Annotated in this window: 51 protein-coding genes and 1 pseudogene (1 of these 52 running past the window's edge); 29 read left to right on the top strand and 23 right to left on the bottom strand. The window is 63.7% G+C overall.

Annotation, left to right across the window (positions count from 1 at the left end; translation table 11 throughout):
- Positions 1–746, top strand: partial view of a class II aldolase/adducin family protein gene (locus tag FHW94_RS21820; RefSeq protein ID WP_168557958.1) — the 3' portion only. It extends 25 nt beyond the left edge of the window; the window shows 746 of its 771 coding nt (coding positions 26–771); the start codon falls outside the window, past its left edge; its stop codon occupies positions 744–746.
- A 50-nt stretch (positions 747–796) separates the two neighbouring features.
- Here the strand turns inward: FHW94_RS21820 and FHW94_RS21815 are convergent, their stop codons facing one another.
- Genes FHW94_RS21815 through FHW94_RS21800 form a run of 4 tightly spaced genes read right to left on the bottom strand, consistent with a single transcriptional unit; the run spans position 797 to position 3,864 of the window.
- On the bottom strand, positions 797–1,594 hold the full coding sequence (locus FHW94_RS21815) for an aldolase/citrate lyase family protein (RefSeq protein ID WP_168557957.1): 798 nt from the start codon (positions 1,592–1,594) through the stop codon (positions 797–799).
- 25 nt (positions 1,595–1,619) lie between these two features.
- Positions 1,620–2,936 carry an amino acid deaminase gene (locus tag FHW94_RS21810; RefSeq protein ID WP_210425815.1) on the bottom strand — a complete coding sequence of 439 codons (1,317 nt, stop codon included), beginning with the start codon at positions 2,934–2,936 and terminating at the stop codon, positions 1,620–1,622.
- Complete coding sequence (locus FHW94_RS21805; RefSeq protein WP_168557956.1) at positions 2,933–3,406, bottom strand: RidA family protein; 474 nt, start codon at positions 3,404–3,406, stop codon at positions 2,933–2,935. Before FHW94_RS21805 ends, FHW94_RS21810 begins: the two co-directional genes overlap by 4 nt.
- Positions 3,403–3,864, bottom strand: a complete 462-nt coding sequence (locus FHW94_RS21800) for a VOC family protein (RefSeq protein WP_168557955.1) — start codon at positions 3,862–3,864, stop codon at positions 3,403–3,405. Before FHW94_RS21800 ends, FHW94_RS21805 begins: the two co-directional genes overlap by 4 nt.
- 230 nt (positions 3,865–4,094) lie before the next feature.
- Between FHW94_RS21800 and FHW94_RS21795 the strand changes: the two genes are divergently transcribed.
- Positions 4,095–4,919, top strand: coding sequence for an SDR family NAD(P)-dependent oxidoreductase (locus FHW94_RS21795; protein ID WP_168557954.1), 825 nt, complete (start codon positions 4,095–4,097; stop codon positions 4,917–4,919).
- Between the two features lie 57 nt (positions 4,920–4,976).
- Here the strand turns inward: FHW94_RS21795 and FHW94_RS21790 are convergent, their stop codons facing one another.
- Together FHW94_RS21790 and FHW94_RS21785 are read right to left on the bottom strand one after the other, a co-directional pair.
- Positions 4,977–5,828 (bottom strand): SMP-30/gluconolactonase/LRE family protein, encoded by an 852-nt coding sequence (locus FHW94_RS21790; protein ID WP_168557953.1) that lies wholly within the window; start codon positions 5,826–5,828, stop codon positions 4,977–4,979.
- Positions 5,829–5,863: 35 nt separating this feature from the next.
- Entirely contained in the window at positions 5,864–8,212 is a 2,349-nt protein-coding gene (locus tag FHW94_RS21785) for a TonB-dependent receptor (RefSeq protein ID WP_168557952.1), read from the bottom strand.
- Between the two features lie 137 nt (positions 8,213–8,349).
- Here FHW94_RS21785 and FHW94_RS21780 point away from each other — a divergent pair, with 137 nt between their 5' ends.
- Both FHW94_RS21780 and FHW94_RS21775 read left to right on the top strand, forming a co-directional pair.
- Positions 8,350–9,108, top strand: a complete 759-nt coding sequence (locus FHW94_RS21780; RefSeq protein WP_210425814.1) for a TetR/AcrR family transcriptional regulator — start codon at positions 8,350–8,352, stop codon at positions 9,106–9,108.
- An 86-nt stretch (positions 9,109–9,194) separates the two neighbouring features.
- Positions 9,195–10,397 carry an MFS transporter gene (locus FHW94_RS21775; RefSeq protein WP_168557951.1) on the top strand — a complete coding sequence of 401 codons (1,203 nt, stop codon included), beginning with the start codon at positions 9,195–9,197 and terminating at the stop codon, positions 10,395–10,397.
- Positions 10,398–10,450: 53 nt separating this feature from the next.
- Here FHW94_RS21775 and FHW94_RS21770 read toward each other — a convergent pair whose 3' ends face one another.
- Positions 10,451–11,671 carry a GGDEF domain-containing protein gene (locus FHW94_RS21770; protein ID WP_168557950.1) on the bottom strand — a complete coding sequence of 407 codons (1,221 nt, stop codon included), beginning with the start codon at positions 11,669–11,671 and terminating at the stop codon, positions 10,451–10,453.
- Positions 11,672–11,757: 86 nt separating this feature from the next.
- Entirely contained in the window at positions 11,758–12,711 is a 954-nt protein-coding gene (locus FHW94_RS21765; protein WP_168557949.1) for a LysR family transcriptional regulator, read from the bottom strand.
- A gap of 176 nt (positions 12,712–12,887) precedes the next feature.
- On the opposite strand from FHW94_RS21765, the gene FHW94_RS21760 reads away from it, so the two are divergent.
- From FHW94_RS21760 to FHW94_RS21750, 3 genes are read left to right on the top strand one after another with little or no spacing between them, the layout of a single operon-like run.
- Complete coding sequence (locus tag FHW94_RS21760) at positions 12,888–15,329, top strand: TonB-dependent receptor (protein WP_246866343.1); 2,442 nt, start codon at positions 12,888–12,890, stop codon at positions 15,327–15,329.
- A gap of 19 nt (positions 15,330–15,348) precedes the next feature.
- Complete coding sequence (locus FHW94_RS21755) at positions 15,349–16,119, top strand: EthD domain-containing protein (RefSeq protein WP_168557947.1); 771 nt, start codon at positions 15,349–15,351, stop codon at positions 16,117–16,119.
- On the top strand, positions 16,119–17,117 hold the full coding sequence (locus tag FHW94_RS21750; protein ID WP_168557946.1) for an aromatic ring-hydroxylating dioxygenase subunit alpha: 999 nt from the start codon (positions 16,119–16,121) through the stop codon (positions 17,115–17,117). Before FHW94_RS21755 ends, FHW94_RS21750 begins: the two co-directional genes overlap by 1 nt.
- 45 nt (positions 17,118–17,162) lie before the next feature.
- Here the strand turns inward: FHW94_RS21750 and FHW94_RS21745 are convergent, their stop codons facing one another.
- The 8 genes from FHW94_RS21745 to FHW94_RS21710 all read right to left on the bottom strand — a co-directional run bounded on the left by FHW94_RS21745 (position 17,163) and on the right by FHW94_RS21710 (position 27,064).
- Positions 17,163–18,263, bottom strand: a complete 1,101-nt coding sequence (locus FHW94_RS21745; protein ID WP_168557945.1) for an SGNH/GDSL hydrolase family protein — start codon at positions 18,261–18,263, stop codon at positions 17,163–17,165.
- A 198-nt stretch (positions 18,264–18,461) separates the two neighbouring features.
- On the bottom strand, positions 18,462–20,822 hold the full coding sequence (locus FHW94_RS21740; RefSeq protein ID WP_168557944.1) for a TonB-dependent receptor: 2,361 nt from the start codon (positions 20,820–20,822) through the stop codon (positions 18,462–18,464).
- A gap of 544 nt (positions 20,823–21,366) precedes the next feature.
- Positions 21,367–22,548 carry a hypothetical protein gene (locus FHW94_RS21735; RefSeq protein WP_168557943.1) on the bottom strand — a complete coding sequence of 394 codons (1,182 nt, stop codon included), beginning with the start codon at positions 22,546–22,548 and terminating at the stop codon, positions 21,367–21,369.
- A 113-nt stretch (positions 22,549–22,661) separates the two neighbouring features.
- A complete protein-coding gene (locus FHW94_RS21730; protein ID WP_168557942.1) occupies positions 22,662–23,366 on the bottom strand; it encodes a TetR/AcrR family transcriptional regulator in 705 nt (234 codons plus the stop codon).
- A 70-nt stretch (positions 23,367–23,436) separates the two neighbouring features.
- A complete protein-coding gene (locus FHW94_RS21725) occupies positions 23,437–24,378 on the bottom strand; it encodes a PfkB family carbohydrate kinase (RefSeq protein WP_168557941.1) in 942 nt (313 codons plus the stop codon).
- Positions 24,379–24,400: 22 nt separating this feature from the next.
- The gene (locus FHW94_RS21720) at positions 24,401–25,696 is read right to left on the bottom strand and encodes an aminotransferase class III-fold pyridoxal phosphate-dependent enzyme (protein WP_168557940.1); all 1,296 of its coding nucleotides are present in this window, start codon (positions 25,694–25,696) and stop codon (positions 24,401–24,403) included.
- 235 nt (positions 25,697–25,931) lie between these two features.
- Positions 25,932–26,579: a class II aldolase/adducin family protein gene (locus FHW94_RS21715; protein WP_168557939.1), complete on the bottom strand. Its 648-nt coding sequence runs from the start codon at positions 26,577–26,579 to the stop codon at positions 25,932–25,934.
- A 158-nt stretch (positions 26,580–26,737) separates the two neighbouring features.
- Entirely contained in the window at positions 26,738–27,064 is a 327-nt protein-coding gene (locus FHW94_RS21710) for a hypothetical protein (protein ID WP_168557938.1), read from the bottom strand.
- Between the two features lie 6 nt (positions 27,065–27,070).
- Here FHW94_RS21710 and FHW94_RS23750 point away from each other — a divergent pair, with 6 nt between their 5' ends.
- The 3 genes from FHW94_RS23750 to FHW94_RS21695 all read left to right on the top strand — a co-directional run bounded on the left by FHW94_RS23750 (position 27,071) and on the right by FHW94_RS21695 (position 29,992).
- Positions 27,071–28,021, top strand: a complete 951-nt coding sequence (locus FHW94_RS23750) for a cytochrome P450 (RefSeq protein ID WP_168557937.1) — start codon at positions 27,071–27,073, stop codon at positions 28,019–28,021.
- 112 nt (positions 28,022–28,133) lie between these two features.
- The gene (locus FHW94_RS21700; RefSeq protein WP_168557936.1) at positions 28,134–29,561 is read left to right on the top strand and encodes an aldehyde dehydrogenase family protein; all 1,428 of its coding nucleotides are present in this window, start codon (positions 28,134–28,136) and stop codon (positions 29,559–29,561) included.
- Between the two features lie 80 nt (positions 29,562–29,641).
- Positions 29,642–29,992, top strand: a complete 351-nt coding sequence (locus FHW94_RS21695) for a cupin domain-containing protein (RefSeq protein ID WP_168557935.1) — start codon at positions 29,642–29,644, stop codon at positions 29,990–29,992.
- 109 nt (positions 29,993–30,101) lie between these two features.
- Here FHW94_RS21695 and FHW94_RS21690 read toward each other — a convergent pair whose 3' ends face one another.
- Positions 30,102–31,166: an amidohydrolase family protein gene (locus FHW94_RS21690; RefSeq protein ID WP_246866342.1), complete on the bottom strand. Its 1,065-nt coding sequence runs from the start codon at positions 31,164–31,166 to the stop codon at positions 30,102–30,104.
- 245 nt (positions 31,167–31,411) lie between these two features.
- On the opposite strand from FHW94_RS21690, the gene FHW94_RS21685 reads away from it, so the two are divergent.
- Entirely contained in the window at positions 31,412–32,188 is a 777-nt protein-coding gene (locus FHW94_RS21685; protein ID WP_168557934.1) for a class II aldolase/adducin family protein, read from the top strand.
- Between the two features lie 34 nt (positions 32,189–32,222).
- On the opposite strand, the gene FHW94_RS21680 is transcribed toward FHW94_RS21685, so the two are convergent.
- The 3 genes from FHW94_RS21680 to FHW94_RS21670 form a co-directional block, all read right to left on the bottom strand.
- Positions 32,223–33,395 carry an ATP-binding protein gene (locus FHW94_RS21680; protein WP_168557933.1) on the bottom strand — a complete coding sequence of 391 codons (1,173 nt, stop codon included), beginning with the start codon at positions 33,393–33,395 and terminating at the stop codon, positions 32,223–32,225.
- Positions 33,392–34,090, bottom strand: coding sequence for a response regulator (locus FHW94_RS21675; protein WP_082350005.1), 699 nt, complete (start codon positions 34,088–34,090; stop codon positions 33,392–33,394). Before FHW94_RS21675 ends, FHW94_RS21680 begins: the two co-directional genes overlap by 4 nt.
- 93 nt (positions 34,091–34,183) lie before the next feature.
- On the bottom strand, positions 34,184–35,434 hold the full coding sequence (locus FHW94_RS21670) for a TetR/AcrR family transcriptional regulator (RefSeq protein ID WP_168557932.1): 1,251 nt from the start codon (positions 35,432–35,434) through the stop codon (positions 34,184–34,186).
- Between the two features lie 236 nt (positions 35,435–35,670).
- On the opposite strand from FHW94_RS21670, the gene FHW94_RS21665 reads away from it, so the two are divergent.
- From FHW94_RS21665 to FHW94_RS21610, 12 genes are all read left to right on the top strand, one after another.
- Entirely contained in the window at positions 35,671–36,918 is a 1,248-nt protein-coding gene (locus FHW94_RS21665) for an acyl-CoA dehydrogenase family protein (RefSeq protein WP_168557931.1), read from the top strand.
- Entirely contained in the window at positions 36,915–37,931 is a 1,017-nt protein-coding gene (locus tag FHW94_RS21660; RefSeq protein ID WP_168557930.1) for a phosphotransferase family protein, read from the top strand. The genes FHW94_RS21665 and FHW94_RS21660 overlap by 4 nt, the downstream gene beginning before the upstream one ends.
- Positions 37,932–37,945: 14 nt before the next feature.
- Positions 37,946–38,722: an SDR family oxidoreductase gene (locus FHW94_RS21655; RefSeq protein WP_168557929.1), complete on the top strand. Its 777-nt coding sequence runs from the start codon at positions 37,946–37,948 to the stop codon at positions 38,720–38,722.
- Entirely contained in the window at positions 38,719–39,516 is a 798-nt protein-coding gene (locus FHW94_RS21650; RefSeq protein ID WP_168557928.1) for an SDR family oxidoreductase, read from the top strand. Before FHW94_RS21655 ends, FHW94_RS21650 begins: the two co-directional genes overlap by 4 nt.
- A gap of 13 nt (positions 39,517–39,529) precedes the next feature.
- Positions 39,530–41,563 carry a 3-hydroxyacyl-CoA dehydrogenase NAD-binding domain-containing protein gene (locus FHW94_RS21645; protein ID WP_168557927.1) on the top strand — a complete coding sequence of 678 codons (2,034 nt, stop codon included), beginning with the start codon at positions 39,530–39,532 and terminating at the stop codon, positions 41,561–41,563.
- 37 nt (positions 41,564–41,600) lie between these two features.
- Positions 41,601–43,253, top strand: a complete 1,653-nt coding sequence (locus FHW94_RS21640; RefSeq protein WP_168557926.1) for a long-chain-fatty-acid--CoA ligase — start codon at positions 41,601–41,603, stop codon at positions 43,251–43,253.
- Between the two features lie 78 nt (positions 43,254–43,331).
- Positions 43,332–44,531 carry an acyl-CoA dehydrogenase family protein gene (locus FHW94_RS21635; RefSeq protein ID WP_168557925.1) on the top strand — a complete coding sequence of 400 codons (1,200 nt, stop codon included), beginning with the start codon at positions 43,332–43,334 and terminating at the stop codon, positions 44,529–44,531.
- 3 nt (positions 44,532–44,534) lie between these two features.
- Positions 44,535–45,641 (top strand): acyl-CoA dehydrogenase, encoded by a 1,107-nt coding sequence (locus FHW94_RS21630; RefSeq protein WP_168557924.1) that lies wholly within the window; start codon positions 44,535–44,537, stop codon positions 45,639–45,641.
- Positions 45,641–47,362, top strand: coding sequence for an acyl-CoA dehydrogenase (locus FHW94_RS21625; protein ID WP_168557923.1), 1,722 nt, complete (start codon positions 45,641–45,643; stop codon positions 47,360–47,362). Before FHW94_RS21630 ends, FHW94_RS21625 begins: the two co-directional genes overlap by 1 nt.
- Entirely contained in the window at positions 47,359–47,811 is a 453-nt protein-coding gene (locus FHW94_RS21620; RefSeq protein ID WP_168557922.1) for a MaoC family dehydratase, read from the top strand. Before FHW94_RS21625 ends, FHW94_RS21620 begins: the two co-directional genes overlap by 4 nt.
- A gap of 17 nt (positions 47,812–47,828) precedes the next feature.
- Positions 47,829–49,001: an acetyl-CoA C-acyltransferase gene (locus tag FHW94_RS21615; RefSeq protein ID WP_168557921.1), complete on the top strand. Its 1,173-nt coding sequence runs from the start codon at positions 47,829–47,831 to the stop codon at positions 48,999–49,001.
- Positions 49,001–50,008: an NADPH:quinone oxidoreductase family protein gene (locus tag FHW94_RS21610; RefSeq protein ID WP_168557920.1), complete on the top strand. Its 1,008-nt coding sequence runs from the start codon at positions 49,001–49,003 to the stop codon at positions 50,006–50,008. The genes FHW94_RS21615 and FHW94_RS21610 overlap by 1 nt, the downstream gene beginning before the upstream one ends.
- 54 nt (positions 50,009–50,062) lie before the next feature.
- Here the strand turns inward: FHW94_RS21610 and FHW94_RS21605 are convergent.
- From FHW94_RS21605 to FHW94_RS23475, 3 genes and pseudogenes are all read right to left on the bottom strand, one after another.
- Positions 50,063–50,983: pseudogene (locus FHW94_RS21605) on the bottom strand (IS1182 family transposase); the annotation flags it as partial.
- A 216-nt stretch (positions 50,984–51,199) separates the two neighbouring features.
- Positions 51,200–52,114 carry a sterol desaturase family protein gene (locus FHW94_RS21600; RefSeq protein WP_168557919.1) on the bottom strand — a complete coding sequence of 305 codons (915 nt, stop codon included), beginning with the start codon at positions 52,112–52,114 and terminating at the stop codon, positions 51,200–51,202.
- Positions 52,115–52,651: 537 nt separating this feature from the next.
- Complete coding sequence (locus FHW94_RS23475; protein ID WP_246866341.1) at positions 52,652–52,876, bottom strand: hypothetical protein; 225 nt, start codon at positions 52,874–52,876, stop codon at positions 52,652–52,654.
- Between the two features lie 322 nt (positions 52,877–53,198).
- Between FHW94_RS23475 and FHW94_RS21590 the strand changes: the two genes are divergently transcribed.
- The 6 genes from FHW94_RS21590 to FHW94_RS21565 all read left to right on the top strand — a co-directional run bounded on the left by FHW94_RS21590 (position 53,199) and on the right by FHW94_RS21565 (position 56,956).
- Positions 53,199–53,657, top strand: a complete 459-nt coding sequence (locus FHW94_RS21590) for a MarR family transcriptional regulator (protein ID WP_168557918.1) — start codon at positions 53,199–53,201, stop codon at positions 53,655–53,657.
- Between the two features lie 247 nt (positions 53,658–53,904).
- Positions 53,905–54,282: a transposase gene (locus FHW94_RS21585; protein ID WP_168557917.1), complete on the top strand. Its 378-nt coding sequence runs from the start codon at positions 53,905–53,907 to the stop codon at positions 54,280–54,282.
- Complete coding sequence (gene tnpB / locus FHW94_RS21580) at positions 54,279–54,626, top strand: IS66 family insertion sequence element accessory protein TnpB (RefSeq protein ID WP_168557916.1); 348 nt, start codon at positions 54,279–54,281, stop codon at positions 54,624–54,626. The genes FHW94_RS21585 and tnpB overlap by 4 nt, the downstream gene beginning before the upstream one ends.
- A gap of 63 nt (positions 54,627–54,689) precedes the next feature.
- Entirely contained in the window at positions 54,690–56,321 is a 1,632-nt protein-coding gene (locus FHW94_RS21575; protein WP_168557915.1) for an IS66 family transposase, read from the top strand.
- Entirely contained in the window at positions 56,321–56,617 is a 297-nt protein-coding gene (locus FHW94_RS21570) for a hypothetical protein (RefSeq protein WP_168557914.1), read from the top strand. Before FHW94_RS21575 ends, FHW94_RS21570 begins: the two co-directional genes overlap by 1 nt.
- Before the next feature lie 21 nt (positions 56,618–56,638).
- Positions 56,639–56,956, top strand: a complete 318-nt coding sequence (locus FHW94_RS21565; protein ID WP_168557963.1) for a DUF2867 domain-containing protein — start codon at positions 56,639–56,641, stop codon at positions 56,954–56,956.
- Positions 56,957–57,185 lie beyond the last annotated feature (229 nt).

The following is a 57,185-nucleotide window of genomic DNA, read 5'->3' as shown; positions in this document are numbered from 1 at the left end:
CTGATTCCATGGACGCGGCGGAACGCCAGATCCGGATCGACCTGGCCGCGGCCTATCGGCTGGTCGCCCATTTCGGCTGGGACGACCTCATCTTCACCCATCTGTCCGCACGCATTCCCGGCCCCGAGCATCATTTCCTGATCAACCCATACGACCTGATGTTCGAGGAAGTCACCGCGTCCAGCCTCGTGAAGATCGATGTCGATGGCAATCCGGTGAGCGCGACGCCGCATCCGGTCAACCCCGCCGGCTTCACCATCCATTCGGCGATCCACATGGCCCGCGAGGACGCTGTCGCGGTGATGCATCTTCACACTCCGCACGGCCAGGCTGTTTCGGCCATGGAGAGCGGGCTGCTGCCCCATACCCAGACCGCGATGATCGCCGGCAGCGGCCTCGCCTATCATGAATATGAAGGGCTTGCGGTGGATCTGGCGGAGCGGGAACGCCTGGTGGCTGATCTGGGAGACGCCGACCTGATGATCCTGCGCAACCACGGTACGCTGGTGGTTGGCAAGAGCGTCGCTGCTTGCTTCCTGCGTCTCTATTTCCTCGAGCGCGCCTGCGAGGCGCAGGTGCTGATGCTGTCGGCCGGTCGCGATGCGCTGCATGCCCCGCCCCCCGAAACCCTGTCCAAGGTCGCGCTGCAATCGTCCCCTGCCGGCATGGGCCTGGTGGCAGAGCGGCTGGCGTGGCCGGCGCTGTTGCGCAAGCTGGACCGTATCGATCCCAGCTACCGCGACTGACGAAAGAGCTGGTGCGCGGGCCATGCCGCGCACCAGTCTCCTGGTCAGGATCAGGCGGTCGCGGCGTCTGCGGATGCCGACTGCTTGATCAGCGTGCGCGTTGTCGTCACGGCCTGGAACGCGGCCATGCCCATCAGGTTGACGTCGGTGGCCACTGTCACGATCTGGAAGCCCTTCGCCGCCATTTCCGCGGCATAGGCGGCCGTTCCGTTCTGGATGCCAGCAATGAGATTGCGCGCGCGCACGGCCGCGATCACGCGATCGTAGATGGCCAGGATCTCCGGCTCCTGGCGATCGAGCACGGGCGCGAGCCCCATCGCCAGGCCAAGGTCGCTCGGCCCCACATAGGCGCCACTGATGCCCGGCACGTCGAGGATTGCCTCCAGGTTCTCCACCGCCTCAACCGTCTCGATCTGTGGCAGGACCAGGACATTGGCATTGGCGATCCCCTGATAAGGCGACGCCGTCCCATAGAAGCCAGCGCGAACCGGCCCGTTGGAGCGGGCACCCTGCGGCGCATAGAGGCAGGCATCCACCAGCGCGCGCGCCTGCTCGGCATTGTTGACCATCGGGCAGATGATGCCCCATGCGCCCGCATCCAGGATCTTGCCGATGATGCCCGGCTCGTTCCACGGCACGCGCGCCAGCGGCACCGGGCCGCGGCCATGCAAGGCCTGCAGGCTCTCTACCGCCGAACGATAGTCATGCAGCCCATGCTGCAGATCGATCGTCAGGCTGTCCCAGCCGGTCTGCGCCATGATCTCGGCAACATAGCTATCAGGCGCCAGCAGCCACCCGTTGACGCAGACTTCGCCGCGCTTGAGGCGTTCGATAAGCGGGTTTGCCATAATTCCTCTCCAGTTTTTTGTGTGCTCAGAAATAGGTTCGGATGGATCCGACGACGTCGAACGCGCCGTCGATCACGTGCAGCACCCGCCACTTGTCGAAAGTGAGGCACGGATGAGAGATGCCAAAGCCGATCATGTCGCCCACCCGCAGCGGGGAATCGCGCGGGATATCGAGAAACCCGTGCTGGTCGTTGAGTGCGACAACCTGATGGTCCGGCGTAAGCGCCTGCGGCGCCGACATGTCTGCACTGGGGCGATGCCAAAGTTCCGGCTTGGGCATCTCGTCAAAGCCGACATCGCGCTTGCCCATGGTGACGATCGCGCGGCCGGGCTCGGGCATGGACTGCACATAGGCCCAGACGCGCAAGGCCGGGCTTGGCGCATCCTGGGCCAGCAGTTCGGGCGCCCGCATGTTCAGCAGGGAGAAGAGGAACGTGTAGAGGCCCGAGTCGTGCGTGATGTAGCAGCCGCTGCGCAGCAGCGTGGTGGTGCGGCGCTGCAACCGCGCCGCATTGAACGCAGTGACGACCAGATCGAAAAAGCCCGATCCGCCCGCGCTCAGCAGCACATCGTCCGAGACGAACAGCCCTTCCCGGTCACATGCCTGCGCAAGCGCGACAACCTGGCCCAGGAATACGTTCACGGCATCGAGCGTGGATTCCAGGTCCGCCTTGCGGATAATGCCTTCAAAGCCTTCGACCCCGGCAAGGTCGAGGTGGGGCGAGGCCGCCACCGCGCGCGCGACGGCAAGGCCCTGCTCCACCGTTCGGCATCCGGTGCGCCCGCCTTCAAAACCCATTTCAACCAGCACCGGCAGCGCACGACGGCCGCCGTTCTCTGCTGCGACGGCGGCAATCTGGGCGACCAGATCGAGCGAATCGACCAGCGAATAGATGGAAAGCTCAGGGTCCCGCTCAAGCTGATCCAGCACATAGGCAATGCCGCTGCGCCCGATCAACTGGTTCGCCACAAAGATGCGCCGATGCCCAGCCGCCACGGCCACGGCGATCTGGTGGGGTGTCGATACCGTAATCCCCCACGCGCCATCGCGCATCTGCAGGTCGAACAGCGCCGGGGCGAGCGTGGTCTTGCCATGCGGGGCCAGCGCCACGCCGTGCTCGGCTGCAAAGGTCCGCATCCAGCGGCTGTTGCGCTCCAGGCTGTCTCCGTCCAGCACCGCGACCGGCAGGGGCAGGTCTTCTCGCAAGAGATTCCAGCGCTTGCCCGCCACCTCTGCCAGCGGGATCGGTCCGCCGCCCCCCGGCACCCCTTTGTCCCAGGGCATGAGCGTGCCCGCCAGATCACCGTCGAAGCGCAGCGGAGTTTGCTCTGCGCCGCTCATGGATGCACCGCGACAACGGCCTCGATTTCGACCGTGATGTTCCCCGGCAGCGAGCCCACGCCCACCGCCGATCGCGCGTGCCGGCCAGCCTCGTCGCCGAACACCGCGCACATCAGGTCAGAGCAGCCGTCGATCACGCGCGAATGCAGCACGAAGTCCGGCGTCGCATTGACCATGCCGAACAGGCGCACCACGCGCCGGACGCGGTCGAGCGAGCCGAGTTCCTGGCGCATGACGGCAAGCAGCGAAAGGCCCACCAGCCGGGCATGCTCGCGCGCTTCGTCCGCAGAAACATCAGTACCGACCTTGCCAAAGCGGTAGCCGGCCGCATCGCGCGGGCCCTGCCCCGAAAGATAGAGCAAGCCCCCATCGAGCAGGGCAGGCGCAAAGTTGCCGATGGAGGGAATGGCCGGCGGCAGCACGAGGCCGAGTTCCTGGAGGCGGGCTTCGGGTGAAAGCGATTGGGTCATGCGGCGCTGCCTTCCAAGAATTTGCGCCCGAAGGCGCCCAGGTCAGCCTCCCCATTGGGGAAGGCAATAAGCTCAACCGCGCGCCCATCGGGATCGCGGACCGAGAAATAGCGGACGCCGAACATGGCATCGGGCTGGTCGCCCAAGCCGATGCGCACATCGGCCAGCGCCGCAAACGCGGCGTCGATATCGTCCACGGTGAGCGCAGGCGTGATGGTATCGGTGCCAGTCATGGGCTCGCGCTGCTCCAGTTCCAGCAACAGCTGCCCGATCATGCCCTTCACGTTCGGCACCGCCTCGGCCCGGCCATCGTGGATCACCGCCATGCCCAGGCGATCGCGATAAAACGCCGTGGTCACCGCCACGTCAGCCACGACGAGCGCGAGATGCGACAGTCCCCTGATCCGAAAATGCCCGGCCCCGGCGGCTGTTGCCGCGGGTGCTTCTGCCTGTGCCATGCCCATCTTCCTTCTCGTGCCTGGACCGAACGAACCATCATATCCGCAGCCCATTCGTTCTGTATAGCTTTCACTATATTTTTTATCTGTCAATCCGCGCGTGGACGCCCTACCAAGGCTTGGGGGCACCTCCGTCAGGGCTGCGCCGCTTGCGGGAGTCTCCGCGCAAGGCGGCATGCCGGCCCCTTTGGACGGTGATGCCGTTGCGGTCGGTTCAGAGAGGAAGACGAATGCGGAAGACGAAGGAAAAGATTGTCCTTGTAACAGGTGGCGCGAGCGGCATCGGCGCTGCCATCGCGCGCGCTGCTGCCGCGCAGGGACACAGGGTGCTGATCGCCGACATCGATGTTGCCGGCGCGGAACGCGTTGCCCAGCACATCGGCGAGCGCGCGCAAAGCGTCGCGCTTGACATTACCTCGGACGCGCAATGGTCTGCCGCGCTCGACCTGGCATGGGCGCAACATGGCCGGCTCGATGTGCTGATCAACAATGCAGCGATCGTGCGGACCGGCTATGTTCGCAATGTCGCCATGGATGATCATGCGCTGACGCTGGAGGTCAATGCCATGGGGCCGATGCGCGGCATGGTCGCCACGCTGCCGCGCTTTCGCGAACAGGGGCATGGACACTTCGTCACGGTGTGCAGCATGACCGCGTTCCTGCCCTTCCCGGGGCTTGCCAGCTATGCTGCGGCAAAGTTCGCGCTGCGCGCCTTCCACCTGGGCCTCGCCATGGAAGAGCGGGATTCGCCGCTGGACTTCACGATCGTCCACCCCACGTCGACGGAAACGCCGATGCTGGAGGCAGAGGCGGCCAGCGACGAAGTGCCCATGGCATTCCTCTCTGACTCGGTAAGTGCCGACTATGTCGCGCAGGTGGTGCTGGAGGCGATGCGCCGGCGCAAGCTGGAGGTGTTCATGCCCGCAGACCGCGCCAAGTTCGTGCGGCGGCTGGGTGGCAACGCGGCCGAACTGCTGAAGATTGCCGGCCAGGCCGAGCAGCTGGGCGCACATAACCTGGCGGAGCGTCGCAAGGGCAAGAGCGCAGCGGCCTGAAACAGCGTGCCTCGGCCCGCGGGCGCGGACCGAGGCACTTTCTGCAACGATGATCAGTCAGGGCAGGCCAGCGCCGGCCACGTCCATGCGAACGGCATAGACCCGGGCTGTCCGCACGTCGCGCGCGATCGCCGGCGTCCTGCTGTCGGCGGTGAGGATGAACAAGGTGCGCCGGTCTTCACCGCCGAACACGCAGGCGATCGCTTCCTGCTCGGTCGCGATGCGATCGACCACTTCGCCGTCCCGACGCAGGCACAGCACTTCGCGCGACGTAGGCGAGGCAGCCCAGACGCAGCCGGCGGCATCCAGGCAAATGCCGTCCGGCAGCGCATCGTCGGGCAATCGCGCCCAGAGCCGCGGTTCGACCAGCGCGCCGTCGGCTGCGATCGTCAGTTCGGTCAGCACGCGCGTGCCGCTTTCGGCAACGATCATCGTGGCGCCATCGGGCTGGATCACCATGCCGTTGGGAAACCACAACCCGGCCGCCGCCGTCGACACCGTACCATCGGCCGTAACCCGCGCGATGCTTGCGGTGCACGGCGAAATGGGATGGGTGTCGATATCGAAGCCGAAATTGCCGACATAGGCAGTGCCGTCTGGCGCCACGATCATGTCGTTCGCGTGCCACGTGGCAATGTCTGAAAGATCGGCATGCACCTCGAACACGCCGTTGCGATGGCGCAGGATCCTGCGATCATGCATCGACACCACCAGCATGTCGCCATCCGGCAACCAGCCCAGGCCCGAGACGGGACCATCGTGTTCGGCAACAACCTCCCACCCAGCGCTTTCCGAATAGCGCAGCACGCGGTGGGCGTGCATGTCGGAAAGGTAGAGCGCGCCGTTGTGCCAGCGTGGCGCTTCGCCGAAGGCCAGGTCGTCGGCCAGCAGCGTCAGGGTATGGGTCATGGTGGTTCGCTCGCTGAAGAGGGATTGCGCCTGGATCAGAAGTTTATCTTCGCGCCAACGCCATAGGTGCGCGGCGGCGCATAGTTGGGCTGGACGAAGCCGAACGGGCTGATGCTGTTGAACGCAGCGGTGGCGTAGTAGGTATTGCCGAGATTGCGCACGAAGGCCGACAGCTCCAGCTGCGAGATCGTCAGCGCGACGCGCGCGTCTTGCGTCCAATAGGCCTGCTGCGTCGTATAGGGATCGTTGGTCGCGTCCAGGAACTGCCGGCCCTTGTACGTGGCGCTGTATTGCAGATCGATCGCCTGGCTTTCGCCGATCGGGAGATGGTACTGCGCCTGCAGGAACGTGCTCAACTTGGGCGAGAACGCCAGCTGGTTGCCCGAATAGTCCGGCACGGTAGGATCAACCACCAGCAGGAACCGCACGAGCTTGGTGTTCAGCAGACCCACCTGCGCGCTCAACGTCAGATTGCGGACCGGGCGAACGGTCAGGTCGATATCCGCGCCATAGGTGCGCGCCTTTTCGGCATTGGCCGCAAGATTGAGCGGCCCGATCGGGCTGGGCACCAGGGCAAACAGCTGCATGTCGCGATAATCGTTGTAGAACAGCGCGGCATTGAACGTGACGGCGCGATCGAGGAACGTCGCCTTGACGCCCACTTCGTAGGTTGTCACCTTTTCGGGCTTCACCGGGCGCTGCTGATAGGCGGCCTGGGCGGGATCGGGGCTGAGGAAGCCGCCGTTGAAATCGCCGCCCTTGAAGCCGGTGGTCAGGGTCGCATAGGCCAGAACGCCAGGCATAGGCTTGAAATTCAGGCCGATGCGATAGGAGAATGCGGAATTCTGCAGGCGGCTCGTGCTGTCGGCAACCTGGGCCAGTGGCGTGAAGTTGTCCATGCCGCCGCTCTGGTACTGCACCTGGCTGTTGAACCGGAACGAACGGCGCTCGTGGGTAAACCGGCCGCCGAGCACCAGGCGTAGCGTGCGGGTCAGGCTGTATTCGCCCTGCCCGAAGGCGGCATAGGCGTCTGTCACCTGCGTATTGCGGGCGAACTGCCGGCTGGCCAACCCATCGCCTGCACCAGGACCGTAAAACCGGTCAATGTCGAGCAGGAGCCCATAGTCCTGGTTCTGGTTGAGGCGCTCGTGCAGGTAATAGACACCCGCCACCCAGTTATAGTTTTGCTTGGTCTGGTTGACGCGCAGTTCCTGGGTGAACTCGTTGCTGTTGTTGCCCCAGTTCACCTCCAACTCGCGATAGGGCGAGGAGTCGCTGTCTTCGGGCAGGAAGCGCTGGTTGTAATTGTAACCCGTCACGGACGTGACGGTGATCGTGCCCGGTGACCATTCGACCCGCCCGACAACGCCCCTGTCCGTCACTTTCAGATGCTCTGTCCGACTGGACGCGATGGAATAGCGCTTGGGATCGCTCGGCTGGTTGTAGATGTCGACGCACTGCGAGGCATAGGTTGCGGCAACCGAACAGACCACGGGCGATCCGGTTTCGACCGAGCCCGGCTCGAACGCGCCGAGATGGGCATAATTGTCGGGCAGCCGGTCAACATGGGAGACGTGCCCGACAACCAGAATGCGCAGATCCGGCGTCGGCCTGTAGAGCAGCGACGCGCGGAAGGACTCGTCATCGGCGCCGTTCTGGCGACGATTGAGGAACGTGTTGTAATTGTACCCTTCCGAGTAATTCCGGACGAAGGCAAAGCGAGCCGAGAGCGTGTCGGTCAGCGGGCCGCTGACCGCGCCGCTGATCTGCGAGGTATCGAAATTGCCGTAGCGCGCATCGAGATAGCCCTCGAACGTATTCGTCGGCTTGGCCGTGATGAAGTTGATCGCGCCGCCCGAGGTATTGCGGCCATAGAGCGTTCCCTGCGGCCCCTTGAGCACCTCGACACGATCCAGGTCGAACATCGCGAAGGCCTGCGATGTGGGCGCGCTGAGATAGAACTCATCCACATAGATGCCGTTCGGCCCGGAATTGTTGGAATTGTTCACGTTGAGCCCGATCCCGCGGATGGTGATCGCGGGCTGGTTTCCAGCGCCTTGCGGAAGGGAGACCACAACGTTGGTGGCAATCTTGCCGAGATCGGCGGCAGCCTCAACGCCGAGCTTCTTGAGCGAGTCACCCGAGAACGCCTCGATGGTGATCGGCACATCCTGGATGTTCTCGCTGCGACGCTGCGCCGTCACCACGATATCACCCTGGCCGACGGCGGCGCCCTGGCTCGCCCCTGGCGTGGTTTGGCCCGCAGCGGTCGGTGCGGTCTGGCCCAGCGCTTGGCCGGGCAGCAAGGCTGCGACGATCAGTGCCATGGGCGCCGTCGCGCTTGCTGCGCCGATCATGCGATTGGTCTTGGTGCTTCTCCCCATCGATCTGCTCCTCATCTGTTTGCGACAAGTTAGCTAAAACTATCCATTTGGCAATAGGCCGATCGACAGGAGGGGTCGTGGATGCATTTCCCGCCGCCAGCTGTCGCGTGGCGGCGCTTTTTCGGGTAGGGGAAGGCATGGCAGGAAAAACGGAAACCGTCGCAGACATGGCGACAGGCGAGAATAAAGGTCTCAAGAAAGCGCGCGCATCGTCGGCAGGAAGCAAGGCCGCACGCCCCCACGCGACTCCAAAGCGAGAGGCGGCGCGCAGCCAGGATCTGGAAGACACGAAAGTGGTTCCGCGCTCGCGCAGGGCGATCGAAACCTATGAGAAGCTAATCGCCGCGGCCGGCGAATTGCTGGGCGAAGTCGGGTTCGAGCGGCTGACGACCAATGCAATCTGCGAACGCGCGCAGCTCACCCCACCGGCGCTCTATCGCTACTTCGATGACAAGTACCAGATCATCGAGGAACTCGCCACGCGGCTGCAAAAGCGGCAGTTCGACGCCTTTGCCGTCTGGCTTTTCAAGAATGGCGCGACGCTGGACACCAGCGAAAACCCGATCCTGCTGGCAGACTGGTTTCGCACCGCATCCGAGATCATCGAAACGCAGCCCGGCGGCGTGTGGACAATCCGCGCCATGCGCGCGCTGCCCCATCTTGCCCATGTCCGGCTGGAATGGCAGCGGCGGTTCACCGACCAGATGTTCCGGTTTTACCGCCCAGCCATCACCGACCTTGCCGATGAAGTGCTGTGGGCCAGGCTGCGCATTCGTGCCGAATTCGGCTTCGTGGTCGACGAACTGGCCCTGGAGGAAGACCGGGTTGCCCGCGCGACCCTGTTCAAGGAAGCCGCCCTGATCCTCACCGGCATGAGCCGCTTGACCACGTCGTGAGCCGGGCGGCGGCGACACGCCATTGACAGGTGTATAGTTTTAGCTAGCCTCAATGCGTCGGCGATCCACCGGCAAGGAGAGCGCGTATGGCTACATCGGTGAAGCGTCGGCAGGCCTGGCTGCTCGATCCGCCGACGCACCGCGAGCTTGCAGCGGTGATGGCGGTGGGAACGTTTGCCCTGGTGATCGCCGGCATTCAGCCGCTGCTGTTCGGAGCGTTGGTGAACGAAGGCCGGATATCGGCCGCGGGCCTGGGCGGCGCGGTGACGGTGGAATTCCTTGCTCTTGCCTCCGGGGTGGCGCTCGCCAGCGCCAGGCTCCAGCCGGTTCATCTGCGGCTGCGCGGGCTGCTTGCGGCCATGGCGCTGATCGCTGCCAACGTGATGAGCATGCGCCATGCAGCGCCGATGCTCTACGTCGATCGCGGGATTGCCGGATTTAGCGCGGGGGTTTTGCTGTCGATCCCTTCGCTTTTGCTGGCGCGCTCGCGCAATCCCTCCAAGCTCGGCGCGGTGCTGATGGTGTTGCAGGGATTGGTCCAGGTGGCGTTTTCGGCGCTCCTGCCGCTCACCTTGATGCCGGCCTGGGGCGCCAACGGCGGATTCCTGGCGCTGGCCGGCACTTCGGCGCTCTCGGCGGTCTTCGCGCTGGGCGTGCCCAACCGACTGCCCGCCGTCGTCAATGACCAGTCCGAAGGGGCGCCCGCGCAAAAGCTGCCACCGGCCGGCGCGCTCAGCCTGCTTGGCGTGGTGCTGGTCTACGCCTTTGTCTTCGGCTTCTTTTCCTACCTCGGGCAGATCGGCACGGAAGCCCACCTCGGATCAGACCTGATTGGGCTGGTCCTTGCAGTGACGGTGGCAGCCTCGATCGTGGGATCGCTGCTGACCGCCGCGATCGCGCCGAAGGTTTCGTTTTTCCGGGTATACGGCGTTTCGGTGGCGTGCAACGCGGCGCTGATCGTCGTGCTGTTTCAATTGCCCGGGCCGATCGGCTTTGCCCTGTGCGCCGTCTGCTTCGGCGTGTTCTGGGGCCTGCTGATGCCCTATCAGCTCAACTTCACCGCCGAAGTCGATCCCACGCGGCGAGCCACCTTGCTCGTCCCCGGCGCCCAGGCGCTTGGCGCCAGCCTTGGCCCGCTGCTGTGCGCCCTCAGCGTTACTGCCACCGACAGCAGAGGGGCATTGATCGTCGCCGGCGCCTGCCTTGTCGGCTTCTTCGGCATCGTCATGGCCCTCCATGCCCGCCAGCGCCGGCTTCTGTCCCATCCCGAGCTGTTCGCTTCGACCTGACGCGTTGCTCATCGGCTGACCGACGCAGCGGCAAGGGCAAGCAGCGCCAGCACTTATCCGGTGGCATGCAAGGGCTCGGCCAGGCCGAGCAGCGGCGGCTCGATGCAGTTGCGCCCGCGCTGCTTGGCTTTGTAGAGCGCGGCGTCGGATCCCTCGATCAGCACATTGAGATCGAAATCATCGGTCAATGCGCCTGTCGCAATGCCGAAACTGGCAGTGACGAAGGGCGGCCCGACCGGTGCCTTGTGCGGTATGCGCCGCGCGGCAATCTCGCGCCGCATGCGTTCGGCAACAAGGATCGCGGTCGGCAGATCGATGTCGATGAGGAAGACAATGAACTCCTCGCCGCCGAAGCGGCATACCCGGTCACCCGTCTTGCGCGCCTCGGATACCAGCAACCCCGAAATGCGACGCAGGCAGTCGTCCCCGGCAAGATGGCCGAACGTGTCGTTATAGGCCTTGAAGTGATCGATATCGACCATCACCACCGATACCGGCCGGCCGGCATGAACCTGGCGCTGGACCGTGACCCACTGCTCCAGGGCGCGCCGATTGCCCAGGCCGGTGAGGGGATCGATGATCGACAGCTCCTCGAAAACCTGCGCGCACAGGCGATCGCGAACCGAACGCAGCCAGCCCCGCCGCTCCATCTTTTCCAGGCTGTAGAGCGCCACCAGCGCAAATCCGGCAAAGGCCATGGAGAGGAAGGCGGATGCCCCTTTCGACTGCGCCGAGGCGTCTTGGAGGCTGGCGAGCGTCAGGAGTTGGACCGTCACCGTGATGGCCGCTGCCAAGAGGGCATAGCGCCAGCGCAAGCGCAGCACCATCACTGTGAACATCATGACGAACAGGATGCCCAGATGATAGTTCTCGCGCAGCGGGCTCGCACTGGCGACAACCAGCACATAGATGGAAAGCGCCATGACCGTGGAGAGTGCCACCTGCAACCCTTCGCGCACGGCGGCCGGGGGATGGCGCGCGGTTATCCCGACCACTGCGGCCGTCAGGCTGGTCACCAGCCCGAGCCGCAGGATCAATGCCAGGCCAAATGCATCGGGCAGGGAAAAATAGTCGAGCACGACAAGCGAGTCGAACAGCGCCAGGGACAAGAGCGCCATGCGCACATACCAGCGCACCCGCACCGGCCCGGTTTCCTGTTCGAATTGCTCTTCCAGCGCGCGCGGGAAGCGCAGCGCAGGGCCGCGCTTGTCCAATGCCTGATCGATCAGCGCGAACTGCAGATCGACCGCACTCTTGTCGTGGAGGTCGTCCATCCCGTGTCTGCCCGCAGCAACTCCCGTTCCAGAGTAGATCGGCGGCAAGAATGAATTGTTAACGGGCGAAGTTTCACCACTGCCAATCAGGGGTAGGCACAATTCTGGATCGGCGCGGCTCTCCAGAACGGCTGCTTTATGGCCTCCGCCACCGCTTTCCTCAGCCAGCGGAGCGCAGGATCCTGCGATTGGCGCGCGCGCCACGCGATGTGGATGGCAATTTCCGGCAGGGCAACCGGCAATTCGTGGATCGTCAGATGGGCCTTCTCCTCCTCGCGCAGGATCGCCGAAGGGACGACTGCAAGAAGGTCTGACCCGATCACGACGCTGGCAACGATCAGGAAATGCGGCACGCGCAGCATGATGCGGCGGCGCAGGCCCATGGTTTCGATGAGCGAATCGACATTCGCCCCGGTTCCTTGGCCGATATCCACGCCGACGTGCGGCAGCGTCAGGAACGCCTGAAGCGTCATTCCGCCAGATAGTGCCGGATGCGCGCGATCGGCGATGCAGACCATTTTCAGTGACTGGACCGGCTCGCAGTGCAGCCGTTCGGGCAGATTGGGAAAAACCCCCAGGCCAAGATCGGCCGCGCCCGATAGCAGGTGCTCGGTCCCCTCTCGCGCACCTGATGCCAGCAGGTCGATGTCCACCCCAGGCGCGCTGGCCCGCAGGCGGGGGATCAGATTGGGCAGCAGATGCGCTGCACTCGCATCCGACATGGTAAGCGTAAAGCTGCGCTCCGCCGTGGCCGGCTCGAATTCGGGCTCGGTGTCCAACGCGGCGCGCAGCCGGTCGAGCGCGCCGCCGATCGGGTCGGCCAGGGCCAGCGCGCGCGGGGTTGGGTCCATGGTCCCGCCGCGGCGGATGAAAAGATCATCGCCCAGCACCCCGCGCAAGCGACGCAAGGCGTGGCTCATCGCTGGCTGGCTCAGCCCGACCCGATCACCGGCGCGCGAGAGGTGGCGATCCTTCATCAGCGCATCGAAGATGACCATCAGGTTGAGGTCGAGCGAAGCCAGGTTGAGCGGGGCCGTCATGCCCCCGCTATAGCAGCAAGGGATCATCACTGGAAACGAGGGAATTGCCCGGATCATTCATCACACGAATAATGTGGTGCAAACATGCAATTTGCCCACGCCCGGCAAACCGGGCTTAATCGCCCCAACAAGGCCCAAGAGAGCCACGAAGGGGAGAAATGATGAAGGCATTATTGTTGGTCGGCACTGCGTTTGCGGCAGTGTCGCTGCCCGTGATCGCCGCCGCGCAAGCTGCGACGCCTGGCACTGCCGTGGCGCCGGCAGCCAATGCCCAGGCCGAACCATCCGGGCAAACGACCGGGCTTGCCGAGATCGTCGTCACGGCCCAGCGCCGGGTCGAAAATGCGCAGCGCGCCGCCGTGGCGATCGATGTCGTTTCGCCTGGGCAACTGACCCGCGCCGGGGTAGTCACGGCAACGACGCTCAACGCCACGGTGCCCGCGCTGACGGTGCAGCAAGGCGGCGGCGCCAATACCACGTTCTTCGTGCGCGGCGTCGGCAACTTCACCAACAACGGCTATTCCGATCCGGCGATCGCGTTCAACCTCGATGGCGTCTATCTGGGCCGGCCCACATCGACCACCGGCACGTTCTTCGATCTGGAACGGATCGAGGTGCTAAAGGGGCCGCAAGGCACGCTGTATGGTCGCAACGCCACGGGCGGGGCCATCAATGTCATCCCCGCCAAGCCCAAGCTGGGCGAGCGGTCAGTGTCGATTTCGGGCGGTTTCGGCAATTACAATGCCATTGACGTCGAAGCTGCTGCCAATCTGCCGATCGGTGACAATGCCGCGTTCCGCCTGGCCGGCAAGATCGTGAACCGCGACGGCTACAACCAGGACGGCACGTCAGATGAAGTAGGCCAGGCCATCCGCGCCCAGTTGCTCGTCCGCCCGAGCCCCGGCGTGACGGTCAGAATCAGCGGTGACTATTCGCATCAGGGCGGCCGGGGCGTTGGCGGCAGCTATGTCGGCACGGAAAACTTCACGCCGGGCACGCCCGCAACCGCGACATCTCCGGCTAACTACACGTTCACGCCGGCGAACGTCGATCCATACAGCGGCCTCCTGTCGCGTTCGGGCAGCGCCTATTTTGCACAGGCGGTCATTCCCGGCACGTTCATCAATCCGGCCCCGCTGGTGCGCCCCTATCTCAACAACACCTACTGGGGCCTGACCGGCGAAGTGAATGCCGATCTGGCCGGGGGCACGCTCACCATCGTGCCGGCCTACCGGCATTCCAAACTCGACAACCTGTTCAATGGCCCGTCGTTCAGAGGGTCGCTCAATCGCGAGAACGACAGCCAGTTCAGCGGAGAAATGCGCTTCCAAGGTCCGCGGGTCGGTCCGTTCGACTGGTTGATCGGCGGCTACTACTTCGACGAAACCGTCAAGGGGCAGTACGGCATCAACCAGTACCAGATCATCTCCTTCCAGGATTTTACGTCGAAGACCACGTCTTACGCCACCTTTGGACGGGTAACTGCCCATCTTGGCGATGCGGTGCGGTTTGTCGCGGCCGGGCGCTACACGCACGACAGCAAGACGTTCAACGGCAGCTCCGACACGCTCGTCGAACTGTGCAACAACGCGCCACCGCCGTTCGGCACCGGCTGCTTTGGCGGGCCATCGCTGCCCGTTGTCCAGACCCTAGCCCAGGTGCCGGGCGTACCTGCACTGCCCGGGCCAGCCAATGCGGTTCCCTATGGTTCGGCCGGCAACATCCTGTTCTACATTCCCAACCAGGTGAATGCCGCGATCAGCAAGGGCCGCTTGACCTATCGCCTGGCCGCCGAATACGATGTTGCACGCGCATCGCTGCTCTACGCCAGCTATGAAACGGGCTATCGCTCGGGTGGCTTCTCCAACGCCCCCGGGCACGAAACCTTCGCCCCCGAATATGTCGAGGCGTGGACGCTCGGCTCGAAGAACCGGTTCTTCAACAGCCGCGTGCAGTTGAACATCGAGCTGTTCCACTGGCGCTATCGCAACCAGCAGGTGTCGCACTATGGCCTGGATGCCAACAACGCCACCAACTACTTTACGGAGAACATCGGCACCTCGACCATCAAGGGTGTCGATGTGGAAGCGCAGGTGCTGGTTACGCGCAACACGCGGTTGAGCGGGACGGTCCAGTATCTCGACGCCAAGGCCACCAGCTACACCTACAACACGCCCCGTGATGCCGCTTCGCCCCCGCCGGCGGTGGGCTGTACCGTAACGCCGACAACGGCGGGTGGCGCGGCTGTCTACGCGATCGATTGCGCCGGCAAGCCCAGCTACAATTCGCCGCGCTGGTCGCTCAACGGCGGGATCGAGCAGACGATTCCGCTGGGGGACCGCAAGCTCGTGCTGAACGGCGATGCGCGCTACCGGTCCAACAGCGTCGTCGGTTTCGAATATCTCGCGCAGCAGAACAGCGGTTCGTTCTGGACATTCGATGCCTCGGCCACGTTCGGATCAACCGACGAGCGCTGGTCGATCACCGGCTATGTTCGCAACATCACGAACCAGGCGGTGCCGCTGTTCACGCAGTATGTGGCCCCAGCCGGGGGTGTGCTGTCGTCGGTCTATGCCCCGCCCCGGACGTATGGCGTGCGCCTTGGATACAAGTACTGATCAAGCCGGAGAGAACGTGATGCTGAAGATGATCATCGGCGGGCGCCGCCGCGCGGGAATGACCCACCGCGAATATTCCCGCTATGCCGAGCAGGTTCATGGTGCAACGGTGGCGCATAACCCCGGCTACATGAAGAGCTACATCCAGAATCACGTTCTCGATGCGGTCTATGGCACCCATGCGGCAGGGTGGGTGGCCGGGCCCGACTATGACTCGTTCAGCGAGATCAGCTTTCCCGACGGGGCAGCGTTTGCCCGTTCGATCGCCGATCCCTATTATCGCGAGACCATCCAGCCCGACGAACTCAACTTCGTCTGCCACAGTGCCATCATCCTGCTGGCCACCCGGACGCAGGAGGTTGGCGTACGCGCGCCCGGCGCCGCGCCGCTCAAGCTCATGCGGTTCATCGCCAGCAACGATGCCGCGCCGCCTGCCGCGTTTGCCCAGGCCTGGGCGCAGGAGGCCGGCCGCGTCGCCGATCATCCGGCCCTTGCCCCGTCCATCCGGCGCATGACCCGCAGCATCAGCATCGCGGGAGAGGCCGACGCCAATCTTCCCGCCAACTTCATCGCCAATGCGCCGCTCAGCCCGTTTGCCGGGGTGGAAAGCCTGTGGTTCGACAGTGATGACGCGTGGCGCGCGATCGATGCCTATCGCGCGGTGATCGAGGAACCCCAATCACATCTTTCCGGCCTGCTGGACCGCCGGCAGGAAGCGCTGTTCGTGGTCGAGGAGCGCACGATCGTGGCCGATCACACGGCACCCAACGCCGCAGTGGAGATGACGTGATGGCCCGTTTTGTCCAAAACCGTTGGTATCAATTCGCCTGGGCCGATGAAATTGCCGATGGTGCCGTCCTGACCCGCACGGTGCTGGATATTCCCATGGTCGCCTTCCGCACCGACGCCGGAAAGATGGCGGTGCTCGACAATCGCTGCCCCCACCGCTTTGCACCGCTCAGCGAAGGCAAGCGGGAGGGCGACACGATCGCGTGCCCCTATCACGGCTTGGTGTTCAACACCGCCGGCCAATGCGTCCGCAACCCGCACGGCGCGGCAACCTCGACGCTTGCTGTCGCCAGTTTCCCGGTGCTGGAGCGGCATAAGGCGGTGTGGATCTGGATCGGCCAACAAGAGCCGGACGAAAGCCTGCTGCCCGACCTTTCCTTCATCGATGCCGCGCCGGAAACGGCACAGCTGCGCCTGCACACCGCTGTCCAGGCCAACTACGAACTGCTCGCCGACAATATCCTCGATCTGAGCCACGCCGATTATCTGCACGCCAGCAGCCTGGGTAGCGGGTTCAACACGCGGGCGAAGTCGACCGTGGAAGAATATCCCGATCACTTCTCCATCGCCTGGCGTTCGGACAGCGACGATGCGCCGCCGGCGTTCAACCTGGAATCGCCCGCCAAGCTGTGGACCGAGGTGGATTGGTATGCGCCGGCGCTGATGGTCCTGCGCGCTGGCGGGCATCCGGTGGGCAAGCCCGAGCGCGGCATCGACACGCTCAACCTGCACAACATGACGCCCGCAACGCTGACCACCACGCACTATTTCAGCTGCAACACGCGCAACTTCCTGATCGATGACGCCGCGTTCAACGCCGTGCTGCGCAAACAGTTGGTCCACGCCTTCCAGGTCGAGGACAAGCCGATGATCGAGAAGGTCCAGCAGCAGATGGGAACGCCGGACCTGTGGTCGCTGGGGCCAAAGATGCTGCCGATCGACAAGGGCGCCGTGCTGGCCCGCCGCCGTGTTGCCAAGCTGATCGAGGCAGCGAAATAAGGCCGCGTGCCCGGCGCGGGCCGATCGCCGCGCCGGGCTTGGCCGCTATTTCCGGAACATATCCATGGCGATGGCATCGGCCATCGCCTGGTAGCCAGCAACATTGGGATGCAGCCAATCGCCCGACTGCAGCTCCGTTCGCATTCGCTTGGGATGGAGCGGGTCCCGCGTGACCGCGTCGAAATCGATCACGGGACCATCACCGGGGTTGGTTCTGATCCAGGCGTTCACCGCCTGCCGCGTCGCCTCGCCCGCCTCGGAATAATAGTCGGCGCCTTCGAACGGCAGTATGGTTGCCAGGTGAACCTTGATGCCATGGGCATGGGCGCGCGCCGTGATCTGTTGATAGGCCGCGATCAGCGCGGCGGCGGGCGTTTCGGGCGCGCTGCCGATATCGTTGATGCCCTCCAACACGATCAGGTCGGTAACGCCAGTCATGGCGAACACATCCCGATCGAGCCGCGCCAGGGCCGGAACCCCGAAGATCGCAACCGGATCAGGCGCAAGGACGCGATTGCCGCTGATCCCGACATTGATCACCGCCGCAGACGCAAGGTCCGCCGTGCCATGCAGCCTCGCGGCAAGAAAGTCGGGCCAACGTCGGTCTGCATCTGGGGTCGACATATAGCCGTCGGTGATCGAGTCACCCAATGCCGCGACAACCCGGCCGGGGGCGCCCTGCACCTCGACCGCTGTCAGGAACGGCCGCGCGGGAGTGCGGGATGCCGGGGTAAATGCACGCGTGGTGTAATCGCCGGGTGGCGAGAGCAACGTATAGGCCTGCCCATCGGCGTGACACGTGCAGGCGGTCTTCTCGTCTGTGACGTAGATCGCCACGCTGAGCTGGGCGCGCGCGGGGACGTGGATCGCGATGGCATCGCTGATCAGCGGCGATCCGGGAGCCACGGTGAAGTCGGCATTGCCATTGGCGGTCACCACGCGCGGTTCGCCCACCGTCTTGGCACCTGCCGCATCGAGCAGGCGAACCGTCACGCGACCAATGTGCAACGGCGCCGCTCCGAACTCGTTGGACAGGCGGAGGCGCACCGCATCGCCACCCGCGCTCAGGCGGATGACCTGAACGATCGTCTGGTTCGCGATGACCGGACTGACAAATTCCGGCGGAACACCGGGGCCCGCCTGCAACGACGGCGCGGGTGATGCCGTCCAACTCGCCCGCCATGCCTGCGCGCCCGCTGGCGCTCCTGCGGCAAAGGCAGCCACGATCAGCGCCGCAGCGCGAACAACCATCCAGGGCATCGTGCCGAACACTCCTGCAACAGATTCATCGCGCATGGGCCAGCGGAATCATGCTTCCTTGCCGACCCATGCTTGCAACGATGATCAATAATGGAACGAAACCTGGACGCCATAGGTCCGCGGCGCCCCCACCGTCTGCGTGATCATCCCGAACGGTGCCGTCTGGTCGGCCGCGCCGATCGCATACTTCTTGTTGGCAACGTTGCGGACGTAGGCACCGATATCGAAGCCATGCTTGTTCTGGTAAACGATGTTCAGGTTATGAATCCAGTACCCGCTCTGGGTGATATAGGGGTCGTTGGTCGAGTCGAAATACTGGAAGCTGCGATAACTTGAATTCCAGCGGAAATTGAGATCCCCGTTCAACGCGTCGAGCGGGATTTTGTAGCTGGCGGTTCCGGAAAAGCTGAACCGGGGCGCATTGGCAAGACGGTTGCCATCGAGCGGCGTGGCGCCCTGGAACATCGGCAAGCCTGCGCTGATGATCTTGGCATTGAGCCAAGCCGGCGCCAGCGTGAAGGTCAGGCCGCGAACAGGGGCGGCGGTCAGCTCCACTTCGACACCCTCGGTCCGCGCCTTGTGGGCATTGGCCAGAACCTGCGTGATCTGCTCGATCGGTCCGGCCGCAGTGTTCACGGTCTGCGGAACCTGCGCAAAGATCTGCTCGTCGATGTAGTCGTTGTAGAACAGGGCAACGTTGAAAATCAGCCGGCGATCAAACCAGCTCGTCTTCGCCCCGATTTCATAGGCAGTTACCCGCTCGGGCTTGACCGGCTGCAGCTGAAACAGGGCTTGCTCGGGGTCGCTGCTCAGAAAACTGCCGTTGAACACGCCGCTTTTGAAACCGGTCGCGACGCTGGCATACGTCAGGATCGCGTCCGTGGGGCGATAGCTGACCGCGGCGCGCCAGGTGGCATTGGTGTTGGTCTGGGTCTGGTTCGAAGAAATAAAGCCTTCCAGCGGGCCGAAATTGCCGCGCCCGCCCGACTGGTATTGCCGTGACGCGTCATACTCGAACGTCTTGCGTTCGTGGGTGAGCCGGCCCCCAAGAGTGAGCGTCACGTTGCCGAGCGTGTAGTCGGCTTGCCCGAACGCAGCCACGGAATCGGTTTTCTGATGGCTGTGGTCATAGGCACGCTGGGCGATGCCATCGAAATTGCCGGCGCCAGCGGGAATGCCGAAACCGCCGTAGAGATCACCATCGATGAAAAGATCCAGCGGTTGATCCTGGCGGAGATCTTCGTGGAGGTAGTAGAGGCCGAACACCCAGTTGAATTTTGCGGAGGTGTACGCCGCACGCAGTTCCTCGGTGTAGGTATTGGTTTTCACGCCAAATGTCGCTTCGACCAGGTTGGCCGGGTTGGCGTCGCTGTCCTCGGGAAAGTATTTGTCGTTGTGCTGAAAGGCCGAAATCGAGGTCAACGTCACGCGGCCAAGGTCGTAGTCGATCCGGGCGGTTTCGTTGAGATTGAGGTTCCGCAGATACTGCGTGCGGTTGTACTGGCCGCGATAGAAGTTGGACGGCGTGCCGAAGCCGAACATGTCGACGCAGTTGCCGGCATAGGCATCGGCGACCGAGCACACCACCGGCGCCGGATCGCTTTGCGTGCCAGGCTTCAACGTGCCGATATGACGATATTCGTTGGGCACGTTGTTGACCAGCCCGGTGGTCGAGCTGAGCAGGATTTTCAGGTTCGGCGTCGGTTTCCACAGCAACTGCGCGCGCACGGCCTTACTGTTCGTGCCATTGGCGGAAATGCCGTAGAAGTCATTCTGCATGAACCCATCGGAATGATTGTAGACGACCGCAATGCGTGCACTGAGATTGTCCGCAATCGGCCCGCCGACCGCGCCGGTGACAAATGTGGTGTTGTAGTTGCCCTGCTCGATATGGACGTCCGCCGTTAGCTGGTCGGTCGGCTTTTTCGACGTGAACAGCAGGGCGCCGCCGCTGGTATTGCGCCCGTAGAGCGTGCCCTGCGGCCCCTTGAGCACCTGCACCTGATCTAGATCGAAAATCGCAAAGCTCTGCGCCGAGGGCGCGCTGATATAGACATCGTCGATATAGACGCCGTTGGGACCAGCGTTGTTGCTGTCAAAATCATTGAGGCCAATGCCGCGAATACTGATCAAGGGCTGGTTGCCGATCCCCATCGGGCTCTGGATCATGAGGTTCGGGGTCGCCTGGGCGATATCCTCGGTGCTCTTAACGCCGATCGACTGAAGGTCCTGGCCGGACAGCGCCTGGACGGAAACCGGCACCTTCTGAATATCTTCGTTTCGGCGCTGCGCGGTAACCACGATCACACCGACCTGGTTGGAATCCGCGGCCACGGCTGCCGCCGTGTTGGCAGGGGCCGCCTGGGCGGCAGCGCTTCCGGCATATCCCAGAACCATCATCGCGCTCGTCATCAACAGCGTTCGATTTAGCAACTGCTCGGACATAAGCCCCCCTCATGTTTTGTTGTGGACCGTGGCCTTTTCGCAGCGGGCGCTCGCGCCCTCATTGCGATAGCTAGTGCTATTGAACCATGTTCGACATACCTTGGCAATAGGGGAATGCTGGGGCGGCAGATTTAGCGTGACTGGTGCTATCGCAACCCGCACAAGTCCGCCGAAAATCCAGCCATCCGGCATCGGCGAACCAGCGCCAAAACACAGCATCCATCTCCGCTGGCTCGATTTCAGCGAGACAGCCGATGGCGCGGCGAACGGGCGAATCACGCGCCGTTATTGCTCAAATATTTTACATATTTACAGTATTTTAGTGTCATAATCCCGCAATCACGACCTGCTGCCAAGCTGGGGCGCCCTGCCCCTGCGGCCGCAGATTTGGCGAATCAGATGGGGAACGCTCGCTAGCGGATCTATGCCGCCGTTGCACGGCCGCCCACCGCTGCCGAGAAACAGCGGTGAGCGTCGCTGATGCCAGTACATTATGATAGTCTATGCAATCGTTATTTTAAGCCGAATTCGGCGTGCCTGGCGATCATGCATGCGGCGCGGCCTCGCCGCCTGCGATGCGTGATCGCGTCACATAGAGACCGACAATGAGCAGAGTCGCACCAATCGCCAGCACTGCGCACAGCTGAAGCACGCGGCCCGCGCTGGCATCGTCGGCCAGCGTGGAAGCAGCGAGCGGCCCCAACCCTGATCCGACCAGGACGGCCGACGGTACCAACAGCGCCGTGCGGCGGGTCGGGTCGTTTTCGATCGACAACGGCGTCAGGAACGGGGTAATGAAAATCCAAATCGCGCCAAACAGCGTTTCGAGAACGAAAAAGGCCGCAGCCCCTGGTGGGGTGGACAAGATGAACAGCACGGCGCTCAATGCGATGCTCGAGACCATCAGCGACACAAACCAGGGCAGGCGCCGGGCAAGAAATATCGCGGCAAAACCACCCACCACCTGCGCTCCCAGCGAGGCGGGCACCGCAAACGCAACCTGCTGCGGTGTCATGCCGGCCTGGCGGCCCAGCGGCTCGAAATAGACCCACGCCCCAACGATGCAGCTTTGGATCAAAAGCGATGCCGCCAGGACAACCCACCCCCGCAGCGGGGGCAGACCCGATACCTGCGCGGGATCACGCGGCAGGGGATTCAAGCGCTTGGGCAGCAAGGGAACCAGAAGCAGTGCGGCAGTGGCCAGGACGGCGATCGTCACGGGCACACCATCGCGGGCATTGGGAGCGGCAATGGCAAGACCGGTGGAAGTTGCGAACTGAATGATCGCCTGGGTCAGCAGAAACGCAGCCGACAACGCCGTAGGGCGAGCGGAGCGGACGATGACGCCGGTGGTCATCCACACCAGCACACCCGCCGAGAGGCCGACCAGCCCACGCACGAAAAGCACGCCCAATCCGCTGGTCCAAACCGTTGCGAGATTGAGCGACGCGACCAGCGCCAGGGCAACGAGCGTGGAAAGCCAGACCGAAACACGCTCCAGGAACGACTCGGCAATGACGACGCCGATGCCGATCGAGACGAGTTCGGCTGCCGCGACATGCCCCACTTGAGCCGCCGAAAGGCGGTCGGCGGCGAGCAGCGCCCCGAAGAAGACCGGCTGGACGCCGGCTATGACGAGCCCGACCGTGCCGATCAAGAGCGCCGCTGCCATCGCGGCCCGGCTCAAGGCGCCTTGCCCCGCGTTCGCCTGGCTATCTGCTGTCACCGTGCCGCTCCTTCTTGCGAGGTCAAGGTACTGTTATTCCAAACTTCGCTCCGTCGGCATCGGCAACACGATACGGCCATGGGGTCGCGCGCAGCGCCCACCGCCGCCCTGGGTCAACTTGCCTTTTCGTACCCTGTTGCCGCCTCGACCGTCACACCCAGCAGGTTACGATAATAGAGACTGACCATATTCGCGTACTCGCGCCCGATCTCGTCGCCCCACTCGGGCATGTCGGAGATGAGATCATTCGTGGCACTGCCCAGCGCCGTGCTCAGCAGGGTCGCGGCTCTCAACCGGGTCTCGTCCACGGCGGGATATTGTGCGTGGAGCTTGGCAAAGAGCACGTCGGAAACCGCCTGGGTCGAGCCGATCCGCACTTCTTGCAATACGGGCACCGCCCGCATGACCCGCAAGATCCATTCGCCGCCCGGAACTCTGCGCGCGGCCCGCCGCACCTTCGTCAAAAGATCCAGGCGATGTTCGACCACCTGCTCGAGCGGGCCATCGAAGCCGAGTTGCCCGGTCGCGATCGAGCGGAACACTACACGATCCTCGGCCTTCATCGCCCGGTCGCCCATCTCCCTGAGTATGGCATACTTGTTTGGAAAATACCGATAGAGCGCGGGCGGGGTCAGTCCCGCACGCTCACAGATCATATTGGTCGAAAGACGTTCGATGCCCACTTCGCCAAGCAACTCGCCCGCGACCTTGAGAATGATTTCAAACGTGACCTTGGAGCGATCCTGCGACGGCGCGAGCTTGGTATTGAGTTCGACATCCTGGTCGCTCCCGCTCTTTGCTTTTCTCGCCCGTGCCATCGCTGTTCCTTGAACTTTCAGATTACCTCCTGATCCACTATCCGCAGTGCCGGCCAATATCCAGCAATCGCTAGGAAGACGCGCCGACAGTCCGCGACAGCACCATGGTTTCGTCAAAGTTGGACAGCGCGCCCACAGTGCCCAAGCCCATCGCCACTTGCGCTGCGGTTGCCGTCGCGAAACGAAGCGACGCTTCTTCATCCAAGCCGCGCCGCCGCCCGGCATGGAATCCCACGCAGAAGGAATCGCCGCAGGTTGTCGTGTCGACAGGATCGATGGGCAAAGCAGGCACCTGAACCGCGTTATCCGGCTTCAACAGGATGGCGCCTTCGTGGCCAAGCTTGAAGACGCATCCCCCGGCGCCCATTGCGATGAACCGATCGGCCGCCGCGCGCAGATCGTCATTGCCGTGCAGGTGCAGCACTTCGGCCAGGCTCGGCATGAAAAGATCGACATAAGGCAGGATACGGGCAAGATCCTCCATCGTCCCCTCGCGCGGGGAGACAAGATCGCACGTTACGAACGCGCCCGCCGCCTTTGCCGCCTTCAGGATCGCGACAGCCTGCTCGGCAACGCCGGGGAAGTTTACCGCTCCCCAATGAATGGCCCGGATCTGGGGCAGCGCCGCTTCCAGTTCCCCATGCAAGGGCGTGACCATGCTTGCTCCCACCATATGATAGGTCGAACGCTGGCCGATGCTGCGCACGGGAAGCACCGTCGACGAGGTGGGAAACTGTTCGTTGGTGACGAGGAAACGGACATCGACCCCGGCCTTTTCCAAGCCATGGCGAACCGCAACCCCTTGCAGATCATCACCGATTGCCGATGCGAGGGCGACCTTTAGCCCGAGCTTTGCGGCGACCATCGCAGCCCCGCCGGCCGTTCCCGCCGGCGAGAGCAGGATCGATTCCACCAACATGCCGGTATCGATCGGCGGCAGTTCGTTCACCGGCCGCACCGCGATATCGACTGTTAGCAGGCCGACAGCGAGAAGATCAATCGACTGGTCCATGGTTGGCTCCTCGCCGCACGCGTCAGGCCAGGGCCTGGAGTTCTTCTGCGGATCTCGCTGCCGCCATCGCCAGGATTACCGGCGAAGGTTGCAGATCGGCCATGCGCGCCCGGGTCGCGGCAAACGCCCCATCTGCCGCGGCAACGGCCATGTCGATGTCAGCTTCGGTCATGCAGGCGGCGATGAACATGTTATGCCAGGGGTGGATATAGACGCCCCGCCGCAGCATCTCTTCTGCCCAGGCAAAGCCGACACGCAGATCGGGGTCATCGTCGAACAGCATGATCGGCATTTGCGACGGCCCGGTCTGGCGCAAGCCGAACCCGTGCCGCTCGGCTGCGCTGGCCAAGCCGGCCCGCAGCCGGTCGCCCATGCGGATCATCTGTTCAAGGTAATCGCTTTCGCGGATGATGCGAAGCGTCTCGAGCGAGGCTGCCATTGGCATAGCCGCGAACCAATAGGAGCCGGTGACATAGATCGAGCCAGCGCCCTTGCGGCAGCGATCCGATCCCAGCAGTATGGACAAGGGCTGTCCGTTCGCCACGGCCTTGCCCCAGCAGCTCAGATCGGGCTGCACGCCGACGAGCGACCAGCTGCAATCGCGCGCCAGCCGGAAACCAGCGCGCACATCATCGACAACCAGCATGGCCCCGGTTTCGTCGCACAACTCCCTTGCCCGGCGCGCATAGACCGGATCGGGCAGCGCCTGGTCGAAAAAGGCATCGTGCTTGAACGGCGTGGCGAAAATGGCGGCCAGATCGTCGCCCGCGGCGCGCACGGCGGCCTCGAGGCTCTCGGCATTGTTGTATTCGTAATAGCGCAGCATGGCGCGATCTTCGGCCACGACGCCGACGGGATTGGGCGTGCACCAGGGCGCCGCGCCGTGATAGGCGCCCTTGGCCAGGAGCACGATCCGTTTGCCGGTTTGCGCACGTGCGGCAACCATCGCCATGCTGGTGGCATCGGTGCCGTTCTTGCAGAACATCGCCCAGTCCGCGTGAGTCACCATGGCAACCAGTGCTTCGGCAAGATCGACCATCACCGGCGATGGCCCGGTCATGGTGTCGCCTTTCGCCGCCTGCGCCGCGGCGGCCGCGTCCACCCGCTGGTCCCGATACCCAAGCAAGCTCGGTCCATAGGCGCACATGAAATCAAGATAGCGGTTGCCATCGGCATCCCAGATATAGGCGCCCTCGGCCCGCTCGAAAAACTGCGGGAACGTGGCGGGCAGTGCATGCACCGCCTCGTGGCCATACATGCCGTTGGGAATGACCTTGAGTGCGCGAGCCTTGAGATCGCGATCGGCAGTACGATCCATAGAAACCTCGACAATGATAGTGTGAACTATTTAAATTTGAGCTTGCGGGGTTGTCAATTTGCTTTCCGCAAAGGCGGGAAATATCGAACCATAGAAACCCCATTTTCAACCAATCGATAGACAGTATCCGCCATGGTCGATGGGTTAAAATCGGCGCTCATCCGTTTTTCCATCGCCTAAAATTGCAGATCATTATCAGTCGATTACAGGGAGTTTTATCTAAATCAGAACTATCCTATCGACCGTAGGACATCTTTGCGATCTTTTCTCGGAACGCATCCATATCTTCGGCCGAAAGATGATTGGGCTCACCCAGTTGCTGCGCCAGAAGATATTGCCGGCAGAGGATCTCAAGCCGATGGGCAAACATCATCGCGATGGGCATCGAAGGCCCGCGCGCGGTCATGCCGTGATTGGCCATGAGGCAGGCGTAGCGGTCGATCAGCGCGTGCGAGACATCGTGCGCGAGTGCTTCGCTTCCAAAGGTTGAATAGGGCACGCACGGCACGTCATCCCCACCAAACAGGCCGACAAGGTAGTGAAACGGCGGCAAGGAATGGCAGTGGCACGAAACCGCGACACAATTATCGGAATGGGTATGGACGATTGCCGTGGTATTGGCATCGTTGCGGTATATTCTGGCATGTAGCTGCCATTCGCTCGAAGGATTGAGACTTTTGTCCCAATCGCCCGATGCGTTGACATAGACAATGCTCTCTTCACAAATATTGTCACCATCCGCACCAGCCGGTGAAATGAGCATGCCATTTCCAAAACGGACGCTCAGGTTTCCCGAAGACAGCTCGGTCAAGCCAAGGTCCACAACCCGCCGGTAAGCCTCTGCGAGCTGGTTTCTGGCCTGCTTTTCGGTCTGATCGCTCATGAGCCCTCCTTGCGCGAAACCCGCCGCCGAAAGCGCCTTTCAAAGGCACGATTCGCTCCATCCAGATGCACAGATACCGCAGCCAATAGAATAGTCCAGACTATTGTTAATGTCAGCCGCATGCGCTACGCTGCAACTGCGCTTGACGAGAAGGGATGTCAGGAATGGACACTGTCGAGATCGGAAGCCTGGGAACGCTTGCCGAGTTCGGTTTCACCGGCGGCCGCGACAGCATCCGCCCCTTTGCCGAGCGCGTTTTCGCCGGGCCCGAACCGCGTTTCCTGCAGGACCAGGACGGGAACCTGGCGGTTTTCCGCAATGCGGATTTGCAGAAACTGGGCGCCCTGCCCCAGATCGGCAACGTTCCCGCCGGGGTGCTGTTTGGCGAGTCGCTCACGCGCATGGACGATCCCGCGCCGCCCTTGGGTGCCGAAGTCGCGCGCGTGGTGGCAAACCAGGTCTTCACCGCCAATCCGCCGATCCATCGCCCTGTGCGCAAGGCACTGGTTTCCCGCCTCGGCCCCAAAGAGGTGAGCGCGATGCGGCCGGTGGCAGAGGAAACCGTGCAGCAAATCCTCGATGAGCTTGCCCCATTTGGCGAGATAGACGTGATGCGCGATGTCGCCGAGCGGCTCACCTGCGGGTTCTGGGGCCGCATGCTGGAGATGGACGCCGGCGAAATCGTGGCGATGCAGGCCTATACGCGGGACCTGACCCGGCTTTTTCACTTCAACCGCGACGCCCAAGACTACATCGTGCTCGATAACGCCATGCGCGGGTATTGGCGCGTGATCAGGGCAGCGGCCGAGCGTAGCCTTCGGCGGGGCGAAAACCTCTTCGTCGTTGCCCTGACTGACGACCTCAAGCGGATCGATCTACCGGACGATCCCGCGGAGGCGGGAATCGTTCCACGCGACGTTGGCGCCATGCTGGCCGGAAACCTGATCGACGGATTTCATACCGCGGCACTTGGTGCCGCCAACACGCTGTTCGCGCTGCTGAAAAATCCAGACGCCCTGGCGCAGGTGCACGCCGACCGGCAACTCGTGGCCAATGCCATCTTCGAAGCATTGCGTATCGAGCCGCCGGTGATCCACCTGCCCCGCTGGGCAATGGAGGAGGTTATCTTTGCGGGCGTGCGCATTCCACGCGGTGCGATCGTCTCGCTGATGTGGGGCGTCGGCGGTTTCGACCCTGCGGCCGTGCCCGATCCAATGCGGTTCGACCTCGACCGCTCGCGCAAGGGCAGCACGACGTTCGGCGGTGGCCAGCACATCTGCCCTGGCCGCTATGTGGCCGTGATGCTGGTCGAAGTGCTGCTCGACGCGGTGATGGCGCGCGGCCTGACGCTCACCCCTGGAACGACAGCGCCGCAATGGATTCCGGCGCATGCCATGGGCCAGATGGAGCGCTTTCCACTTTGTCTGGTGCCGGCATCCTGACTGCCCAAACGCCTGGCCGACGCAGCGCCAACCCAGACAGCAACAATACTGATCATTACCGCCCTGGCTGGTTCAAATGAACCGCGGGGACGCCGATTTGAGAGGAGCCAACATGCGCGATTACACACGATTTTACATCGACGGCCAATGGGTTGAACCGGCCGGCCAAGACACCCTCGATGTGCTCAATCCCGCGACCGAGGCGATCGCCGGCCGTATTGCGCTGGGCACCGCAGCCGACGTCGACAAGGCCGTTCACGCCGCGCGGCGCGCGTTTCCCGGCTGGTCTGCCACCAGCCGGGAAGACCGGCTCGGCATCCTGGGCAGCATTCTGGCGGAATACCAGAAGCGCGCCGACGATCTTGCTGCGGCCGTGACCGAGGAAATGGGTGCGCCGGTCTCGCTGGCGCGCAATGCCCAGGTACAGATCGGGTTGGCGCACCTCGCCACTGCGCTGGAAATTCTCAAGACGTTTCCATTCACCCAGGAGCGCGGACAGACACTGATCGCGCGCGAGCCGATCGGGGTCTGCGGGCTGATCACACCGTGGAACTGGCCGCTCAACCAGATCACCTGCAAAGTGGCGCCGGCCATTGCCACAGGCTGCACCATGGTGCTCAAGCCATCGGAGATCGCCCCCTTTTCCGCGCAGATCTTCACCGAGATCCTGGAAGCCGCCGGGCTTCCCGCTGGCGTGTTCAACCTGGTTCATGGCGACGGCGTCGGTGTGGGCGTGCCGCTGTCATCGCATCCCGAAGTCGACATGGTGTCGTTTACCGGATCGACGCGGGCAGGCATCGAAGTGGCGCGCAACGCCGCTGCAACCGTCAAGCGGGTGGCGCAGGAACTGGGTGGCAAGAGCCCGCACATCGTGCTCGACGATGCCTATCTGCCGCAAAGCGTTGCCGGCGGCGTACAAGGCATGATGGTCAACTCCGGCCAGTCGTGCAATGCGCCGTCGCGCATGCTCGTGCCAGCCGCGCGCATGGCCGAAGCGATCGAAAGTGCGCGCGCTGCCGCCAGCAGCATCACCGTCGGGCCGCCCGACGGCAACGCCCAGATCGGCCCCGTTGCCTCGCAGGCCCAATTCGACAAGATTCGCGGGCTTATCCAATCAGGCATCGATGAGGGCGCCACGCTGGTCGCCGGCGGGGTCGAGCGCCCCGAAGGCCTGGACAAGGGCTATTATGTCCAGCCCACGGTGTTCGCCAACGTGACGCCTGACATGACCATCGCGCGGGAGGAAATCTTCGGTCCCGTCCTGTCGATCATGGCCTACCAGACCCTCGACGAGGCGATCGCGATCGGCAACGACACCGAATATGGGCTCGCCGCCTATGTGAGCGGGGCAGACATCGAAACGGCGCGCAAGGTGGCGGCCAGAATGCGTGCGGGCCAGGTATCGATCAATGGCGCGCGTGACCTGATGGCGCCGTTCGGCGGCTACAAGCGCAGCGGCAATGGCCGCGAATGGGGCGATTTCGGCTTTCACGAGTTCGTCGAGGTCAAGGCCGTGCTGGGTTACGCCGGCCAAGGTTGAACATTGCGCAGCGCCGCGCTGAGGATTTTCTCTGACCATTGCAAATCGAGCTGCCCAAGCAGTCATGAAAAGGATGCGATATGAGCGTTGCAATTTCGGTCCCGGAAACCGGGCTCTTCAATCCCAACCCGTCTGACAACTGGAAACCTGTGGAAGGGTCTCCCACGATGAAGACGTGGCTGGAATTCCAGACAGCAGACAAGGCCATGGTGACCGGGACCTGGCATTCCACCACCGGCACCTGGCATTCCGAGAACACGCCCTATCACGAATATATCTATCTGATCGCGGGCGCGATCGAACTGACTGCCGATGGCGGCGAAACGGTCAGCGTCAAGGCCGGGGATGCCTTCCTGGTCGAGGCAGGGTTCACCGGCACCTGGAAAGTGACCGAACCGGTGGAGAAGCGGTTCTGCCTGCGGCTGGCGTGATCCCCACCTGACACCCAGGTGGGCAGACCGCCGTCGCTAGAAGGCCTGCTCCGACCGCATGCCGGGGCAGGCCTTCTTTTTCCCGTGCAACAGGAACGGTTCTGGCGGTCTAGGCGGCGTGGACGTCGAGACGATAGAATTTGGCAGCTGAGCGCGCGAACAGCCACGATTTCTCGTCTGCCGAGGCCGACTGCGTCAGGCGTTTGAACGCGTTCCACGTTTCGACATAGTCCGCGCCCCAGCGGTCGACCGGAAAGTTGCTTTCGAACAGCGCGCGATCCGTCCCAAACGCTTCGATGCAGCTTTCGATATAGGGCTGCCACAGGCGTGCGAGAGTCGCAGAGCCAACGCGCTGCGTGGGCCCGAGGCCGTCGAGCATCGTGAAGGGCATGCCCAACCCGCCCAACTTGACGTGGACGTTGGGGCAGGTCGCCAGTTCGCGGATGGCGCGCTGCCAGTCGGGAAAGGTCGCTGCCAGCGTGCCGCGGTGCCGGGCGATCCCCAGCGGCGTGCCAACGTGATCCAGCATGATCGGCACGTGCGGAAACGCGCGGGCGAGGTCCATCACTTCCCCGATCTGCGGCGCGAACACCCAGGCATCGAACGACAGGTCTGCCTCGGCCAATGCGGCAAAGCCGCGCCGAAAAGCGTCGCTGCCATAGAGCCCACGGGGCGCCGGGGCGACCGGGCCGAGCACACGCTCGTCGTCATGCGGGCCAATGTTGCGGATGCCACGCAGCTTGCCCGCCCCGGCCGCTTTCGCCCGCGCCAGCGCCGCAGCCGCATCATCGCTGGTCAGATCGACATAGCCAACGATCGCCGCGCACGGCTGGCCTCCCGAAGGATCGCCCGCGCCTGCCTGCGCGATTTCCACGACGCGTTCGATCTCACCCAGCGCGCGATCGTTCTCCGATCCATGCTCGTGGTAGAATGCGCCGCATTCGACATAGACGGTTGCGACGATGTTATGGCCGGTGCGCAAGTCCGCCAGAAACTCGTCGCGCAGATATACGGGGTCTTGCGCAAAGACATCGTTGAACGGGTGCGCCGCCTTTGCTGCATAGTGGCTTTCGGGATGATCCTCCCAAAGGTGATGGTGCGGATCGATGATCGGCAGATCGGGATCGATCGCGTCCTCGCGCGGCACCATCCGCGCTGCGTTACCCAGCCCCATGCTATTCGCTGTCCTTCGCTGTGGCCCGATACCGCCCCTGCCCTGCCCCAAGCGCGTCGGCCATTGTGACCCGTTGCACGGCGGTTCCGGGCCGGCAAAGCGGCGGGAGCGCATATTAATAGCTATCGCTATTGATTGGGTCAACCCGGTGCGATAGCATGCGCATTACGCATAGCGGCCCGGCTGAGCCAAAATCAGCGCCGCAGTTGCAGTAAAAATAGCGGTTGATGGACAGGAGAACTGAAATGGACACACTCGCACCGGCAGACCGGACAACCGCACAGACCGATGCCGCATCGCAGGAATGGCAGATCCGCGTAGAACTGGCCGCGCTCTATCGGCTTGTCGCCCTGCACGGCTGGGATGACGCGATCTACACCCACATTTCGGCGCGACTGCCCGGGGATGATCACCATTTCCTGATCAATCCCTATGGGATGTTTTTCGAAGAGATCACCGCCTCTTCGCTGGTCAAGATCGATCTGGATGGCAAGATCATCGCGCCGACGCCGTACAAGGTGAACCCGGCTGGCTTCACGATCCATTCGGCGATCCACGGCGCGCGCGAAGACGCCCGGTTCGTCATGCACCTCCACTCTGACCACGGCGTTGCCGTATCGACCCACAGCGAGGGGCTTCTGCCGCTGACGCAGCACGCGCTGATCGCGCTGCCCTCGATCAGCTACCACGGGTATGAAGGGATCGCGCTCAACCTTGCGGAGCGCGAGCGCATCGTCGCGGACCTGGGCGACAAAAAGACCATGATCCTGCGCAACCATGGCACGCTTGCAGTAGGAGAAACAGCGGCAGAGGCATGGCTCGGCATGTATTACCTTGAAAAGGCATGTGCCCAGCAGGTGGCTGCCCTGTCGATCGGGCGGGACAAGGTGATGCTTGCGCCGGCCGCTGCGCAGGAAGAGGTGCGGCAGCAGGTGAGCACCGGACGCGCAAAATCGGCGATGCTGGCTTGGCCGGGTTTCCTGCGCCAGCTCGATCGCCGCCTGCCCGGTTATGATAGCTGACGTCCTGCCGGTTCAAGCACGGCGGGACAGCGCGTCAGGCTTTGCCCCGCCGTTGCTGCCGCGGCAACTGTATCTGGAACACCGCGCCGCCGTCCGGGCGGTCGCCTGCCAGGACTGTCCCGCCGTGCGCCTCGACAACCGCTTTCACCACGGCGAGGCCAAGGCCGCTGCCCCCGTGCACGCGGCTGCGCGACGGTTCACCCCGCCAAAAGCGACGAAACACCTGATCGGGTTCGTGCGAGGGTAAACCGGGGCCACGATCGGTAACGATCAGCAAGGCGCTGGCGCCGTCGATTTTCGTTTCCACTTCAACCACCCCACCCGATGCGGCATGCCGGCGGGCATTGTCGACAAGCGCGAGCAGGACCTGTCCCAGCCGTTGCGCATCGATCTCGACCAGGGTTGGCGCGAGGCGCGTTTCCAGGCGCATGCCGGCGGTGGCCAGGATCGGCTCGAGGGCGTGCAGGTGGGTGGCGGCGAGCAGCGCCAAATCGGCCAAACGCACATTCAGCTCGAGACGGCCGGTGTTGGCGAGGCTGAGAGTCTGCAAATCCTCGACAATGCGCGCGAGCAGATCCACCTCCTGGATCAGCGCGGCGATCGCGGCACCATCGGTGGCAAACACCCCATCCAGCTGGCCTTGCAGCCGCCCGCGCAAGATCGTCAGTGGAGTGCGCAACTCGTGGGCGATGGCCGCAGAGCCTTCGCGCAGATCACGGTCATAGGCTTCCAGCGCTTCGGCCATGCTGTTGAAATCGGAAAGCAACTGCCGAAGCTCGCCTGCGCCGGGCGGCCCTTCGGCCGCGCGCGCCGACAGATCGCCCAAGGTGATCGCGCGCGCCGCATGGCTCACTGCCTCGATCGGGCGGGCAAGGCGGGTGGCCAGCGCCAGGCCAACCGCGATGCCGAACATCGATGCCAGCGCGGCCAATCCGATCAGCAGCACGCTCTGTTCGTGATCGATGGTCTGCGCGATCCGCACCCGCTCCTTGTAAAGCGCAACAGCGGCTGCCGCCGGCGGCCTGCCCCCGGCGTCGACCTCCATCAGCGTCTGGCGCGCAACCGGATCGAGCGCATTGAGCATCATCTGCTCTTGCCATCGCGCAAAGAGATTGAGCCCGACATAGCCGAACAGGATGGCCAGCAGGATGGCCAGGATCATCGCCGCGGCCAGTTGCGTGCGCAGGCGCAGCGTGCGCCACATCATCGCGCCGACAATCGATAGCCGACGCCGCGCACGCTTTCGAGCACGTCGCCAGCCCCGGCCATCTCCAGCTTGCGCCGCAATTTCGACAGGTGGCTGTCGACGGTCCGTTCGAGCGCCTCTCCTTCGGGCAGGCAGGCATCGAGCAGCGCGCCGCGACCGACCACCCGTGGGCTTGCGCGGGCGAGATATTCCAGCAAGCGGAATTGCGTGATGGTCGTCTCGATCAGGCGGCGCGGCCCCTCCCCTGCGGAAACCGACACGAGATGCGCATCGCAGTCTATCTCGATCACCCCGATCCGCAGCCGCTGCGGCACGCTTTGCGATCTTGCCCGGCGCAGCACGGCAGCAGACCTCGCCACGAGTTCGGCCGGATTGAAAGGTTTGACGACATAGTCGTCTGCCCCGATACGCAACCCCGCAAGGCGTTCGTAATCCTCGCCCAGCGCGGTTACCATGATGATCGGCGTGTCGGAATGCGCGCGCATCCGCGCCAAGGCCTGAAACCCGTCAAGCTTGGGCAGCTTTACATCGAGGATGACGAGGTCCGGGGCCAGCCGGTAATGGTTCTGGACGCCTTCCTCCCCATCTGCGGCGCGGACCACGCGATAGCCCTCGCGCTCGAAATAGGCCCGAATGATGTCAGCGATTTTCTGCTCGTCCTCGACGACCAGCACCAGGGGCCCGGACTCGGTCATGCAGTGTTGCCCAGCGATTGCGACATAGCAGCAGGTATTATAGCCCTGACTATATTATACAACCCAGCCGGGCGGCGCGGGAATGCCCTCCTCTCACTCCGGGGCGAACAAGCCGTTGCCCAATACCGACGTGTAGGCGTCCATGACCACGGCCAGCGAGCGATCCTTGCGCCACCCCTGCAGATCGTAGGCCGCGTTGATGGCCGCGAGCAGGAACTGTGCGGCAATGAACGGATCGACCAGGCGAACGGCGCCTTCGGCCATCCCCTCCACCAGCTCGCCCATCATGCCAAGCGCCGTGCGCTGGGCATAGCGCAGCGCCAGCGCGCGAACCGCAGGCGGCATCGCCTGATAGGCCGTCACGCGCAGCAGCGGGAACTCGTCGGCAAACTGCAACTGCAGCGCCGACTGCACCGTGGCGGAAAGCCGCTTCCACGCCGATGCCTGCTCGGCCCTGGCCCTGGTCTGCAGATCGGCCAGCCGGCGGTGGCTGGCCCGCCAGCACGCGACGACCAGATCATCCTTGGAATCGAGATGATGGTAGAAACTGCCCTTGGTGCGATTGAACTCCGCCATGATCCGCTTGACGGACGCGCCGCGATAGCCGGTGGCATTGATGAAACGCGTTGCCACGCGCAGGAAACTTTCCTGGTCGCCTGCATCGATCACCGCCCCGGGCGTGAACACGCGAACGTCCCAAGCGGTGCCGGGCGTGAGGATACCGCCGTCAAGTATCCGGAAAAAACGCTGCCGGACATTGGGCATATCACCGATCGCGAACTGCCCGAGCCATGTGCGCTGCCATAGCAGCGCCTCGTTGAGGATGTGCGCGCGCGCGATCAGCACGTCGCGGTGCGAGGCATCGCGGGCCGGGCCAAAGAAGCTGCGGATCGCCCGCAGCGTGCCGCGATACTGCTCGATCTGCGATGATCGCGCCGGCTCGTCCATCGAACGGATTTCGGAAAGGTTGGCCAGCGGCCGCTCCGACTGGCGCAAGGTTCCCGCAAAGTGCTCGAAATGCAGTTCGACGTAGCGGGCAACGCGCGCGCGGGGCGTCGGCTCTGCCTGCGCTGCATCCACCATCGCTGCCAGCCGGCCTAGCGTGTCTTCGAATACCGCCGTCAGCAACTGTTCCTTGCGGCGGAAATAGTAGGTCACGCTGGTCGTGCTCAAGCCCAGTTCGGTCGCCACGTCGGACAGCGTCATCCCGCGCATGCCCTTATCGTTCAACAGCGTCGTCGCGGCATCGACAATGCGCTGCTTCTGCCTGTCAAAACGGGTCGCGCTATCGACCAGGGCAGCGCCGGTTTCCGCGCCAGGCGTGGGAGGCATGGTGTCGCACATGCGTGCCTTATCGTCACTCGCGCCGCGGCTGTCGACCCACAGATTGCGCCGCCCCTAAACTCCAATTCGAATATCGGGTCAGTTTAGACAAAGCGACGAGCCGTGCCGATTTTACGCAATATATCTCGTTTTGAGCGTAGAGTCCTGCTGGACAGGTCTGCGGCGATGCGTCATGGTCAGGCATAATTAGAACTTAGGGTATGGCCCTTGAGTCGGCCGGCCTCTGGAGAGGATCGATGGATTTCACCTTCACCGAACGTGAGCGGCACTTCCAAGGCGCGGTGCGGGATTTTATCGCCATGCACGTCAGGCCGCAGGTCGAAGCCTATGGGACAGAGGTCAACACCGGCGATCGCTGGACGCCATCGCAAACGATCGAGGCGCTCAAGCCAAAGGCCCGGGCTGCCGGGCTGTGGAACCTGTTCATGCCGCCGGCATCGGGCCATACCCATGTCGACGACAGCTTCGTGTTCGCGGGAACGCAGCTCAGCAATCTTGAATATGCGCTCTGCGCCGAAGAGATGGGGCGCATCGGCTGGGCTTCGGAAGTGTTCAACTGCTCGGCACCCGACACCGGCAACATGGAAGTGCTGCACCGCTATGGCACGCGGGCGCAGAAGGATCGCTGGCTCAAGCCGCTGATGGAGGGCACCATCCGCTCGGCGTTCCTGATGACCGAGCCCGAGATCGCCTCGTCCGACGCGACCAACATCCGCACCTCGATCCGCCGTGACGGCGATCATTATGTGATCAACGGGCGCAAGTGGTGGTCGTCTGGCATGGGTGACCCGCGTGCCAAGCTGGCGATCGTGATGGGCAAGACCGATCCCGATGCCCCCGCGCACAGCCAGCAGGCGATGATCCTGGTCGATGTCGATACGCCCGGCGTGAAGGTCGAGAGGCTGCTGTCGGTTTATGGCTATGATCATGCCCCCCACGGCCATGCCGAGGTTACGCTGACCGATGTGCGCGTGCCGGCAGAAAACCTGCTGCTGGGCGAGGGTCGCGGCTTCGAGATTGCCCAGGGAAGGCTCGGGCCGGGCCGTATCCATCACTGCATGCGCACGATCGGCGCGGCCGAGGAGGCGCTGGAGGCCATGGCCAGGCGGCTTCTCTCGCGCACTGCCTTCGGCAAGCGCCTGTCCGAACACAGCGTGTGGGAGGAACGGGTCGCCCGTGCCCGCATCGACGTCGAAATGACGCGGCTGCTGTGCCTCAAGGCGGCCGACATGATGGACCGCGCCGGCAACAAGGCCGCGCGCAACGAGATCGCGATGATCAAGGTGCAGGCGCCGATGATGGCGCTGAAAATCATCGACGATGCCGTGCAGGCCCATGGTGGCGCCGGTGTCTCGGGCGATTTCCAGCTGGCGGCAGGCTGGGCCAACATCCGCACGCTGCGCCTTGCCGACGGCCCTGACGAGGTACACGCCCGCGCCATCGCCCGCGCCGAACTCGGCAAATACCGTGACGCCGCGCGATGAGCGATCTCGACCAGGACAAGCTGGCGGGATGGCTGAAACAGGCCACCACTGCCGAGCTGCATGCGGTGGAGAAGTTTGCGGGCGGGCAGTCCAACCCCACCTACCGCATCGCAACCTCGGCCGGAAACTTCGTGCTGCGGCGCAAGCCGTTTGGCCATTTGCTGCCGTCGGCCCACGCGGTCGACCGTGAATTTCGCCTGATCTCGGCCCTTTTCCCCACCGGATTCCCGGTGCCCCGTCCGATCGCGCTGTGCGAGGACGCGGGCGTGATCGGTGCCGTCTTCTACCTGATGGAACTGGTGGAGGGCCGCACGCTGTGGGACGGCACGCTGCCCGATATCCCCAGGCCCGATCGCCACGCCTATTACGAGGCGATGGTCGATACGCTGGCGGCGCTTCACGCGATCGATCACCAGGCCGTCGGGCTCGGCGATTTCGGTCCGCCGGGCAACTATTTCGAGCGGCAGATCCAGCGCTGGACCAAGCAGTATCGCGCCGCGCAGACGGACGACATTGCCGAGGTGGACAAGCTGATCGATTGGCTGCCGCGCACCGTGCCCGCGCAGACCCGCACTGCGATCATCCACGGCGATTACCGGATCGACAACCTGATCTACGCCGCAAACGCCCCCAGGGTGGCAGCAGTGCTCGATTGGGAACTGACCACGATCGGCGATCCGCTGGCCGACTTCACCTATTTCGCGATGAACTGGGCGATGCCGCGTGACGGGCGATCGGGGCTGGCCGGCATCGATCTTGCTGCCGAAGGGCTGCCGCCGCTTGGCGCCATGGTCGACCGCTATTGCGCGGCTAGCGGGCGGGACGCCTTGCCCGATCTGCATTGGTATTTTGCCTATAATCTGTTCCGCCTGGTCGGCATCGTCCAGGGCATCAAGAAGCGTCTGATCGATGGCAATGCCTCGAGCAGCAGGGCCGCAGAAGCCGTCGCCAAATTGCGACCGCTGGCCCAGGCCGCCTGGGCGCAAGCACGCCAGGCCGGCGCCACCGCATAAGGAGAGCGAGAAACATGGACTTGTTCGATCTGACCGGCAAAGTCGCGATCATCACCGGATCGTCTCGCGGCATTGGCCGCGCCATCGCCGAGGCTTATGCCGATGCCGGTGCCAAGGTGGTGATCTCCAGCCGCAAGCAGCAGGCCTGCGAGGAAGTTGCCAACGCCGTCAACGCCACGCATGGCGAGGAACGTGCCATCGCCATCGCTGCCAGCATCTCTGACAAGGCGATGCTGCAGACGCTGGTCTCGGAAACGCGCCGACGCTTCGGCAAGATCGACATCCTCGTCTGCAACGCGGCTTCCAACCCCTATTACGGCCCGATGGCCGGGATTACCGACGAGCAGTTCCGCAAGATCTTCGACAACAACGTGCTGGCCAACCATTGGCTGATCAACATGGTCGTGCCTGAAATGATCGAGCGCGAAAACGGCGCGATCGTGATCGTCTCTTCGATCGGCGGGCTGATCGGATCGGACGTGATCGGGGCCTACAACGTGTCCAAGGCCGCCGATTTTCAGCTGGTCCGCAACCTTGCGATCGAATTTGGCAGGCACAACGTGCGCGTCAACGCGATCGCACCCGGGGTGATCCGCACAGATTTTGCCAAGGCGCTGTGGGAAGACCCGGAGGCAGAGGCCGCGCTCAACCGCGTCACCCCGCTCGGCCGCATTGGCGAGCCCGACGAGATCGCGGGTGCGGCGGTCTTCCTCGCCTCGAAAGCCGGCGCCTATGTCACCGGCCAGGGCATTGTCGTTGACGGTGGCACGACGATCCGGGGCGGCCTGTGAACGCGCGGTTTGCGGGGAAGAGTGTCCTCGTCACCGGCGCGGCATCGGGAATTGGCCGTGCCACGGCCATCCTGTTTGCCGAACAAGGCGCACGGGTTCTGGCGGTCGACCTTGGTGATGGCGTGGAAGCGACCGCCGCCACGCATCCCGCGATTACCGCGATGCGCGGGGACGCCGGCAATGAAGGCGATGTCATGGCGATGATCGCCGCTGCAATCCAGACGCATGGCGGGATCGATGTGATCTTTGCCAATGCCGGGATCAGCGGCGGCATGGCGGGCATCTTCGACCAGTCGGTGGAGGATTGGCAGGCCCTGCTGCAGGTCAACCTGATCGGTCCGTTCCTGGCGATCAAGCATGGCGGCAAGGCCATGCTCGATGCCGGAACCGCCGGTGCGATCGTCTGTACCGCCTCTGTCGCAGGCTTGCGCGCCGGCGCGGGTGGCCCGGCATACTCCGCATCCAAGGCGGGGGTGATCAATCTTGTGCAGACCGCGGCACAGCAGCTCAGCGGATCGGGCATTCGCGTCAATGCGGTGTGCCCTGGCCTGATCGAGACGGGCATGACCCAGCCATTCTACGAACGCGCCCGCGCCAAGGGCAAGAGCGACCAACTGGGGCAACTCAACCCGCTCAAGCGCGGCGGCCAGCCCATCGAGATCGCCACCGCGGTTGCATTCCTCGCGTCCGACGAGGCCAGCTATGTCAACGGCCATGCCCTGGTCGTCGATGCCGGCCTCTCCTCCTCCCATCCCTTCGCCCGGCCGCGCGGCCTAGGCGAGACGTCCTTCTGACGAGAGAGCTTCCATGATCGAGACCAAGCTTCACGACGACGTCCTCGAGATTGTCATGGCCAATCCGCCGGTCAATGCACTGGGCGCGCAGGTCCGCCAGGGGCTGGCCAAGGCGCTGGCCGATGCGCAGGGCGATCCGGCGATCAAGGCGATCGTCATTCGCGGCGCAGGCAAGATGTTCTCGGGCGGCGCCGACATTACCGAGTTTGGCAAGCCGCCGGTCGATCCTTGGCTGCCGCAGGTGGTCGATGCGATCGAGGCGAGCGCCAAGCCGGTGGTCGCTGCCATTCACGGGACGGCGCTGGGCGGCGGGCTGGAAGTGGCGCTGGGCGCGCATTACCGGATCGCCAGCCCCAAGGCCAGGCTGGGCCTGCCCGAAGTCTCGCTTGGCATCCTGCCCGGTGCCGGCGGCACGCAACGACTGCCGCGCCTCGTGGGCGTGGAAACCGCGCTTGACATGATCGTCTCGGGCACGCCGATCGCGGCGAGCAAGGCGGCGCAGGCCGGGCTCGTCGACAAGCTGGCCGAGAGCGACGAAAGCCTTGCCGCCGAGGCGATCGCCTATGCCCGCACACTCGCCGCGCCCCGCCGCACCGGCGATCGCTCCGTTTCGGCCGATCCGGCAGTGTTTGAACAGTTCGCGACCCAAAATGCCCGCAAGATCAAGGGCCTCGATGCGCCCCAGGGCTGCATCGCGGCGGTGAAGGCTGCAACCGAACTGCCGCTCGACCAGGGGCAGGAAAAGGAACGCATGCTGTTCCAGCAACTTGTCGCCGGCGCGCAGTCCAGGGCGCTGCGCCACGTCTTCTTCGCCGAGCGCGCCGCGGCCAAGATCGATGGCCTGCCCAAGGATATCCAGCTCCGCCCGATCAACAAGGTCGGCGTGATCGGCGCGGGCACGATGGGCGGCGGCATCTCGATGAATTTCCTCTCGGCGAACATCCCGGTTACCATGGTCGAGATGGCGCAGGATGCGCTGGACCGTGGCATTGGCGTCATGCGCAAAAACTACGAGGCAACCGCCGCCAAGGGTAGGCTCACCGCCGAGCAGGTCGAAAAGGCGATGGGCCTGATCACGCCGACGCTCGACTTTTCAGCGCTTGCCGACTGTGACCTCATCATCGAGGCGGTCTATGAAAACATGGAGGTGAAGAAGGAGATTTTTGCCCGGCTCGACGGCATTGCCAAGCCGGGCGCGATGCTTGCGTCAAACACCTCCTATCTCTCTATCGACGAAATCGCGGCGGCAACGACGCGCCCGCAGGACGTGCTCGGCCTCCATTTCTTCTCGCCCGCCAACGTGATGAAGCTGGTCGAGGTGGTTCGCGGGGCCAAGACCGCGCCCGATGCGCTGGCCACTGGCATGGCTATCGCGCGCAAAATCGGCAAGGTGCCGGTTGTGGCCGGGGTCTGCTATGGCTTCATCGGCAATCGCATGCTGATCCCGCGCCAGGCCAACGCCAACGCGCTGCTGCTTGAAGGCGCCACGCCGGAACAGGTCGATCGCGTGCATACCGACTTCGGCATGCCGATGGGGCCGTTCCAGATGGCCGATCTCGCCGGCGTCGATATCGGCTGGCATCGCGATCCCAGCCGCATCGAAAGCCTTCAGGACGCGCTGTGCGCGCAGGGACGCTGGGGCCAGAAGAAGCAAGCCGGCTTCTACGATTACGACGAGAAGCGGCGGCCGACGCGATCGCCGGTCGTCGCGACGATCATCGACGATTTCCGCGCCAGGGCCGGGATCGTCCCGCGCGATATTTCCGACGAGGAGATCACGGTGCGTACGCTGTACTCTATGGTCAACGAAGGCGCCAAGATCCTGGAAGAAGGCATTGCCCAACGCGCTTCGGATATCGATGTCGTGTGGAACTATGGCTATGGTTGGCCGCGTCACAAGGGCGGGCCGATGTTCTGGGCAGATACGGTCGGATTGGACAAGATCGCGCAGTCGCTGACACGCTACCAGCATGCGCTGGGCGCCGAATTCACGCTGTCACCGCTGCTGCTCGAATGCGCCGCGCAAGGCAAGCCGCTCGACCGATAAGCGACGCAGAAAAAAGACAAGACGAGAGGAGAGCATCATGCCGCTACGCTTCGCTGAACCGGCGACCGAGGCCTATCGCTTCCCGCTGACCATCCGCCACCTGCTCGACAGTGTCCTGACCACGGCGGGCGACCGGCGGATCGTCTATCGCGAACAGGGCAGCTGGACCTATCGCGAGTTCGCCGGGCGGGTCGGCCGGCTCGCCTCGCTGCTGGCGGACCTGGGTGCCGAGCAGGGGATGACGATCGCGGTGATGGACTGGGACAGCCACCGCTATCTCGAGGCCTATTTCGCGGTTCCGATGATGGGCGCTGTGCTGCAGACGGTGAACGTGCGCCTGCCCGCGCCGCAGGTTGCCTACACGCTGAATCACGCCAACGCGGAGATCCTGCTCGTCCATCATGATTTCTTTCCGCTGGTCGAAGCCGTGCTGCCGTCGCTGCCCGGTGTAAAGGCGGTGGTCGCCATCATGGATGGCACGCAAGGCGCGCTGCCGGCCTATGCCAAGGGCGAGTACGAAGCGCTGTCAGCCGCAGCCTCGCCGGATTATCCGTTCGAAGACTTCGACGAAAACGCCGTTGCCACCACCTTTTACACCACCGGCACGACCGGCAATCCCAAGGGCGTGTGTTTCACCCATCGCCAGTTGGTGCTCCACACGCTGGCGTGCAATGCGCCGTTCGGCGCGGCGGATGGCACCGGCTTTGCCTACAAAGACGTCTACATGCCGTTGACGCCGATGTTTCACGTCCACGCCTGGGGCGTGCCCTATGTCGCGACGATGCTGGGCATGACGCAAGTCTATCCGGGTCGGTACGAGCCCGAGATGCTGTGCCGGCTGCATTCGCAGCACAAGGTGACCTATTCGCACTGCGTGCCGACGATCCTGCGGATGCTGCTCGATGCGGCCGAAAAGACCGGCACCGATGTCAGCGGCTGGACGATCACCGTGGGTGGATCGGCGCTGTCGGCGCAACTCTGCGCGGAAGGGCGTCGCAAGGGCATGCGCCTGATCGCGGGGTACGGCATGTCGGAAACCGGGCCGCTGGTCTCGGTCGCGCGCATCCGCCCCGGCACCGAAGGCGATGACGCGGCAGAAATCGAGGCGCTGACCGCGACGGTCCCCGCCCCGCTGATTTCGGCGCGGATCGTCGATGATGACATGAACGATGTGCCGCACGACGGGCAGACGCGCGGCGAGCTGGTGCTGCGCGCGCCCTGGCTCACCCCCTGCTACACCGGCGATGCCAAGGCCTCGGAAGCATTGTGGCGCGGCGGCTGGATGCACACGCAGGACATCGCGACGATCGATGCCGATGGCTATATCCGCATCCGCGACCGGCTGAAGGACGTGATCAAGACCGGCGGGGAATGGATCGATTCCATCCAGCTGGAGGAACTCGTCGCCACTGCCGAAGGCGTGGTGGAAGTGGCGGTGGTGGCCATGCCCGACGCCAAATGGGGCGAACGGCCCTTGGCGGTCGTGGTCGCGCGGCCCGGTGCCGCACTGACTCTCGAAGCGCTGAACGCGCCGATCGAGGCAGCGATCAGCCAGGGCACCATCACCCGCTATGCCAAGCTGGAGCGCTTCGCAGTCGTCGATGGCCTGCCCCGCACCAGCGTCGGCAAGATCGACAAGAAGCTCATTCGCGCCACCCATGCCGACAACGCCCAGGCGGGTGTCGCCTGATGCCCCACTCCGCTTGTCCCGGCAGGCCCCGCTCTGCCCTTGCCCGCCGCGTGGCGGCCTGTTTGAAAGGTTGATCTGATGGATCTCCACTTCTCGCCCGAGGAAATGGCTTTCCGCGAGGAAGTCAGGGCTTTCCTGAAGGATCGGCTACCCACCCGCATCGCCGAAAAGGTGCGCACCAGCAAGCGGCTCACCAAGCAGGACATGGCAGAGTGGCACGCCATCCTCAACGAACGCGGCTGGTATGCCAACCACTGGCCCAAGGAATACGGCGGCCCCGGCTGGTCGGTGGCGCAGGCGGCGATCTTCGACATCGAGAGCGCGCTGGCCCACGCACCGCGCATCGTCCCGTTCGGCGTTTCGATGCTCGGCCCAGTGCTGATCAAATATGGTTCGCAGGCGCAAAAGGATCATTGGCTGCCGCGTATCCTCGACGGCACCGACTGGTGGTGCCAGGGCTATTCCGAACCTGGCGCAGGCTCTGACCTTGCCAGCCTGAAAACCAGCGCGGTGCGCGATGGCGACCATTACGTCGTCAACGGCCAGAAGACCTGGACCACGCTTGGCCAGTATGCCGACATGATTTTCTGCCTGGTGCGCACCTCGACCGAGGGCAAGAAGCAGGAGGGCATCTCGTTCCTGCTGATCGACATGAAGACGCCCGGCGTAGAGGTTCGTCCGATCATCCTGCTCGATGGCGAGCATGAGGTGAACGAGGTGTTCTTCACCGATGTGCGCGTGCCGGCCGAAAACCTGGTTGGCGAGGAGAACAAGGGCTGGACCTATGCCAAATACCTGCTGACCTACGAGCGCGCGGGCCTTGCCGGGGTTGGCGGCTCGATGGCGGCGTTCAACCACCTCAAGGAAATCGCGCAAAGCCAGCGCAAGGGGGGCCGGCCACTTGCGGAAGACCCGTTGTTCGCCGCGCGGCTCGCCCGGTTGGAAATCAACCTCGAGAACCTCAAGATCACCAATCTGCGCGTGCTGGCCGCTTCGGGAAGCGGCGGGTCGGCGCCGCTGGAAATGAGCGCGATGCTCAAGATCTGCGGCACCGAGATCCGCCAGGAGATCACCAGCCTCACCCGGCGCGCGCTGGGGCCATACGCCCAGCCCTTTGTCAGCGAAGCGCTGGACGAGGGCTTCAACGGCGCGCCCATCGGCCCGGACTATGCGGCGCCGGTAGCGGTGGACTATTTCAACAACCGCAAGCTCTCGATCTTCGGCGGCTCCAACGAAGTGCAGCGCGAGATCATCACCAAAGCCCTGTTGGAGCTCTGAGCCATGTATTTCCACCACAGCGAAGATCGGCAGATGCTGGCCGACATGCTCGGCCGCTATCTTCAGCAGCGTTACCCGTTCGACATCCGCAACAAGATCAGCGCGTCGCCCGAAGGCTGGTCGCGCACGCATTGGGCGGAACTGGCGGAACTGGGTGTCGTGGGCGCCCTGTTCGGCGAGGGGGCGGGCGGCTTTGGCGGCACCGGCTTTGATATCGCGGCCGTGTTCGAAGGATTGGGCAAGGCACTGGTGGTCGAGCCGTTCCTTGGCACGCTGATGGCCGGCCAGGCACTGGCCATGGCCGCGGGCAAACAGGACGCGCTGCTGGCCGAGGTGATCGCCGGGACCACCCTGCTCGCCTTCGCGCATGAAGAGCCGCAGAGCCGATATGATGTCAGCGACGTCGAAACCCAGGCTTTGCCCAACAGCGCGGGCTGGGCGCTCCAGGGTTGCAAGGCGGTTGTCCCGCAGATCGAGGCGGCCGATCGCATTCTCGTCTCGGCGCGGATCGCCGGCGCACCGGGCGATGAAGCCGGCATCGGCCTGTTCCTCGTCGACAAGGCGGCGGCCCGGCTGCGCGGCTATCCCATGGTCGACGGCGGGCGCGGCGGCGAGCTGGTCCTCGATAACACGCCGGCCACGCTGGTGGCCAAGGACGGCTTCCCCCTCATCGAGCAGGCGATCGCCGCCGGCATTGTCGCGCTTGCCTGGGAGGCCGTGGCGGTGATGGACGTGCTCAAGACCACAACGCTCGATTATCTGCGCACGCGCCGTCAGTTCGGCGTGCCGATCGGCAAGTTCCAGGCGCTGCAACATCGCATGGCCACCGTGGCACTGGAGATCGAGCTGGCGCGCTCTGCCGCGATCAGCGCCGCCGATGCGCTGGGCCAGGATCGGCGCACCCGCGAACGTGCCGTCTCGGCCGCCAAGTACACGATCGGCCGCGTCGGCACGCTGGTGGCCGAGGAATCCATCCAGATGCACGGCGGCATCGGCATGACGTGGGAGCTGCCGCTCTCGCACTACGCCAAGCGGCTGACGATGATTGGCCACCAACTCGGCGACGAAGACCATCATCTTGAACGCTTCATTGCCTTGGGGCACGCCTGATGAGCAGCGATGCATTGCCCTCGGCCGGATTGCTTGCCTTCCAGCTGGGCGACTGGCTGAACGCACTGGGCGGGGATGACCATGGCACGTTCCTCGCCATGCTGGAAATGGCGCACAAGCTCGCGGCTGACGAATTCATGCCGCACTATCGCCAGGCCGACCTCCAGGAGCCGACGCTCGATGCGGATGGCGTGCATATTCTGCCCGCGATCAAGCAGGCCCTGGCCCGCTATGCCGAACTCGGCCTGTTCGGGATCAGCTTCCCCGAAGAGCTGGGTGGGCTCGGTCTTCCCACCACGACATCGCTGGCGCTCTACGCGGTCTTTGCCGCAGCCAATGTGTCGACCTCTGCCTATCCGATGCTGACGACGGCCAATGCCCGTCTCATCACCGCGTTCGGCACGCCCGCGCAAATCACGCGGTTCGCGCGTCCGCAGATCGCCGGGCGCTGGTTTGGCACGATGTGCTTGTCAGAGCCGCAAGCCGGTTCGAGCCTGGGCGATATCCGCACCCGCGCCACCCCCGATGGCGAGGACGAGCACGGCGTCCGGTATCGGATCACCGGCAACAAGATGTGGATTTCGGGCGGCGACCAGGATGTGAGCGAGAATATCGTCCACCTCGTCCTCGCCAAGATCACCGACGAGAATGGCGCGCTTCCGGCCGGATCAAAGGGCATCTCGCTGTTCATCGTGCCCAAATGGCTTGCGGATGGATCGCCCAACGATGTTGTCGTGGCCGGGCTCAACCACAAGATGGGCTTTCGCGGCACGTCCAACTGCCTGCTCAATTTCGGCGAGCGCGACGGCGCAATCGGATGGCGCGTGGGCGCCCCGGGCCAGGGGCTTGCCCAGATGTTCATGATGATGAACGAGGCCCGGATCGGGGTCGGCATGGGCGCTGCCGCCCTGGCCTACCGCGGGTATCGCCAATCGCTGCGCTATGCACGCGAACGGGTGCAAGGCCGCGCTGTCGGCACCAAGGGCGGCGATCCGCTGCCGATTATCGACCATCCCGACGTTCGCGCCATGATCCTGCGACAAAAGGTCTATGCCGAGGGTGCGATCGCGCTCTGCCTCTATTGCGCGCACCTTGTCGATCAGGCGAGCGAGGATGCAGAGGCACTGCTCGCGCTGCTTACCCCGGTTGCCAAGACGTGGTCGTCCGAGTTCGGCCTCGCTGCCAACGACCTCGCCATCCAGGTTCTGGGCGGGTACGGCTACACGCGCGATTTCGATGTCGAGCAGCTCTACCGCGACAACCGCCTCAATCCGATCCACGAAGGCACCACAGGCATCCAGGCGATTGACCTGCTGGGACGCAAGATCCTGTTTTCCGATGGGCGCGGCCTCGCAATACTGCGCGACAGGATCACCGCCACGGCCGCATGCACGGATGGCACCCTCGCCGGTTGTGCCACTGCGCTGACCGCCTTCTGGGACCGCTTGGCACAGACCATTGCCGGGTTGCAGAAGCGCAGCGGCGCCGGCGCCTTTGACGATGCGACGCTGTTTCTGCGCGCCTTTGGCCACGGTGTGGTCATGTGGTTGTGGTTGGACCAGGCCGGGAAGGCCACCGTCGATAGTCCGCTGCGGCCCGGCATCCTCGCTGCCTGCCGTTTCATGGCCGAAACCGAATTGCCACAGGCTTTGGCGTGGCTCCGCGTGGTCGACACGCACAGCGATCTGGTGCGCCACCTGCCGGAAGAGGCCTTCGCATGACCGATCTTCCCGCCGCCATCCAGGCCGAGATCGGCGTAACCCGCCATTCGGACTGGGTCATCGTCGATCAGAAGATGATCGATCTCTTCGCCGAGGCGACGCATGATCACCAATTCATCCACGTCGATCCGGCGCGCGCGGCGCAAACACCGTTCGGCGGCACGATTGCGCACGGCTTTCTCACCCTGTCACTGCTGGCCTGGCTCGAGGCTTCGATCGCACGCCCCGCCATGCCGCCTGCCAAGATGGCCGTGAACTATGGGCTGGACCGAGTGCGGTTCATCTCGCCGGTTCGCTCCGGCAGCCGGATTCGCCTGGCCTCGACGCTTGTCGATATTACCGAGAAGTCACCTGGTCGCTTTCAACAGACACTCGATGTCACGATCGAGATCGAGGGGCACGCCAAGCCCGCCCTTGCCGCCATTTGGCTCACCCAATTCACGATTTGAAACATCAGGAGATTTTCGTGCGCGACGCCGTCATCGTTTCCACCGCCCGTACGCCGATCGGCCGCGCCTATCGCGGCGCCTTCAACGCCACCCCCTCCCCGACCCTCGCCGCGCATGCGATCCGCAGCGCTGTCGAGCGGGCCGGCGTGGACCCGGCCGAAATTGACGATTGCATCATCGGCGCTGCCTTGCCGCAGGGCGTGCAGCACACGATCGGGCGCACCGCCGCCTTGCGAGCCGGCCTGCCGGTAACGGTTTCGGGCCTTACGATCGACCGGCAATGTTCCTCCGGGCTCATGGCGATCGCCACGGCTGCCAAGCAGGTCATTGTCGATCGCATGAACGTGGTCGTTGCCGGCGGCGTTGAATCCATTTCGCTGGTGCAGACGCCGCAAATGCGGGTTGAGCCCGATCGCGCGCTGCTCGCGATGGTGCCAGACATCTACATGCCGATGCTTCAGACGGCCGAGATTGTCGCCAAGCGCTATGGCATCTCGCGCGCTGCGCAGGATGCCTATGCGTTGCGCTCGCAGCAACAAACCGCCGCGGCCCAGGCCGCCGGAGCGTTCGACCAGGAAATCGTGCCCGTAACCGCAACGATGGCCGTCGCCGACAAGGCCACCGGAGAAATTTCGCACCGCGACGTCACGCTGACGAAAGACGAAGGCAATCGCCCGGAAACCACGGCAGAAGGGCTCGCCGCGCTCAAGCCGGTGGTTGAAGGTGGCGTCATCACCGCGGGCAATGCATCGCAACTGTCCGATGGCGCTTCGGCCTGCGTGATCATGGAAGCCAGGCTGGCTGCCGATCGCGGGCTCACGCCGCTCGGCCGCTATGTCGGCATGGCAATGGCTGGAACCGAACCCGATGAAATGGGCATCGGCCCAGTCTTTGCAGTGCCCAAGCTGCTCGAACGGTTCGGCCTTGGCATGGATGACATCGGGCTGTGGGAGCTTAACGAAGCCTTCGCCGTGCAGATGCTGTATTGCCGCGACACGCTGGGCATTCCCGATGACCGGCTCAACGTCAATGGCGGCGCGATCTCGATCGGCCATCCCTATGGCATGTCGGGCGCGCGCATGGTCGGTCACGCGTTGATCGAGGGCAAGCGGCGCGGTGCGCGGCACGTTGTCGTGACGATGTGCGTGGGCGGCGGCATGGGCGCGGCCGGCCTGTTCGAGGTGCTGTGATGAAAGCGCTCATCTCCCGCGCGCCCGGTGGCCCTGAAACGCTGGAACTGGCCGAGTTGCCAACCCCGCAGCCTGGCCGGTCCGAACTGCGGATCCGTGTCGTCGCCTGCGCCATCAACTATCCCGATGTGCTCATCATCGAGGACAAGTACCAGTTCAAGCCAACCCGCCCCTTCGCACCGGGTTCGGAGGTTTGCGGTATCGTCGATGCGCTGGGCGAGGGCGTGGAGGATTGGGCGATCGGCGATCGGTTGATCGCGATCACGCTTGGGGGCGGACTGGCTGAACAGGTCATCGTTCCCGCCGCCTCGGCAGTCCGCCTGCCCGACGGCGCCGATCCGGTCGAAGGCGCCGCGCTCGTCTTCACCTATGGCACCACGATCCACGCGCTGAAGGATCGCGGGCAACTCAAGGCCGGTGAAACGCTGCTGGTCCTGGGCGCGGCGGGCGGCATCGGCCTGTCTGCAATCGAGATCGGCAAGGCGCTTGGGGCCACGGTCGTGGCCGCCGTTTCCAGCGCGGAAAAGGCCGCCGCCGCGCGCCAAGCCGGTGCCGACAGCACGTTGATCTATTCATCAGGCCCCTTGGACAAGGCCGCGTCCAAGGCGCTGGCAGACACGTTCAAGGCGGCCGTGGGCCCGCACGGCGCGCATTTGATCTACGATCCCGTGGGTGGCGACTATGCCGAGCCGGCGCTCCGCAGCATTGCCTGGGAAGGTCGCTACCTAGTCACCGGCTTCCCGGCGGGGATACCGCATCTGCCCCTCAACCTGACGCTGTTGAAAGCCTGCGACATGCGCGGCGTTTTCTGGGGCGGCTTCGTTTCCCGCGAACCGGAACGTCATCGCGCCCATGTGCGCGAACTGCTGCACTGGTGGCAGAACGGACAGATCAAGCCACGGATCGACCGCGTCTTCCCCCTCGCCGAAGGCGGCGCAGCGATCGCGCGGCTGGCCAACCGTTCGGCGATCGGCAAGGTCGTCGTGAGACTGTCGCAGGACGACTAGCTATCTAGTTGCGGAACGTCATTGGGATCAGATAGGATGGGGCATCGCGGAGAACGCAAGGACCTCTTCGCCTGAGAAGTAGTCCCGGTCGGCCAGTATCGTCAGATCTTCCACGCCGGTCGCTTCGCGTGCCAGCTTGCCCATGGCAGCAAGCGCACTTCGGTCGTGACCGACGTTCGTAACCTCGTGCGCCACGAAAAGATGGTGGTCTGCGTCGACAGCTGCCTGAAGGTTGTAACCGACCTGTCCCGTCCCCTTGCCGGTGCTCGCCATGGCTCGCGCATCCGGGTCGGTCAGTGATATCTGCCGATCGGGCGCGGCCTCGACCGCCTGCTCCATCGCCTTGAGGTCGCGCATCTGTCGGCGAAGAGCCTCGAGCCGCTCGGCAAGTCGGGTCGTGCGAATCTCGGCGACCTCGCTTTCCTGCCGGTCGGCGGTATCGAGCATGACCAGATATCGCTCGATGCTCGCATCCACCTGCTCCATCCGACGGCGGATCGCACCCGGCGTGAAGTTCTTGTCGCGCGTATTAACCGCCCTGAACAGGCTGCCGTCCACCGCCACCGTTCCGCCAGCGATGAGGCCAAGGTTACGGCACAGTGCTACAAACTGCCGGCACGTCGCCTGGATCGCCTGGCCGTTGTCGCGCCGGAAATCAGCAATGGTCTTGAAGTCTGGCGCCAACTTGCCCGTCAGCCACATCAGCTCGACATTGCGACCTGCCTCGCGCTCAAGCCGCCGGCTCGACTGCACCTGGTTCAGATACCCGTAGAGATATAGCTTGAGCAGCATCGCCGGGTGATATCCCGGGCGCCCCGTAGACGCTGCATCCTCGAAGCCGAGCCCCGCCAGATCCAGTTCGTCGATGAAGACATCAACCACGCGTACCGCGTTGTCCTCGGACACGTAATCATCAACGCTATCGGGCAAAAGCAGCTTCTGCCGGCGGTCACAGCCCTCGATGAAACGTCCCACTTCGGCGCCTCCTACAACGCCAAAATCATAGCATATCAGGGCGTTTTCACACAGCCTCCACCCAATTTCGGTCGTTCCCGAAGCGCTGGATTTGTCCACGCGGCCTGGCCGCCGCGCCGGGGTTGCGCATGATTTACAACCCGCCAGTGACCAACCCAAAATAGACGTCTCGCTGCTGCTGCCTTCCATTGAGCAAGCAGCAGCGAGCAGCATCGATCAGGCTTGACCTGCCGGCTGGCCGGCTGGAACTTCGGCAACCTTACCGTCCTTGAAAAGGGCGTCATACTTGGTTTCGAGGTTCTTGAACTCGGTCCCGCAGATTTTGTCCCACCAGCGGAAATACAATCCATAGTTTCCGCGGACCATCTGGTGATGCATGTAGTGATGCATCGCGGTGTTCTTCCATCGCAGCACCGGAACCTTGAGCCACCAGGACGGATAGACCTCGTAGCCGAGGTGGCCGATCACGTTCAACGCCAGCTGGCCCAGCCCCCAGACCACCGGGATCGAAACGTGCCACGGCAGGAGGAGGAACAGGGGGAGCATGGCCACCGCCGCGCCTGCTTCGCCCAACGCCTCCAGCGGGTGGAAGTGAAACGCCGAGTAAGGCGTCGGGTCGGTGCTTTCGTGATGAACCTTGTGCACCCGATCATACAGCTTCGGGTGATGCATGATGCGATGCATCCAATAGAAGTACGCATCGTGGATCACGAAAACAAAGAACAGGATCATCGCGTAATAGGCCCACCCGTGGGAAGCGATGTCGCTATAGCTGTTTTTTTCCGATGCCGGGACGAGAAACGCCGTCCAGATATCGACAGCAATGAAAATTACCTGCGTGCAGGTGCTGAACAGCGCCTCGCGAAACACCTGACTGGGCTTGGGCCAAGGCTTGCGCGACAGTTTGCGCTTTTTCAGCGGCTTGTCGAGCAACACCCAAAACACCACGAAGAAGGTCGTCGCAAAGGCGATGTACTTCGCGGTTTCACTAAAGAAGATCTGCACCTGCTCGTTGGCTTCCGAGCCGAGCAGGGGATTGATGACGGTGGCCAGCAAGGCTGCGCCGGCGCCGCCCAATCCGATCCAGATCGGCGTGCGTGTCGACTTTATCGGGCCTTCTCTTGTCGCCATGGGATTTCCTCGCGTTGAGCCGACCCGCCGTACCGAGCTTCAATGGAGGAAATGTGGAGGGAAGTTGGAGCGCGCGTGGCGAAGCTAGTGGATTCCGGTCGATCAACCCGGCAAGGACCAGCCGCATTGAACTTCGCCACCCGATCTCGGACGATCTGCAACATGCCCCCGCCGATCCGCGCTGGCCGCCTCGGTCCGGCTCGCGCCATCATAGATCGCTGCCAGCACGAACAAGCGTCAGGTCTGTGCGCCGTCCCGCGAGCCGCGAGCCGCCTTCCTCACATAGGCGGCGTCGAAATCTGTGCAAATCGCCATGGCAAACTCCAATCCGCTTGCCTTCTTGAATCGGCGCCCCCCCCCCGATCGCAACCCCCGAGAGGCACGATCTCTGATCCTTGGTATGAGGCTGGTTGGCTGCCGGTACGCCATAATGGAAATTTTTGCCCTCATTGGTAATGTTCGCAGGCCCTTCCTCGGACGTAAAAATCGAGCATTCGTTCAGACGGCACCTGCGCATTTCTGCCCGCAGCAATGCCATCAGCACTTAAGAATTCGTCCCTTCAGCATCAGGCCGTCGCGCATATTGAGGCCCAGCAGCATGATGTTGACGGCGCCTGAGATCAATTCGATTACCTGAACCACATAGAAGGAGGCGTCGAACCGCCCGACCTGCGCCTTCTGCGCCAGAAAATACGCCGAGGGTATCAGGATTAACAAGCCGGTCGCCGCAACGAAAGGCATGCGCCGAAGTTTGGCGCCCACTATCCCCCCTTACGCCCCTTGGCCAATGCGAGACCCGATCCACCGGTGGCCACCAGAGCGGGTATCAGCAGGAAAAGGCCCCATGGCACAACGGATTTGACTGCGACGAACGGTTCTTGAGGCCAAGATTTCGCTACCCAGCGTAGAGAGCCAAACGGTGGCGATCGTTATCAGCGCGATGGCGCCCGCCACGGGGTGCACTGTCTTGAGCATCTTACCGCCCCTTCAACTGTATTTCGAATCACGACATCATGATGACATAACGACATCATACAAGCAATGTCAATTTGACATTATACTGTCCATCTGGGTACGACGAGCCATGACTGATGCCCACGCCACCCCCGTCGTTGAAGCCGTGACAGCCCTCGTGCTGGACTTGTTTCGCGTGAACAATCTCGCACTCAATTCAGGCGATAGGCTGGTAGCAGAAATCGGCCTGACCAGCGCACGATGGCAAGTGCTGGGTAGCATAGTTGCGGCAGAACGCCCGCAGCCAGTCGCCCGGCTGGCGCGCGACATGGGAACCAATCGGCAAAATGTGCAACGCATCGTCAACGATCTGGAGAAAGAGGGCTCGATAGAGTTTCAGCCCAATCCTCATCACCGGCGGGCGCAGTTGGTGGTGTTGACTGACAAAGGGCGACAGACTTTCGAAGCCGCCATGGCACGACAAGGGCCATGGGCAGAACGCCTGGCGCAAGGCCTGGATGCATCAACGATCGTCTCTGCTCATCGCGTGCTTTTGGCTCTTAAGCAGAACCTTACCCGCCATGGATGACATCGACCCCACGCACCTGATAGGCCCACGCGAGCAGTGGCCTATCTGGACCGTCGCTCGATCGAACTGCCTATTGCGATCGGCCCACTCATGGCGTGGAATCTGATGATGGCGCAACCGCTTCCTTTGCTGAAGGCTGCGTTCTGATTGCGCGATGCAATGTTACCGCCCGATTGCTACCGCCTCGCTTGGATAAGCCATGTCGTTATTGACGTCGTTATGTACGTCATGAGCGATGGAGGCCGGCGTGGCGGTGCTCGAGGTTTTGAATGTTGAACGGCGGCGGCGTTGGTCGGATGCGGCGAAGGCGTCGATCCTGTCCGAGGTTGGCGTTGATGGCTGGACGGTGAGCGATGTTGCGCGCCGTCACGACGTGACGCGGCAGCATTTGTACCAGTGGCGGCGGGATTTGCGGCAAAAGGGGGTGTGGCCTGGCCACGGCGGCGAGGCGTTTGTGGCGGTCGAGCTGCTGCCTGTGCCCGCAGATGCGGGTGGGCCCGCAACGTGCGAGGCGTCGACGTCCGAGGTGACGATCATTCTGGGCAACGGCCGGCAACTACGGTGCCGCGAGACGATCGGCGATGCCGAGCTGAGCCGGTTGCTGCGCGTGCTGGGGGCGGCGTGATCGGACCTGGCGCCGGCGCGCGGGTCTATCTGGCGTGTGGCGCGACCGATATGCGCAAGAGCATCACGGGCCTTGCCGTTCTGGCGCAGGAACACTTGCGGCAGAACCCCGCCAGCGGCGCGGTCTTTGCGTTCCGCGGCCGCAGGGGTGACCGGATCAAGTTGCTTTACTGGGACGGGCAGGGTTTTTGCCTCTATTACAAGATCCTGCAGAAGGGCCGGTTTCCCTGGCCCGGCAGCGGCGATGCGGTGGCGCGGCTGACCTCGGCACAACTGGCCATGCTGTGGGAAGGGATCGACTGGCGGCGGCCGTCATGGGGGGCGCCGCCGGCACGCGTTGGGTGATCTATCAGGCTGATTTTGGGTATTTTTCTGGCGGATTGACGGCAATTCTGCTATCCCGTGGGCATGCCATCGATCGCCGCATCACTGCCCGATGATCCCATCGCGCTCAAGGCGATGGTGGCGGCTTTGCAGGCGCAGAACAGCGCCTTGTCGGCCACGGTGCGCGTCTTCGAGCAACACATCGCCGACCTGCAGTTGCGCATCGCCAAGCTCAAGCGGCAGGCGTTCGGCAAAAAGTCCGAGAAAGTCGAGCGCGAGATCGAACAACTCGAACTCGCGCTCGAAGGCCTGCTGATCGCCAGGGCCGAGGCCAGTCCGGCCGCGGCAAGCGATGATGATGACGCGCCCGAACCGGCCCAGCCCGCGGCGGCAGCGCGGGCGCCGCGCCGCCGTCCCCGCGTCTCGGCCGAGACCCCGCGCGAACGCCGCGAACTCGATCCCGGTGCGGCCTGCCCCGATTGCAGCGGCACCCTGCGCGTGGTCGGCGAGGACGTCAGCGAGATGCTGGACCTGATCGCCGCCCGGTTGAAGGTCATCGAGATCGCGCGGATCAAGAAGTCCTGTCGCGCCTGCGAGCGGATGGTGCAGGCGCCGGCATCGAGCCGGCCGATCCCCGGCAGCATGGCGACCGCCTCGTTGCTGGCGTATATTCTGGTCTCCAAGTTCGACGATCACCTGCCGCTGTACCGGTTGAACGAGATCTTCGCCCGCATGGGCGCAGACATCCCCGACAGCACGATGGCCGACTGGTGCGGGCGCACCATGAAGCTGCTCCTGCCATTGATCGAGCGGATCGAGGGTCACGTCCTGGCGCATGATCTGCTGCATGCCGACGATACGCCGATCCGGGTGCTCGATCGCAGCCTGCGCACCGCCGGGGTTGGCGGGCAACTCGGCAAAGGCGTGCGCAAAGGGCGCATCTGGGCCTATGTCCTCGACCAGCGGCCGTGGGCCGGGCTGGCCCCGCCAGGTATCGCCTACAAGTTCGCCGCCGACTGGAAGCAGGAACACGTGCTCGCGCACTTGCGCGATGCACGCGGTATCCTCCAGGCCGATGCGTACAAGGGCTATGCCAAACTTTACGCGCCAGGACCTAATGGCACCGCGCCATTCCGCGAGGCGGCGTGTTGGGCGCATCTGCGCCGTGATTTCCATGACCTGTGGGTCGGTGCCAAGTCGCCAATCGCCCGCGAGGCTCTCGATCGCATCGGTGCCCTCTACGACATCGAGGCGCAGATCATGGGGAAAAGCGCCGCCGATCGGCTCGCTACGCGTCAGGCCCAGAGCAAGCCCAGGGTCGAGGCCTTCCACGCATGGGCTCAGGCCCAACTGACCAGACTTCCCATCAAGGGCGACCTCGCCAATGCCTTCCGCTACGCGCTCGCACGCTGGCCGGCCTTCTGCTTGTTCCTCGAGGATGGCCGCGTCGCCATCGACAACAATGCGGCGGAACGGGCGCTCAAACCCATTGGAATCGGCAGAAAGAACTGGTTGTTCGCCGGGGCCGACACCGGCGCCGAAACTCTCGCGCGGGCAATGACCATCATCGAAACTGCCAAGATGAATGGCCTCGACCCGCAAGCCTACCTTGCCGACGTGCTGGCGCGCATCAACGATCACAAGATCAACCGGCTCGACGAATTGTTACCCTGGAATTGGAGCCCGCTGCTGCCGGCAGCAAAGGCTGCTGCCTGATGCCCACCGTCCGCCATGTCTTCATGCTCGATTATGTCGCCGACATCCTGGGCGAGCACCCTGAACTCATCGACGCCATCGTCAGCAATGACGATAATCTGACCTACGGCTCGATCATCTCCGTTGGTTTGGGTCCGGACGAATGGCGCACCGCACTGACCGACAATGCCATCGACGAATTACGAAGCATGATCGCCGACGCACGGCGATCTCCTGACGAATGGGAGCAATTCCTGCAGGACCTTGTCTCCGATCCTGCCACCATCGAAATCGTCAAGGCCTATAAGCTGCGGTAACAATCGGGCGATTACGATGCAATTTCGGCTCCGTTCGGCGTAAAGAGGATCGGCGGGTTTAGCCGGCAGCAGCATGCGTCCGTTCAGGTGGGCGACTACCTTGATTTCTTCCTCGTTGAAGGCGTGACGTCCAACACCTTGCTACTCATCGAGCGTGATCGGCACCTCGATGTGATGACCTGCGTTTCAACGCACGGGACTCGCCTGAGTATTACATCCTCGGTGGTGGTGCGCAATGGCTTTGGGCACGCGTATATGCTGCTGGTAGGTCAGGCGCATAAGTGGATTGTGCAGAGCATGCTGTCTCGTTTGCGTCGGACTTTGTCAGTTCAGGGCTGATCCTACATCGGCCGCCGGCAACCGTAATCTGCGCGAAGTAAATTTATCCGGCGAGTGCTTGTCGTCTCCAATCGAAATCATCGTGAGGTGAATATCACCAGTTTCGCTGCCCCTTGATTGCCTTGGACCGCTGCCTAATACCAAGGTGCAATGATCAGAACCCATTTGCCCATTGGCGCATCCCGATGGACATGATCCGCCATGGCTGATCGACGAGCTTGTTCCATGC

This window comes from Novosphingobium sp. SG720 (assembly GCF_012275365.1).
GTDB lineage: Bacteria > Pseudomonadota > Alphaproteobacteria > Sphingomonadales > Sphingomonadaceae > Novosphingobium > Novosphingobium rhizosphaerae.
Note: the sequence above shows the minus strand (reverse complement) of the source record. Positions and strands in the feature narration are given on the sequence as shown.

Excerpts from the sequence above, each read along its gene's own strand:
- FHW94_RS21590 (WP_168557918.1), top strand. The coding sequence starts at position 53,199 with ATGACTGATGCCCACGCCACCCCCGTCGTTGAAGCCGTGACAGCCCTC.
- FHW94_RS21620 (WP_168557922.1), top strand. The coding sequence starts at position 47,359 with ATGACCGATCTTCCCGCCGCCATCCAGGCCGAGATCGGCGTAACCCGC.
- FHW94_RS21750 (WP_168557946.1), top strand. The coding sequence starts at position 16,119 with ATGGCCCGTTTTGTCCAAAACCGTTGGTATCAATTCGCCTGGGCCGAT.
- FHW94_RS21645 (WP_168557927.1), top strand. The coding sequence starts at position 39,530 with ATGATCGAGACCAAGCTTCACGACGACGTCCTCGAGATTGTCATGGCC.
- FHW94_RS21775 (WP_168557951.1), top strand. The coding sequence starts at position 9,195 with ATGGCTACATCGGTGAAGCGTCGGCAGGCCTGGCTGCTCGATCCGCCG.
- FHW94_RS21815 (WP_168557957.1), bottom strand. The coding sequence starts at position 1,594 with ATGGCAAACCCGCTTATCGAACGCCTCAAGCGCGGCGAAGTCTGCGTC.
- FHW94_RS21575 (WP_168557915.1), top strand. The coding sequence starts at position 54,690 with ATGCCATCGATCGCCGCATCACTGCCCGATGATCCCATCGCGCTCAAG.
- FHW94_RS21780 (WP_210425814.1), top strand. The coding sequence starts at position 8,350 with ATGGCAGGAAAAACGGAAACCGTCGCAGACATGGCGACAGGCGAGAAT.
- FHW94_RS21755 (WP_168557947.1), top strand. The coding sequence starts at position 15,349 with ATGCTGAAGATGATCATCGGCGGGCGCCGCCGCGCGGGAATGACCCAC.
- FHW94_RS21610 (WP_168557920.1), top strand. The coding sequence starts at position 49,001 with ATGAAAGCGCTCATCTCCCGCGCGCCCGGTGGCCCTGAAACGCTGGAA.
- FHW94_RS21625 (WP_168557923.1), top strand. The coding sequence starts at position 45,641 with ATGAGCAGCGATGCATTGCCCTCGGCCGGATTGCTTGCCTTCCAGCTG.
- FHW94_RS21695 (WP_168557935.1), top strand. The coding sequence starts at position 29,642 with ATGAGCGTTGCAATTTCGGTCCCGGAAACCGGGCTCTTCAATCCCAAC.
- FHW94_RS21700 (WP_168557936.1), top strand. The coding sequence starts at position 28,134 with ATGCGCGATTACACACGATTTTACATCGACGGCCAATGGGTTGAACCG.
- FHW94_RS21795 (WP_168557954.1), top strand. The coding sequence starts at position 4,095 with ATGCGGAAGACGAAGGAAAAGATTGTCCTTGTAACAGGTGGCGCGAGC.
- FHW94_RS21730 (WP_168557942.1), bottom strand. The coding sequence starts at position 23,366 with ATGGCACGGGCGAGAAAAGCAAAGAGCGGGAGCGACCAGGATGTCGAA.
- FHW94_RS21660 (WP_168557930.1), top strand. The coding sequence starts at position 36,915 with ATGAGCGATCTCGACCAGGACAAGCTGGCGGGATGGCTGAAACAGGCC.
- FHW94_RS21785 (WP_168557952.1), bottom strand. The coding sequence starts at position 8,212 with ATGGGGAGAAGCACCAAGACCAATCGCATGATCGGCGCAGCAAGCGCG.
- FHW94_RS21690 (WP_246866342.1), bottom strand. The coding sequence starts at position 31,166 with ATGGGGCTGGGTAACGCAGCGCGGATGGTGCCGCGCGAGGACGCGATC.
- FHW94_RS21715 (WP_168557939.1), bottom strand. The coding sequence starts at position 26,579 with ATGAGCGATCAGACCGAAAAGCAGGCCAGAAACCAGCTCGCAGAGGCT.
- FHW94_RS21570 (WP_168557914.1), top strand. The coding sequence starts at position 56,321 with ATGCCCACCGTCCGCCATGTCTTCATGCTCGATTATGTCGCCGACATC.
- FHW94_RS21805 (WP_168557956.1), bottom strand. The coding sequence starts at position 3,406 with ATGACCCAATCGCTTTCACCCGAAGCCCGCCTCCAGGAACTCGGCCTC.
- FHW94_RS21720 (WP_168557940.1), bottom strand. The coding sequence starts at position 25,696 with ATGGATCGTACTGCCGATCGCGATCTCAAGGCTCGCGCACTCAAGGTC.
- FHW94_RS21675 (WP_082350005.1), bottom strand. The coding sequence starts at position 34,090 with ATGACCGAGTCCGGGCCCCTGGTGCTGGTCGTCGAGGACGAGCAGAAA.
- FHW94_RS21670 (WP_168557932.1), bottom strand. The coding sequence starts at position 35,434 with ATGTGCGACACCATGCCTCCCACGCCTGGCGCGGAAACCGGCGCTGCC.
- FHW94_RS21710 (WP_168557938.1), bottom strand. The coding sequence starts at position 27,064 with ATGGATCGGCGGATTGGCGGTGAAGACCTGGTTTGCCACCACGCGCGC.
- FHW94_RS21635 (WP_168557925.1), top strand. The coding sequence starts at position 43,332 with ATGGATCTCCACTTCTCGCCCGAGGAAATGGCTTTCCGCGAGGAAGTC.
- FHW94_RS21790 (WP_168557953.1), bottom strand. The coding sequence starts at position 5,828 with ATGACCCATACCCTGACGCTGCTGGCCGACGACCTGGCCTTCGGCGAA.
- FHW94_RS21770 (WP_168557950.1), bottom strand. The coding sequence starts at position 11,671 with ATGGACGACCTCCACGACAAGAGTGCGGTCGATCTGCAGTTCGCGCTG.
- FHW94_RS21765 (WP_168557949.1), bottom strand. The coding sequence starts at position 12,711 with ATGACGGCCCCGCTCAACCTGGCTTCGCTCGACCTCAACCTGATGGTC.
- FHW94_RS21680 (WP_168557933.1), bottom strand. The coding sequence starts at position 33,395 with ATGATGTGGCGCACGCTGCGCCTGCGCACGCAACTGGCCGCGGCGATG.
- FHW94_RS21600 (WP_168557919.1), bottom strand. The coding sequence starts at position 52,114 with ATGGCGACAAGAGAAGGCCCGATAAAGTCGACACGCACGCCGATCTGG.
- FHW94_RS21685 (WP_168557934.1), top strand. The coding sequence starts at position 31,412 with ATGGACACACTCGCACCGGCAGACCGGACAACCGCACAGACCGATGCC.
- FHW94_RS21655 (WP_168557929.1), top strand. The coding sequence starts at position 37,946 with ATGGACTTGTTCGATCTGACCGGCAAAGTCGCGATCATCACCGGATCG.
- FHW94_RS21810 (WP_210425815.1), bottom strand. The coding sequence starts at position 2,936 with ATGAGCGGCGCAGAGCAAACTCCGCTGCGCTTCGACGGTGATCTGGCG.
- FHW94_RS21740 (WP_168557944.1), bottom strand. The coding sequence starts at position 20,822 with ATGTCCGAGCAGTTGCTAAATCGAACGCTGTTGATGACGAGCGCGATG.
- FHW94_RS21630 (WP_168557924.1), top strand. The coding sequence starts at position 44,535 with ATGTATTTCCACCACAGCGAAGATCGGCAGATGCTGGCCGACATGCTC.
- FHW94_RS21800 (WP_168557955.1), bottom strand. The coding sequence starts at position 3,864 with ATGGCACAGGCAGAAGCACCCGCGGCAACAGCCGCCGGGGCCGGGCAT.
- FHW94_RS21665 (WP_168557931.1), top strand. The coding sequence starts at position 35,671 with ATGGATTTCACCTTCACCGAACGTGAGCGGCACTTCCAAGGCGCGGTG.
- FHW94_RS21640 (WP_168557926.1), top strand. The coding sequence starts at position 41,601 with ATGCCGCTACGCTTCGCTGAACCGGCGACCGAGGCCTATCGCTTCCCG.
- FHW94_RS21725 (WP_168557941.1), bottom strand. The coding sequence starts at position 24,378 with ATGGACCAGTCGATTGATCTTCTCGCTGTCGGCCTGCTAACAGTCGAT.